Origin of the sequence: Mycobacterium sp. pUA109, assembly GCF_041287095.1 — a bacterium.
Taxonomy (GTDB): Bacteria; Actinomycetota; Actinomycetes; order Mycobacteriales; family Mycobacteriaceae; genus Mycobacterium.
The window spans coordinates 1-55550 of sequence record NZ_JBGGKS010000007.1 but is presented as its reverse complement, the minus strand read 5'-3'; the positions used below and the strand labels follow the sequence as shown (position 1 = coordinate 55550).

Here is a 55550-nt window from a genome sequence, read left to right as displayed (position 1 = left end):
GTCGGCGACCGGACCTTGGACGCCCGCGCGTTGCAGTACAGCCTGGGCACCCCGCCGGACGGGATCAGCGGGCCGCTGGTGGCCGCCCCGGCCAAGGACGACAGCCCCGGCTGCAGCGCCACCGATTACGACGGGCTGCCGGTCAAAGGCGCGGTGGTGCTCGTCGACCGCGGCAAATGCCCGTTCAAGGACAAAGAAGCCATCGCCGTCGAGCGCGGTGCGGTGGCGATGATCGTCGCCGACAACGTCGACGAGGAGAAGATGGGCGGCACCCTGGGCGAGGACACCGACGTCAAGATCCCGGTGGTGAGCGTGACCAAATCCGAGGGCGCGACGCTACGCGGCCTGTCCGGGACCGCCACCCTCAAGCTGCAGGCCGAGACCAAAGATGTCAAGGCCCGCAACGTGATCGCGCAAACCAAGACCGGATCCACCCACGACGTGGTGATGCTGGGCGCACACCTGGATTCCGTGCCCGAGGGTCCGGGGATCAACGACAACGGCTCCGGTGTGGCGGCGGTGCTGGAAACCGCGCTGCAGCTGGGCAATTCACCCGACGTGCACAACGCGGTGCGGTTCGGGTTCTGGGGCGCGGAGGAACTCGGGCTGATCGGGTCGATGAAGTACGTCGAGTCACTGGACGCCGACGCGCTCAAAGACCTTGCGCTGTACCTGAACTTCGACATGCTGGCCTCCCCGAACCCGGGTTACTTCACCTACGACGGGGACCAGTCGCTGGCCCCGGACGAGCGTGGGCATCCGGTGGTGCCGGAAGGCTCGGCCGGGATCGAACGCACCCTGGTCGCCTACCTGAAGTCGGCCGGCAAGACCGCGCAGGACACCTCGTTTGACGGTCGGTCCGACTACGACGGGTTCACCCTGGCCGGTGTGCCGTCGGGCGGATTGTTCTCCGGTGCCGAGGTCAAGAAATCGCCGGACCAAGCCAAGCTGTGGGGCGGGGAGGCCGATCAGCCGTTCGACCCGAACTACCACCAAAAGACCGACACGCTGGAGCACATCAACAAAGACGAGCTCGGCATCAACGGCGGCGGCGTGGCCTACGCGGCCGGGCTGTACGCCCAGGATCTCAGCGGCCACAACGGTGTTCCGGTCCGCGACGACCGCACCCGCCACGTCCTTGGTCAGTGATCATGGGTGGGCAGTCACGAAAGGACCCAGAAACGGGGTGAGTGGCGTGCGTCTGCTCGACGGGGATGAGCACCTGCTGATCCGGCTGCTGCGCCCCCTGCGGCCGCTGCTGTCGCTGCGCACCATCGTGATTGTCGCCGCGCTGTCGGTGGTGGCCCTGGTCATCACGTTGGGCGCGTGGGTGTGGTTCGGGGTGATCAACGACCAGTACAGCCAGCTGGATCGCCGGCTGGACTCGTTGAGCAGCCTGGGCGACATCAACATGCTGCTCAGAAGCACCCAGGACCCCGCCGATCGGCCGCCGGCCGAGGACAACGTGGTGCGCACCGCGCGCATCGGCGGCACCACCGTCTCGGTGCCCGGCGATATCGTGTTGCCGCAGTTCGACAACGGCTACAACACCACCGCGATCAACGGCGTGCAATACCGGGTCCGGACCTTCACCGCCGGCCGGGCCTCCATCGCGGTTGGTGCGCCGGTCACCGAAACCCAACACCGGATCAACGAACTGCACCTGCGGGTGCTGGGGATCTGCGGCGGCGTCATCGTCGGCACCGTGGTGGTCGGCTGGGTGATGTGGCTGATCATGATCAACCCGTTCCGGATGCTGGCCCAGCAGGCCCGCGCCATCAGCGCCCAGTCCAAACCCGACGAGGTCAAGGTGCGTGGGGTCCGCGAAGCCGTGGAGATCGCCGAGGCCGTCGAGGGCATGCTGGCCCGCATCGGCATCGCCCAACAGCGCACCAAGGCCGCCCTGGAGTCCGCCCGCGATTTCGCCGCCGTCGCCTCCCATGAGCTGCGCACCCCGCTCACCGCGATGCGCACCAACCTGGAGGTGCTGTCCACCCTGGACCTGCCCGACGAGCAGCGTCAGGAACTGATCGGCGACGTCATACGCACCCAAAGCCGGATCGAGGCCACGCTGATGGCGCTGGAACGGTTGGCTCAAGGCGAGCTGACCACCGCCGATGACCACGTGCCGCTGGACATCACCGAATTGCTGGACCGCGCCGCCCACGACGCGATGCGCAGCTTCCCCGACCTTCAGGTGTCGCTGATCCCCACCTCGGCCGTGCTGATGCTGGGGCTGCCCACCGGGTTGCGGCTGGTGATCGACAACGCCATCGCCAACGCCGTCAAGCACGGCGGGGCCACTGAAATCGAGCTCAACGCCGTCAGTTCCGCCGACGGGGTGGAGATCACCGTCGACGACAACGGCACCGGCATCCCGGAAAACGAACGCGAAGCGGTGTTCGAACGGTTCTCCCGCGGGTCCACCGCCTCGCATTCCGGCTCCGGGCTGGGTCTGGCGCTGGTGGCGCAGCAAGCCGAATTGCACGGCGGCACAGCGGCACTGGAGGATAGCCCGCTGGGCGGCACCCGGCTGGTGCTGCGGCTACCCGGCGCGCGCTGACGCCGTCGTAGCCCCCGCGAGCAGACGCAAAAGCCCCCGTTTCGGCGCGAAATCGGGGGCTTTTGCGTCTGCTCGGCGGGGCAGGGCGGTTAGCGATCTGGTGTCGCGAGCAGTTTGAACAGCATGTTGTTGACGTCCGTGAGGGCTTGGACATCGATCGTCTCAAGCTGCTCGGATAACCGGGCTTTTCGCATGCTCGTTATCAGACCTGGCGCCGCCCATCCGTCGCCGACGTCTACTCCGAAACCGGTCGCTGGCTCGGAATCAAATACCGGAACGACGATGGCGGTTGGTTCGCTTGGGATTTCGTTGTACATCGTCGAGGAAATAACCAGCACTCTGACGCCGGTGTCGGTACGCCAAACCTCCCCCCGGCGTAATCGACTCAATGCTTCGCCAACTCCTCGAGGTTGCGATCGGCCCACGCCTCGCTAAACGCCGCAATCTCAGGGTGCGCACGCATCCACTGGTCATGTTCGGCGCACCGCCTTCGCATGTCCTCGACATCCAGCTGGTTTTCAATCCACGAGGCAATCGGCAGTCTGTCCAGGCCGGCATACCGTTTGAGGGCCTGATACGCGTTGTCGAAAAGCCGCAACGTCATCAACCGCACCACCGCTTGATGCTAACAACGCGGTCCGTCTGAGCGCCTGAAAAACGCTCCGCGTCTGTGGATCGCCACCCCGCGCGTAACCCTGCTCGCCCCCGGCCCTTGACGCCGTCGCATCGGAGGTACAGAATCCTTCACGATGTAGGAAATGGGGAAGGGGAGACACTTGAGCCGTTTGAGCGCCCTGCGTGCCTGGCTGTCGTTACCGCAGGCCGAGCCCGCCGAGGACTACGGATTCTTCGGCCCGGATTCGGTGACCTGGAAGGTGTGGAGCTATCCGACGTCGCTGTCCATCGGGTTTCAGCGGGCCGTGGTCATCGAGGAACTCGACCCCGCGCTGGTCGCCTCGGTGGATCACACGCACGCCATCTACGACCGGCCGCGCACCCGTTACGACCGCACGCTGCGGTATTTCGCCATGGTCGCGTTCGGGGATAGCCGCTCCACCGCGGAGGCCGCCGACGTGCTGGTCAAGATCCACTCCAAGGCCATCGGCGTGGACCCGGTCACCGGCGCCAGCTACGACGCCAACGACCCGGCGTCGCAGCTGTGGATTCACCTGACCGCCTGGCACTCGATCCTGTACGCCTACGAGAAATTCGGTCCCGGCCGGCTCTCGGCCGAGGAGGAGGCGCAGTACTGGGCGGACTGCGCTCGGGCGGCCGAACTGCAGACCTGTGACCCCGCCGACGTGCCCCGCAGCCGGGAGGCCATCCGGGAGTACTTCGAGCAGATGCGGCCACAGCTGGTCGGCTCCGGGATCGCCCACAAGGCGATGCACCATCTGCTGCGCGCCGAGGTGATGCTGCCGCCGATGCCGCTGCTGCTGCGCCCGGCCACCCGGGTCATCGCGGCGTTCCTGCGCCGCGGCACCCTGGCCACCATGCCGCGCTGGATGCGCGAGCTGGGCGGTGTGGGGACCTCGCGGCTGCTCGACGCGCTGGTGGTGTCGCCGCTGAGCGCGGCGTTCACCGTGATCGGCGCAAGCAAGCGCCTGCAGCTGAGCCTGCTGCGGCTGATCTCGCCGATGACCCTGCCGATCGGCACCCGGGTGGTGTTGGCGATCCCGCCGAGGAATCCGGTCACCATGACGCCGCGGGAAGCTCAGGCCCGCTACGGGTACGCCATCCCTGCGCAAGCCCACCTCGAGATGCGGGAGAAGCAGAAGAACCGGGTGTTCGGCGAGGGGTGTGCACCCAGTGACGACGGGCTCATCGAGTCCCAGCCGATCCTGGGCAGCCTGCGATGACGCTGTGGGACACCCGGCTCAGCGTGCGTCAACTCGTCCATCTCGGCGTGGTCGCCGCGGTCGCCGTCGGGCTGCCGTATTTCACTGCCGGGCTGGTCTGGGCCGGCACCCACCACCGGCACCTGGACGCGGTCGGTGGTCTGGACAAACTGTTCTCGGTGGTCGGGGAGGTAGTAGCCTGGCCGGTGCTGATCATCGCCAACGTCTACCTGCGCTGAGGTAGCGAAGGACGGAGTCACCCTGCCGCCGACCGCGACACACCGTGCCCGCGCCGAACACCTCGGTCCGCAGCGGCGTCGCCCGCAGGTGCTCGACACCGCGTTGGACATTGCCGGCACCCACGGGGTGGCGGAGGTCACCATGGCGGCCATCGCCGAGCGGATGGGCGTCACCCGGCCGGTCGTGTACGCCTGCTACAACGGGCGCGGGGAAGTGCTGGCCGCCCTGCTGGAGCGTGAAGCCGACGTGGCGCTGAGCAGCTTGTTCGGCATCCTGCCGCCGGAGAAGACCAGCACCGTTGAGCAGATGTTCGTCGACGGCTTCCGCGGCCTGCTCACCATCTGCCGGGAGCGACCCGCGGCCTGGCGCATCATGTACGCCGCGGACCCCGACCCGGTGATCGTCGCCGCCATCGCCCGGGGCCGGGCCCAGGTCGGCAGCCGGACGGCGGAGCTGATGCGGCCGCTGCTGGAACGCCGGCAAGTCGACGACATCGATCGGGTGCTGTCCGCGCTCACCGAGGTGTTCCTGTCGATCGGTGAAGCGGCCATCCGCATGGTGCTCGACCCCGACCAGCAGTGGGCCCCCGAGGAGCTGGCCGAGATCGTCGGCCGGGCCGCCTCCCGCGCCTTCCGGGTCGGCTAACGCCGTCGCGCGTTCACTCTGCGGGTATGGCGCAGAAGTGCGAGTGAAGTGCGCCCTCAACGCAGAGTCAGTGAGAAGGCCGGGAACCAAACCGCGTCGCACGCCGACCACTGTTAGGTAAGCGAAGTCGACGAAGAGGTATTTGGTGACCGCCCCGATCTGGATGGCCTCGCCGCCGGAAGTGCACTCGACGTTGCTCAGCGCCGGTCCGGGCCCCGGTCCGCTGCTGGCGGCCGCGGGTGCGTGGTCGGCGTTGAGTGCGGACTACGAGGCGACGGCCGCTGAACTGACCGCGGCGTTGGGCGGTGTCCAGGCCGGGGCCTGGCAGGGCCCCAGCGCCGAGCAGTATGTGGCCGCGCACGGCCCGTATCTGAGCTGGCTGCTCGACAGCGCGACCAAAAGCGCCGTCGCGGCCGCCCAGCACGAGACCGCCGCCGGCGCCTACACCGCCGCCCTGGCCGCCATGCCCACGCTGGGTGAACTCGCCGCCAACCACACCATCCACGGGGCGTTGGTGGCCACGAACTTCTTTGGGATCAACACCATTCCGATCGCCGTGAATGAGGCCGACTACGTGCGGATGTGGATTCAGGCCGCCACCACAATGGGTACCTACCACGTGGTCTCCAGCTCCGCGTTGGCCGCGGTTCCGGCCACCACGCCCGCCCCGCAGATCGTGAACCAGAACAGCCAGGCCTCCACCGCCCAACAGCAGGCCACCACCACGGCGGCGACCACGTCGAGTTCGTCGTGGCAGGACCAGTTGGCGCAGTGGATCACCGACTACAACATGGGCTTCGCCGATCCGGTCGCCCAACTGTTCTTCCCCAACGGGTTCCCGCTGCAGCCGATGCCCATTGTCAATGCGCTGACGCCGCTGTTTTCGCAAATCCCGGGTATCTCACCGGCGCTGGCCTCCGCGCTGGCCTGGAACGTTTTCCACAACCTGATGCTGGTGTTGGCGCTGGCCGAAGTCTCCCCGCTGCTGCTGGCCGCCGCCGCGCCGATGGCGCTGGCCGCCACCGGTGTCGTGGGGCTCGCCGGGTTGGCCGGCGTGGCCGGGGTGGCCGGGGTGGCCGCCGTCCCGGTGCCGCCGGCGGACCTGCCCGCGGCCGCGGCCACACCGGTGCCCACCGGCTCGGCGTTGGCGCCGTCGGCGCCCGCCGGCATCGAAACCACGGTCAGCAACGGCTCCACCGCCCCCAGCTCGGCGGCCCCGAGCACCGCGACGGCGACCGGTGGCGGCCCGACCGGCGGCGGCCCGGGGGTCGGGTTCGGCCCGACCGCGACCAACCCGCTGGGCGCCCAGGCGGCGATGTCCGATGGGCTTTATGCCGCCAGCGCCTCGGGCCTGTTGTCGCGGACCGGCGCCAGCCGGCGCCGGTCCCGTTCGGCGGCCGAGCCCGGCAGCGAGGACGCCGCCGCGCCGGCCGACAAGGCGGCCGCCGCTGAGCAGGCCCGCGCCCGTCGGCGCCGCAAGGCGGGACAGCGCGGCTACGGCGACGAGTTTATGGACATGAACATCGAGGTCGACCCGGACTGGGACGTGCCCGCCGCGGTGGGCGCCTCCGGCCAGGGGGCCGGCCCGCTGGGATTCGCCGGTGCTGCAGCCAAATCCGGCGTCGCCCAGGCGGCGGGCTTGGCGACCCTGGCCGGCGGGCGGTTCAGCGGTTCGCCGACCACCCCGATGGTGCCGCGCAGCTGGTCGGACTGAACTAACCGATCTCGGCCAGCCGGGGCACCACCTCGTCGCCGAGACGGCGCACGAAACCGGCCGGGTCCGGGTTGCCGGGCAGCGGGCCGGCATTGATCATCGCGAACCCGAGCCCGGCCAGCGTTTCGACGGTCCGCAGGTAGCCGTCGAGGTCGGCGAACGGGTCGGTGAACAAGCCGACGGTCTTGCGGATCTCGGCGGGATCGCGGTTCAGCGTCGCGCAGTGCCGGTTCAGCACGTCGACCTTGTGCGCCAGCTCATCCGGGTCGGACACCGTGGTGTTCCACACGTCGGCGTACTGGGCGACCATCCGCAGCGTCTTCTTCTCCCCGCTGCCGCCGATCAGGATGGGCGGGCGCCGGATCGGTTGCGGCGCACAGATCGTCTCGGCCAACCGGTAATGCTTGCCGTGGTAGGGGCCGTCGTGGTCGCTCCACATCTGTTGGCAGATCTGCAGCGTCTCCTCCATCATCTCGAACCGGTCGGACAGCCGCGGATAGGGGATGCCCAACGCGGTGTGCTCGTGCTCATACCAGGCGGCCCCGATGCCGAACATGGCGCGGCCTCCGGACAGCACGTCCAGCGTGGTCACGGTTTTGGCCAGGACCCCCGGATAGCGGTAGGTGACCCCGGTGACCAGCATGGTCAGCGTGATCGTCGTGGTCTGCCCGGCCAGGAAACCCAGCGCGGTGTAGCCCTCCAGGAACGGATCCTGGGCGCGGCCCACCCCCTCCATCTGGAAGAAGTGATCGGCCAGGGTGAACATCGTCGCCCCGCCGTCCTCGGCGGCCTTCGCGGTGGCCGCCAGGGCCGGGCCCAGCCGGCGCGGATCGCCGGGCAGAAAGTCGATGAAGTGTATGCCTAATTCCATTGCGGTGACGGTCCTTTCGCAGTTCGGTTAGTCGCAGAGCCGGTCCAGCAGGGACAGCGCTTCGAGGATGACGTGGCGTTCCGGCTCGGTGAACCGCTCGTGCATCGCGCGGGTCAGCCACTCCCGGCGGGCCTCGCGGTCGGATTCGGCGCGCCGCTGACCCTGCGGGGTCAGCGTGATCACTTGACGGCGACCGTCTTCGGGGTCCGGGCGGCGCTGGATGAATCCGTGTCGGTCGAGGCCGGCGAGCGTGGCCGCCATCGACTGGGGTCGGACCCGCTCGGCGGCGGCCAGCGCACTGGTCGACGACGGCCCGCCCTTGACCAGGCGGAGCAGCACCGCGGTCTGGGACGGGGTGAGTTCCTCGCTGGTGTCGAGTTCGCGAAGCCGGCGCCGCAGCCGGCCGAACACCACCCGCACATCACGGGCGGCGGTGACCGCGGATGCGGCGACATCGGCCATATAGACAGCTTAGACTGAACAGTTCAGGCTGTCTATATGGGCCGCGGCCGTCAGGTCATGCAGACGTTGGCGAGCAACAACACGGGCCACGACACGATCGACCCGAGGAAGGACACCACCAGGTCGATGCCGTCCAGGTCTTTGAGGTGCTCGGTGTGCGTCCCCGACCACACCACGCCGATCAGCAGATACGGCGTGCCGATGATCAACGCGATCCCGATGAGTTCGGCGACGGTGAATTTGTAGTCGAGCACGCGGCGCAGCATCTCCAGCACCTGTGCCCTCCCTCTGCCGGCGTTACCGATCCACCTGACCTGCTTCTCCGGGTTTATCGCATTGTCATCGCACGCACACCGAGCACCCACTATGTTAATCATGATTCTGACCCCCTGGGATAGGTTTGGGAGGAGTGCACGTGGGTAGGGTGAGACGGTGACAAAATCGGTCGGGGTGCCAGCGGCTGCACCCGGCGGGATCCGGCGGCGGCCCAAGGACCGCAAAGACCAGATCGCCCGGGCGTCCGCCGAGGCGTTCAGTGCCTTGGGGTATCACGCGGTCAGCATGGAGACCATCGCGGATAAGGTCGGCATCTCGGCGCCCGCGCTCTACCGGCACTACGCCAGCAAATACCACCTGTTCGCCGGTGCGGTGCTGACCCTGAGCCAGCAACTGGTGGACTGCACCGAATTCGTCGACGCCGAACCCGACACCGAGGCGTCCGCCGTGCTGGACCGGGTGGTGCAGGCGCTGATCGACGTCACCCTGACCAACCGGGAATCCGGCGGCCTGTACCGCTGGCAGGCGCGCTACCTGGACGGCGACGATCAGCCCACCTTGATGGAACAGTTGCGGGTGGTGAACCAGCGGATCCAGCGGCCGCTGTCCGTGCTGCGGCCGTCGCTGAACTCATCGCAGCGGTGGATGCTGTCCTCGGGGCTGCTCAGCATCATCGGCAGCATCGTTGACCATCGGGTGCGGTCCTCGCCCGACGACATCCGCGCCGTGCTGACCCCGGCGGCGACGGCGTTGCTGGCCGCCGAGCTGCCCTCGCCGAGCGAGGTGGTGCCGCGCCCGGCGGCCTGGCGGATCTTCACCGCGGAGGCCGGCGTCTACGAGGCGGTGCTGCACGCGGCGATGGTGTTGTTCAGCGACCAGGGCTACCCGGAAACCAGCATGGCGCAGATCGCCGCGGCCGCCGAGATTCCGGTTTCGGGGATCTACCGCTACTTCTCCGGCAAGTCCGAGATTCTGGTGATCGGGTTGCGGCGGTCCGCCGACCGGATCTCCGGGGAACTGTCCGGCGTGCTGGCCACCCAGCGCGACCCGCGGCAGGCGCTCACCGAGGTGGTCGACGCCTATGTCGCGACGTCGTTCGCCAACCCCGAGCTGGCGTCGATCTACTACACCGAACGGGTCAACCTGCCGGCGGTCGACCAGGCGCTGCTGCGCAACGTGCAGCGCTCCACCATCGACTCCTGGGTCCAGTTGCTGACCGCGGTGCGCTCCGACGTCACCCCCACCCAGGCGCGGTTTTTGGTGCACGCGGCGATGGCCCTGGTGGTCGACCTGGGCCGGCTGGTGCACTACGACCGGTTGGCCGCCGACGCCGGAGACCCCGCCGGCGCCGCCGCGAGCGCCTATCCGCAGGCCTGTGTGCGCCGGTTGATGGATGTGACGCTGTTCGGAGCGGGTTAGGCGATGGCGTAGTCGTCCAACGGGAAATTGGCCCCGTCCCGCACCGCGTTGCGCACCGAGGTAGGCCGCAGCAGCGACGCTTCGCCGCTGTGGTTGAAGTAGTAGGACCGTGACGTCGCGCAGTCGCCGGCGTAGAACACCGAGCGGTCCAGCCGGTCGGTCATGCGATCCAGGAAGCGGGCGTTGGCTTGCTCGGTGACCTCGAATGTCGTGGCGCCGCGGCGCTGCACCTCGCCGAACAGCCGGTCCATGTGCCGCATCTGGTATTCCATGGTGTTGAAGAACGACAACCCACAGAACGCGTACGGGCTGGCCAGGCTCAAATAATTCGGGAAATACGGAATCGACACGCCCTGATAGGCCTGGAACCGGTTCTCCCGCCACCACTTTCCCAGGTTGCGGCCGTTGCGCCCGACGATCTCGATGGCCGGGAAGTTCGCCTCCCACAGGTCGAAACCGGTGGCCAGCACCAAGGTGTCGATGACGGTTTTGCGACCGTCGGCGGTGACGATGCCGTCGGGCTCGATGCGTTCTATGCCGCCGGCTTCCAGGTGCACATGCGGTTTGGTGAAGCTGCGGTAGTAGTCGTTGGACCAGCTGGGCCGTTTACAGCCGATGTCGTAGCTGGGGGTCAGCTTGGCCCGCAACTCCTTGTCGCGCACCGAGATAAACCGGTGGATCTTGCACAGATCCATCGCCGCCACCGACAGCCGGCGGAAGTAGGGGTAGTTCAGCACGCCGGTGAACGTCATGAACTCCAGCAGGTAGTCGGTGACGAACCGCACCGCCCGCTGGGCCAGCGGCACCCGGGCGAACAGCCGTTGCACGGCGGGGGAGAACCCGAAGTCCAGCTTGGGCGCCACCCAGATCGCGGTGCGCTGATACACCGTCAAGTCGCCGACGGTTTTGGCCAGCTCCGGAATCAGCTGCACCGCGGTGGCGCCGGTGCCGATCAGCCCGACCCGGCGGCCGGCGAAGTCGTAGCCGTCGTCCCAGTCGGTGGTGTGGATGACCTTGCCGTCGAAGCTGGCGATGCCGGGGATGTCCGGGGTGTGCGGCTGGGACAGGAATCCGGTGGCGGTGATCAGGAACCGGGTGGTCAGGGTTTCCCCGCCGGCCAGCGCCACCCGCCACCGCTGGGCTTCCTCGTCCCAGCGGGCGCCCTGCACCACCGTGTTGAACCGCATGTGGCGGCGCACGTCGTATTTGTCGGCGACGTGCTCGGCGTAGCGTTTGAGCTCCGGGCCGGTGGCGAACAACCGCGACCAGTACGGGTTGGGCTCAAACCAGTAGGAGTAGGTGGTCGACGGGATGTCGACGGCCAGCCCGGGGTAGCGGTTGACGTGCCAGGTGCCGCCGAGGTCGTTCTCGCGTTCCAGCAGCACGATGTTGTGGTAGCCGAGCTTTTTCAGCTGGATCGCCGCGCCCATGCCGCCGAAGCCCGCCCCCACAATGACCACGTCGAGATGCCCCGCGCTCATAAACCCGACCGTACCTTACTTCGGAGTAGCCATGAACCTCGTCGACGCTGACCGCGCCCGTGCACACTAGTAGGTAATCCCCGACAACGGAGGCACCCCCATGACCGGACCGGTTCCGGAAGCCAACGACGCTGACCTGGCCGCCCAGTCGGCGCCGGTCACCGACCCCGACGACGCGCGCGACGAGAGTTTCTCGGTCGACGCCGAAGCCGACGCCGCCGATCTGTTCGAGCAGCATCGCAGCGCGCCGCTGCCCGATGACGACTATGACCGGTAACCTCGACGACTCGGCGGCACCGGTCGACCCCGCGACGGTGTTCACCGCGCTGGCCGAGATCGTCTACCAGGGTTCGGACCTGAGCGAGGTCTATGCCGCGATCTGCGTGGCGGCCACCTTGATGGTGCCGGGCTGCCAGCACGCCAGCCTGCTGCTGCGCCGCGGTGAGGGCTATGCGACGGCGGCCGCCAGCGATGCGGTGGCCCGCAAGATCGACAAACTGGAGTTGGCCGTCGGTGACGGGCCGTGCCTGGATGCCATCGAAGAGGATTCCGCCCAGGTCGACACCGATCTGACCGTGCACAGCCAGTGGCCCGCGCTGGCGGCCCGCGTCGTCGCCGAAACACCGGTGCGCGGCGCGATGGGGTTTCGGCTGCTGGTCGATGGCCGCAAGGTCGGCGCGCTTAACCTGTTCGCCGACGCTCCCAATGTGTTCGACAAGGCATCGGCCGAACGCGCCATTATCTTGGCGGCGTTCGCCACGGTGGCCATCAACGCCGCGGCCCGCGGGGATGAGGCGGCCAGCCTGCAGCGCGGCCTGGCCAGCAACCGCGAGATCGGCAAGGCCATCGGCATGATGATGGTGCTCAACGACATCAGCGAAGCCGAGGCCTTCGACCTGCTGCGCCGCACCTCGCAGGACACCAACATCAAGGTCGCCGACATCGCCGCCGAGATCGTGCGGCGCCGCGGCCGGGTCTAGCCGCGGTCAGCCGGCTTCGGGCAGCAGCCGCAGCGCCGCGTCCACCGCCAGCGCGGGCACATTCAGTCGTTTGGAGCCCAGGTCGTGGCGGGCGCCGGTGATTTCGACGACCTCGGTCGGGGCGGGGATCAGCGCGGCGGCGGCGCGCACCTCGTCCAGCGTGCCGAACGGGTCGGAGCCGCCGTGGGTGAACACCGTCGGCGCCGCGATCTCGGGCAGGTGCTCGGTGCGCATCCGCTCCGGTTTTCCCGGCGGGTGCACCGGATAGGAGAACAACGTCAACACATCGACCGCCGCCTCACCCGCCGCCACCACCATCGAGGTCTGCCGGCCGCCGTAGGAGTGGCCGCCGGCGATCAGCGGGCCGTCGACGAGTTCGCGGGCCCGCGCGATGGCCTCGACGATCCCGGCCCGATCGGTGGCCCCCGACCCGGACGGCGGGCCCTTGGGGCGACGCCGCCGATACGGCAGGTTGTAGCGCACCGCGAGCCAGCCGCGCCGCGCCCACTCGTCGCAGATCTGTTGCAGCAGCGCCGATTCCCGGCTGCCGCCGGCGCCGTGGGTCAGCACCGCCACACCCGCCGGGACGCCGTCGGGCCGGTGCGCGATCCCGGCGATGCTGTCCAGATCCATTCGATTAGCCCCCGCTCAGCCGGAACAGCGGGGACACCGGGCCGTGTCCGCGGCCCAGCGGGTAGGCGGCGCGCAGGCATTCGGTGACCCAGCCCTTGGCGAAGGCCACCGCGTCCGGCACGGTGAACCCGTGCGCCAGCGCGCTGGCCACCGCCGCGGCCAGCGTGTCACCACCACCGTGGTCGTTGCCGGTGTCGATCCGCGGCGCGTCGAATGAGTAGAAGTCGCTGCCGTCGTACAGCAGATCGGTGCTGTGCGCCGAGGAGCGCAGGTGACCGCCCTTGACCAGCGCCCAGCGCGGGCCCAGCGCGTGCAGGGCCTTGGCCGCCGCGCGCTGCGAGTCGGCATCGACCACGTCGATGCCGACCAGCAGCCGCACCTCGTCGAGGTTGGGGGTGACCAGGGTGGCCAACGGAAACAGCTGGGCGCGCAGCGTATCCCGCGCCTCCGGGGCCAGCAGCGCATCCCCGTGCATGGATGCGCACACCGGGTCGACCACCAGCGGCGCCCCGGTGTTCAGCTCCCGCCACGCCCCGGCCACCGCGGCGATGATGTCCGAGGACGCCAGCATCCCGGTCTTGGCGGCCTGCACCCCGATGTCGGTGACCACCGCGCGCATCTGGGCGGCCACCACGTCGCCGGGCACCTCGTGAAAACCCCGGACTCCCACCGTGTTTTGCACGGTGACCGCGGTGACCGCGACGCAGCCGTGCACCCCCAGCAGCGCCATGGTGCGCAGATCGGCCTGGATGCCGGCGCCGCCGCCGGAATCCGACCCGGCGATCGTCAGCACCCGCGCCGGGGTGGCCCCCGGCGCGGGCAGCGGCAGCAACGTCACTGGGAAATCGGCAGATACACCCGGTTGCCGTGCTCGGCGAACTCGGCCGACTTCTCCGCCATCCCCATCGACAGCGCCGCCTCGATGTCGTCCTCGGACTCCAACCCGTGTTCGGCCGCGTAGTCCCGCACGTCCTGGCTGATCCGCATCGAGCAGAACTTCGGCCCGCACATCGAGCAGAAGTGCGCGGACTTGGCCGGCTCGGCCGGCAGCGTTTCGTCGTGGAATTCGCGGGCGGTGTCCGGGTCGAGCGACAGCGCGAACTGGTCGTACCACCGGAATTCGAATCGCGCCTTGCTCAGGGCGTCGTCGCGGTCCTGCGCCCGCGGGTGCCCCTTGGCCAAATCGGCGGCGTGCGCGGCGATCTTGTAGGCGATCACCCCGTCCTTGACGTCCTTGCGGTCCGGCAACCCCAGGTGTTCCTTGGGCGTGACGTAGCACAGCATCGCGGTGCCGGCCTGGGCGATGATCGCCGCGCCGATCGCCGAGGTGATGTGGTCATAGGCGGGGGCGATGTCGGTGGCCAGCGGGCCCAGCGTGTAGAACGGCGCCTCGTCGCACCATTCCTCTTCCAGCCGCACGTTTTCCACGATCTTGTGCATCGGCACGTGGCCGGGGCCTTCGATCATCACCTGGGCGCCACGGGATTTCGCGATCTTGGTGAGCTCGCCCAGGGTGCGCAGCTCGGCGAACTGCGCCTCGTCGTTGGCGTCGGCGATCGATCCCGGCCGCAGCCCGTCGCCGAGCGAGAAGGTGACGTCATAGCTGGCCAGGATGTCGGCGAGCTCCTCGAAGTGGGTGTACAGGAACGATTCCTGGTGCCGCGACAGGCACCACGAGGCCATGATCGACCCGCCGCGGGACACGATGCCGGTGACCCGCTTGGCGGTCAGCGGCACATACCGCAGCAGCACCCCGGCGTGCACGGTCATGTAGTCCACGCCCTGCTCGCACTGCTCGATCACGGTGTCGCGGTAGATCTCCCAGGTCAACTTGGTGGGGTCGCCGTTGACCTTCTCCAGCGCCTGGTAGATCGGCACGGTGCCGACCGGCACCGGGGAGTTGCGCAGGATCCATTCCCGGGTCTCGTGGATGTCCTTGCCGGTGGACAGGTCCATGATGGTGTCGGCCCCCCACCGGGTGGCCCACACCATCTTGTCGACCTCTTCGGCGATCGAGGAGGTGACCGCACTGTTGCCGATATTGGCGTTGACCTTCACCGCGAACGCCTTGCCGATGATCATCGGCTCGATCTCGGGGTGGTTGTGGTTGGCCGGGATCACCGCGCGGCCGCGGGCCACCTCGTCGCGGACCAGTTCGGCGGGCAGGCCTTCGCGGGCGGCGATGTAGGCCATCTCGGCGGTGATCTCACCGGCCTGGGCCCGCTGCAGCTGGGTGCCGCGGTCGCGCACCACCCCCGGCCGCGGCGGCAGCCCGGCGTGCACGTCGATCACCGCGTCGGGGTCGGTGTAGGGCCCGGAGGTGTCGTAGAGGTCGAAGTGTTCCCCGTTGGTGAGGTTGACCCGCCGGAACGGCACCTTGAGAGGCGAAGTACCGCGGACCTCCAACTCGTGGTAGTGCTTGGTGCTGTACGGGATGGGTCCGGTGGTCACGGACGGGGATACAGCCAAATCGGTCATAACTCTCTCCCTACGCCGGCATTACCCGGTCAGGTTCGTACGGTCGACGGCGCCCTTAGCCGTCCTCTCAGCGCGCTTCGCGCACGCTCCCGTGGTTGTCGGGCGGACCGTTCCCACGCTAGCGCAGCGGACCGCTGCGCTGCAGGCCCGTGGGGGCAAGAATTAGACCGAAATCATTTGCATAGCTAATATATGCGTTTTGTGGTGACCCGATGACGATTGAGATCCCGACAACACCGCCCGGCGCCGACCCGTCGACGGTCGACTCCGGTGCCGTCGCGACCGCGCGTCGCCGGCTGGCCTACGACCACGACCACCCGTTTTACAAGTGGGTTGCGCTGTCCAACACCACGCTGGGTGTGCTGATGGCGACCATCAACTCGTCGATCGTGTTGATTTCACTGCCGGCGATCTTCCGCGGCATCGGGCTCAACCCGCTGGACCCGTCCAACGTCAGCTACCTGCTGTGGATGTTGATGGGCTACCTGCTGGTCTCCGCGGTGCTGGTGGTGCTCTTCGGGCGGCTGGGCGACATGTTCGGCCGGGTGCGCATCTACAACCTGGGATTCGCCCTGTTCACCGTCGGCGCGGTGGCGCTATCGGTGGATCCGTTCCACCTCGGCCCCGGCGCGGTCTGGCTGATCGCGTGGCGGGTGGTCCAAGGCGTCGGCGGCGCCATGCTGATGGCGTCGTCGGGGGCGATCCTCACCGACGCGTTCCCGGCGAACCAGCGTGGCATGGCGCTGGGCATCAACCAGGTCGCCGCGGTGGCCGGCTCGTTTCTCGGGCTGTTGCTGGGCGGGGCGCTCTCGGAGTGGGACTGGCGGGCCATCTTCTGGGTCGGGGTGCCGATCGGCGTGCTGGGCAGCATCTGGTCGATGCGGTCACTGCACGAGCTGGGCGAGCGAAGCCCGGGGCGGCTGGACTGGGCCGGCACCGCCACCCTGGGGGTGGGATTGACCGTGCTGCTCACCGCCATCACCTACAGCATTCAGCCGCACGGGGATTCGCCGACCGGATGGACCAACCCGTGGGTGCTGGGCGCGCTTGCGCTGGGGGTGGCCGCGATCGCGGTGTTCAGCGTGATCGAGTTGCGGGTGCGCTACCCGATGCTCGACGTGCGGCTGTTCAAGAACAGGGCCTTCGCTTTCGGCAACGTGGCCGCGCTGATGTCGGCGGTGGGCAGCGGCGGTTTGCAGTTCATGCTGATCATCTGGCTGCAGGGCATCTGGCTGCCGCTGCACGGTTACAGCTACGAATCGACCCCGCTGTGGTCGGGGATTTACCTGCTGCCGATGACCTGCGGTTTCCTGCTGGCCGGTCCGCTGTCCGGGGCGCTGTCCGACCGGTGGGGGGCCCGCCCGTTCACCGTCGGCGGGATGCTGGCGGCGGCCACCACGTTCGTGGCGCTGATCCTGATCCCGGTGAACTTCCCCTACTGGTTGTTCGCGGTGCTGGTGTTCCTCAACGGCCTCGGCGGGGGCGTGTTCACCGCGCCCAACGCCGCGGTGATCATGTCCAGCGTTCCGGCCGACCACCGCGGCTCGGCATCGGGGGTGCGGGCCACCGTGTTCAGCGCCGGCATGTCGCTGTCGATCGGGGTGTTCTTCTCGCTGATGATCGTCGGGTTGGCCAATTCGCTTCCGGGCGCGATGAACTCGGGGCTGCGCGAGCACGGGGTGCCGGCCGGTATCGCCGACCAGGTGGCCCACACCCCGCCGGTGGGCAGCCTGTTCGCCGCGTTCCTGGGCTACAACCCGATCGCTGAACTGTTGGCGCCGTCGGGGGCCCTGCAGCGGCCGGGCGTGCAGGCCGACGTGCTGACCGGGCACACCTTCTTCCCGTTGCTGATCTCCGGGCCGTTCCACACCGGGCTGGTGGTGGTGTTCCTGGCCGCCACCCTGATGATGGTGCTCGGCGCGCTGACCTCCCTGGTCTCGCCCGGTCGGTACGCGACCGAGGTGCGGCCCGCCGGCTGACCCGCCGCCCTCACAGCGGGTTCACAGTGGGTTCACGGCGATTCGGATTGACCCGGGTGGCACCCTGATGCAGTATGGAACGGCAAGCACCTCGTTAGGTGAGGCGGCTACACGGACATAGGCCACTGACCCCGAACGTCGAAAGACGCCCCGGGTCAGGACAGCTCCTCCCGGCTTAAGGGTTGAGCCCAAGTGGCTTCCGGGATTCCCGGATCACGCCGTGTAGTGCCGAAGCTCTGACGAGAGGGGTGCGGCTCTTCCGGCGATCGCCGGGTCCGCCTCCTGCCGTGTGAACCATGGCGCGTAGCCACGCGTCGCGACCGAGAGGAGGTGAGGGACGAGTGAGTTCCAGTGATAGTCCGTGCCGATATCCGGCGTCCGTGTCGTCCCGAACCGATCGGTCGCGCGCCGCAATCAGCTGAGCAATCGCTCCTGGACAGGTAACCGCAAGGCGTTCATCGCCTGAGCAGGGCCTACCCGCTGGCGTGTGCGGATCCCTTCCGTGACAACCGGTGCCGCTTCCTGAAGTACTTCCCGGATTTTGTCCACTAGGAGGCAACCATGGTTGCGATTGCTTACACCGACATCACAGCGCCCGTGCAGCCGGTCCGCCCGGCCAAGAAGGCGCTGCACAAGCTGGACCGCCAGGCGGTCAGCACCATGTCTGACCCCGTGGTGGATATGACGACCCGGCTGCTCAGCGTTCCGCTGCACCAGCTCTACGCCCTGCTGTGGCGGGTCGGGGTGCTCTCGGTCGACGACTGAGGCCCGCCGCCCGCACCCAGCCCAGCTCACCGAAATCGACGCCAGCGCGAGAACGTCCGAGAGGACCTCGCGCTGGCGTCGATCTGGGCGGGGGTAGGAGGGTACGGCACCAGCCGGTCAGGCCTCCTCGAGGGCCTCGCCGAACTGCTCCAGCAGCTGGTTGTGGTGGTTTTGGGCCAGGATGTGCCCGGCGGCCACCGCGATGGCGACCGGCCAGTCGATGATCTCGAAGGCGGCCAACGCCAGCAATCCGCCGTAGTAGGCCAGCTGGTCGGGCCGCGGCACCGTCACCTTGCCCAGCAGCGGCAGGTTCACCGCGAACGTTTCACCGGCGCGGATATGCGCGACGGCTTCGCGCTGGGAGGTACCGCGGCCTGACTTCTTCTCGACCATCATTCGCCTTCCGGTAGCGGGGATGTCATGGCCAGGTTCGGACGCAGCTCGACCACCGGCGCCGGGGCCGACCCGTTGGTCGCCGGTCCCGCGCCGTTGGTGCTGGCGTCGCCGGCGGCGGGCTCGGGTGCGGTGTCGGCGTCGTCGCGCCGCTCCTCCGCGGCGGGGCCGGTCACCAGCCGGGGCAGCACCGCCGCCGCGGCGGTGGCCGCGGCGGCGGTGCCCAACGCCTGCGTCCAGCCCACCGGGCCCAGCGGCGTGCAGCCCAGCAGCTGCGACACCCCGGGAATGCTGATCAGGGTGGCCATCGCGCCCAGCGAACCGACCGCGGTGAGCACCACCAGCCGGTCGTGGGAATCCAGCAGGGTCTGGCCCAGCTGCGCGGAGACCAGCGCCACCAACGCGACGGTGGCCGCGCGCCGGGGCCGCCCGGTGACCGAGGCCAGCGCCCACGCCGTCACCGCCGCCCCCGCCGTGGTGGCGCCGCGCACCGCGACGGTGCGCCACAACGCGGCCGGGTCCGGGCCGCGGGCGCCGGTGGGGGCCGGCCCGCTCGGTGCGCTGACCGCCAGGGCGGTGGCCGGCAGCGCGTCGGTCAGCATGTTCACCAGCAGCAGCTGGCGGGTGTTCAGCGGGGAGCGCCCGGTGATCGCGCTGCCCACGATCGCGAACCCCACCTCGCCGGCGTTGCCGCCGAGCAGCACCGACACCGCGGCCTGCACCCGCTGCCACAGCTGGCGGCCCTCCTCGAGGGCATCCATCAGCGCCTCGATGCGGCCGTCGAGCAGCACCACGTCGGCGGCGGTGCGGGCCGGGTCACTGCCGTGCGCGACCACGCCGATCCCGACGGTGGCCGCGCGGATCGCGGCCGCGTCGTTGGCGCCGTCGCCGACCATCGCGCACACCCGGCCGGTGCGTTCCAGCGTCTGCACGATCTGCACCTTGTTCTCCGGGGACATCCGGGCGAACACCACCCGCTCGGTGACCGCCCGCTCCTGGTCTTTGCGCGACAACGCCTCCCACTCGGTGCCGCTGATCACCTGCTCGGCGGTGACCGGCACGCCTAGCTCGCGGGCCACCGCGGTGGCGGTGATCGGGTGGTCGCCGGTGATCAGCCGCACCGGGATCTGGGCCTGCTGCAGCTCGGCCAGCAACTCGGCGGCGGTGTCGCGCGGGGTGTCGGACAAGCCGAGCAGCCCGACCAGCGACAGCCCCGCGTCGCACAGTTCGGCGATGGCGTCGGGCTCCGGATCGTCGCCCAACGCCCGCATTTGTGCGGCGGTGAGCCGCCGCCGCGCCACCGCGATCACCCGCAACCCGTCGGCGGCCAGCCCGGCCACCGCGCGCTTGATGGCCGGGTTCACCCGGCCGCAGCTGGCCAGCACCACCTCCGGGGCACCCTTGACGGTCAGCTCGGCCCCGGTCACCGACGCCGAGAACGGCCGGCCGGACCGGAACGGCAGATGCGCCGGGGATTCCGGGATGGGATCCGAGCCGTTCACCGACAGCGCCGCTTCGGCGATCGCGGTGTCGGTGGCGTGCACGTGGCGTCCGCCGGCGGTGGCCGGGGTGGCGTGCGCCGCGCACCGCAGCACCTCTTCCCGGGAGTGGTGCGGCGCGGGATGGACCTGCGCGACCCGCAGCCGGTTCTGGCTCAGCGTTCCGGTCTTGTCGAAACACACCACGTCGACGCGGCCCAGCGCCTCCACCGCGCGCGGGACCCGCACCAGCGCACCGGAATTCGTCAACCGACGCGCCGAGGCCTGCTGGGCGAGGGTGGCCACCAGCGGCAGCCCTTCGGGGATCGCCGCGACGCTGACCGCGATGCCGCTGGCCACCGCCTGACGCAGCCCGGTGCGGCGCAGCAAGCCCAGGCCGCTGACCAGGGCGCCGCCGGCCAGGCTGACCCGCCAGGCCTGCTTGGTGAGCAGGCTCAGCTGGTGCTGCAGCCCGACGGCCTGCTGGTCGCCGGTCACCAATTCGGCGGCGCGGCGGGCGTGGGTGTCGCCGCCGGCGGCGGTCACCACCGCGACGGCGGTGCCGGCCACCACGGTGGTCCCGGCGAACAGCATGCAGTGCCGGTCGGCCAAATCGGCGCCCGGCGTGGCGTCGGTTTGTTTGGTCACCGACAGCGACTCACCGGTCAGCGACGATTCGTCGACCTCCAGGTCGATGGCCTCGATCAACCGGCCGTCGGCCGGCACCACCTCGTGGGAGCGCACCTCGATGATGTCGCCGGGTTGCAGATCTTCGGCGACGGCCTCGGCGTACACCCCGGCCGACACCACTTTGCGGGCCGCCGGAATCTGCTGGGTCAGCAACACGTTGAGCCGGCGCTCGGCGTTGAGCCGCTGCGCGGCGGCCAGAACGGCGTTGGCGCCCAACACCGAACCCACCAGCACCGCGTCCACCGGTGACCCCAACACCGCGCTGGCCGCCGCGCCCAGCGCCAGCACCGGGGTCATCGGATCGGCCAATTCGGCGCGCACCGCCTTGACGAACTGCCAGGTCGCCGTGCGCGGCGGCGCGGTGAGCGCGGCGCCGCGGCGGGCCACCCCGACCGCGGCCAGCGCGGCGGCGGCCACCGGCGGATGCTGGGCCGCTACCGGCGGCTCGGGCTGGGGCGTGGGCAACAGCTGGCGGACCTGGTCCACCGACATGGCGTGCCATTCGTGCACGGCGGCCGGGCGCGGCGCGGCGGCGTTGACCACCTGGCGGCCCAGCCAATATCCGGACAGCGCGCCGGCCGCCGCGCCGGTGGTCACCGGTCCGGGACCGCGGCCGCGCACCCCGGGCAGCATCAGCAGCGCCCCCAACGCCGATGCGCCGGCGGAGATCTCGACGCCGCGTCGGCTGGCCGCGCGGGCGGCGGGCAGGGCGTGCAGGACCCGCCACGCCGCGGCCAGATCCGGCAGGATCAAGCCCGCGCACCACGGCGGCGGGCCGTCGGCCGCGGTGATGCCCAGCGCCACATCGGCGGTCGAAAGCGCCTGCACCGCCGCCGAGGACAGCACCGCCACGGTGTGCCCCTGCTGCTGGTAGCTGCGCACCGCGGCGACCAGTGCCGCATCGATCGACCCGTTGGGCAGCGGGCGGATGTCGTCGAAGGTCGGCCGCAGCTCGCCGAGGGCGTCGACGTCGACGGACACCACCTCCACGCCGGCCCGGTGCGCCTCGGCCACCACCGCCGACGCCCACGGGTGGTGGGCGGGCTGGAACAGCGCCTCGGCGGCCAGGTCGGCGACGCGGTGCCAGCCCGGTTGCAGCCCGTTGGCCAGCAGCTGCGCCTGGGCGTGGTCCCACACGGTGGCCAGCTCCCGCTCCCCGGCGCCGCGGACCCGCACCACCCGTAACTTGGTGTCCCACAACACCCGCGGATCGATGACGACCACTTCGACACGGTCCAGCAGGCGCAAACTCTTCGGTCGCAGCGGCAGCACCGCGTGCTGGTCGGCCAGCCCCCGGCCCAGAGTCGCCGCGAACGATTCCCGGGTGGCGCGGGCAGCCTTGGGGACGCTCACCAAGGCCGCGGTGCCGGCCATGTCGACGTTGCGGGTGGCGGCGCCGACCACGGCCGCGGCGATCGCCTGCAGCCAGGCGCTGCGCTCGGCGTGCCGCTCCACCGGACCGGCGGCCGGCGGCGCCGGGCGGGCCGGCGCGTCGACCGCCGGGTGCTCGGCGTGGCGGGCCAGTGCCGGTTCGTGCCGACGCCAGGCCCGGGCCTCGGCCCGGGCCTCGGCGGTCTTGAGCGTCTCCATCAGCACGTCCACCGCCAGCGACGCCGGCGCCAGGTTGACGGTGTGCGCGGCGGCCATGGCCAGGGTCAACACGGTGTCGGTCGCCGCGGTGCCGAGGCGCTCCTCGAGCAGGCGACGCAGCCGCGGCTGGTAGTCGACGGCCACCACGGCCGCCTCGACGCTCACCGGCAACCCGGGCAACCGCAGGGCCCGGCCGACCAGTGCGACCCCCAACCCGGCGGCGTTGGCGCCCAGCGTCATCGCGCGGGCCGCCAACTCCAGGCCGTCGCCGGGCAGGCTGGGAGCGCGGGTGGGGCGCCGCTCGGCCTCCTCGTCGGCGACGGCGCGGGGCCGCTTTTCGGCGTCGGCGACCACCCGGACCAGATCACGCAGCGACGTCCGGACATCGTCGAGGCCGACCACGACCCGGGACAGCGGATAGTTCAGCTGGGCGGTGGTGACTCCGGGGTGGGCCCGGACCGCGTCGAGCACCGCCGGCCCCAGCTCCCGGCCGCCGGGGCCATTGAGGCCGCGCACCTCGATCCAGGCCCGGTGGTGGCCGCGCCAACAGCGCCGCGACAGCGGCGAGCCGGGACTATCCCCGGACAGTGCCTTGCTGGCTTCGCGGACCGGCAGGGTGGCCAAGTCGACGCCGGCAGACGCCAACGCCCCGACGGCTCCGGCGGCAGTCGCCGCGGTCTGCATGGTGGCGCCGGCCAAGGCAGATGTGGTCTGGATGCACGTCGCGACTGCGCGGAGGGGAAATGAGGTGCGCAAAGTTTGGCCGGTACCCACTTCCGCCAATCTACTTGCTGGCGCGCGGTCGCCGCGTCGCCGGCGACTTGGCCCGGCCGCTCTGCCGCGGCCGCTGGGAGTTGGTGGATTTCGTCGCCTTGGCGGGCGCGGCAGCGCGCTTGGCTGGGGCTTTGGCGGTGGTTTTGGCCGGGGCGGTCTGGGCCGGGGCCGCGTCGTCGGGCCGCCGGTTCAGCTGCCGCAGCAGCAACGCCGCGCCGCCGACGGTCAACAGCACCGGCCATTCGACCAGCCCGACCACGCCGAGCGCACCCAGCGTCAGCGCGGCCGCCGGCGTTGAGTGGCTGCCGCTGCCGATGCCGCGCTGCACCCCGGCGGCCGCCCCGGTCACCGCACCGACCACGCCGTTGACCGCGGCGCCGCCGATGGCGCCGGCGGCCTCGGTGGTCATCGTCGCCGCGCGTCCCGCCGCCCGGCCCAGCTTGCTTACCGCCCCGTTGACGGCGTTCATCATCGCTCCCTGCGCCGTGGTTGACGCCCTGCACATCGGGCCGGCGCGACGCTGCACACCCGTACGCAGGTGACGCTCAAACGAGCAAAGTTCATAGACAGACCATCTTAAGCGTTTTCGCGCACCTTGGCGATGAACGCCGGGCAGACTCACACCGCACTCACATATTCGGGGGCACCCGCGTCGTTTAGCTCCTGGTTCGGCAATACCCGCTTGCGGTTCATCCGCCGTTTACGATCTGTAGATGCTGATGAGCGAGGTGGGGCGCGGAAAGCGTCCTCCGCCGTCGACCCGGATGGGTGCGACGGCCGTCGTCGCCGCGGTCTCGGCGCTGCTGATCGGGCTGCAAATCGCCGCGGTCCACCGCGGCTTTCAGGGGCCGCTGCACAGCCTGATCAGCGACTACGTCGCCACCCCGAAGTCCGCGACGTTGCCGTGGGCCGGGTTGGGGCTGGCCCTGGTGGGGCTGACCAACCGGCACCGCCTGGTGGCGCTGGGCCTGGCGGCCGGCGTGGACGCCGTGTTCGCCGCCGAGCGGGTGCTGCGGGGCGGTGCACTGACCATCGGCAACGGGCCGTTGATCGTGCTCACCGGGCTGGCGGTGCTGGCCGGGCTGCGCTGGTCGGGTACCGAACGCCGTGCCGCGCTGGGCGCGGCCGGGTGGGGGATGTTGCTGATCGTGGCCAGCAAGGCCGCCGACACCTGGCTGCGGATCACCGCGATCAGCCGGCCCCGGGTGCTCGACGAGTACGCAATGCTGGCCGACCACGCCTTCGCCCAGCCGTCGTGGCTGGTCGGCCGGGTGATCGACGCGGCCGGTCCGATCCCGTACGCGGTGCTGCACTGGGTGTACATCGAGTTGCCGGTGGCGGCGATGGTGGTCGCGGTCTACCAGTTGCGCAACGTCACCGTCGACGGCTGGCCGCGGCATCACCTGATGCGGACCTTCATGGTGCTGGGCTTGATCGGTCCGCTGATCTATCTGGTGTTTCCGGTGGTCGGCCCGATCTATGCGTTCGGCGCCGACGGCCACGGCTGGCAAATCGCCAACTACTGGCCGCACATCCTGCCGCCGGCCGGCTTTGCGCCGCACGCGCTGCCGTTCGACGACGTCACCCCCCGCAACTGCATGCCCTCCATGCACGTCGGGTGGGCGCTGCTGGTCTTCATCCATTCCCGCCGCGGGCCCCGCCAGCTGCGGTGGGGTGGTGCGGTGTGGCTGGCGGCCACCGTGGCCGCGACGCTGGGGTTCGGCTACCACTACGGCGTCGACCTGGTGGCCGGCGCCGTGCTGTGCCTGACCGTGGAGGCCGCGGTGCGGGATCCGCAGCGCGGCTGGGGCGCGCGGCGCATCGGGCTGGTCGCCGGGGGAGCGACGTTCTTGGCGATCCTGCTGCTGTGCTACCGCTATCTGGCCGCTGCCATGGCCCAGCTGCCGCTGCTGTTCGGCCCGGTGATCCTGGGCGCCCTGGCGGTGTTCGTCGCGGCGTTCTTTGCCTGGCCGGCCGGCGTGAAACTGGCGTCACTGTCGACGCCGCAGCTGAAGCCGGCTGCCGGCGCGGCGCCGCGGATCAGTGGCGGCGCAGCTCCACCAGTACCGGCGCATGATCGCTGGGCGCCTTCCCCTTCCGCTCGTCGCGGACAATCTCGGCATGGGTGACCCGCTCGGCCAGCGCCGGTGACCCCAGAATGAAGTCGATGCGCATGCCTTGCCGCTTCGGGAAGCGCAGCTGGGTGTAGTCCCAGTAGGTGTACACACCCGGGCCGGGCGTGAACGGCCGGACCACGTCGACGAATTGGGCCTCCACGATGGCGTTGAACGCCTTGCGTTCCGGCTCGGAGACGTGGGTGGCGCCGGCGAAGAACTCCATGCTCCACACGTCGTCGTCCTGGGGGGCGATGTTCCAGTCGCCGACCAGCGCGATCGGTGCCGACGGGTCGTCGCGCAGCCAGTCCTCGGCGCTAACCCGCAGCGCGGCAAGCCAATCCAGCTTGTAGGTGTAATGCGGGTCGGTCAGGGCGCGCCCGTTGGGCACATACAGGCTCCACACCCGTACCCCGGCGCAGGTGGCGGCCAGGGCGCGGGCTTCGGCGGTGGCCGCCAGCTCGGGCTTGCTGCTCCAGGTGGGTTGGCCGTCAAACCCGATCTGGACGTCGTCGAGGCCGACCCGGGACGCGATGGCCACCCCGTTCCACTGGTTGACGCCGACATGGGCGACCTCATAACCGAGTTCGTGAAACGGCAGGGTGGGGAACTGGTCGTCGGTGCATTTGGTTTCCTGCATCGCCAGCACGTCGACCTCCGCGCGGGCCAGCCAGTCGACGACGCGGCCCACCCGGGTGCGGATCGAGTTCACATTCCAGGTGGCCAGCCGCAAGGTGTCGTCGGGCATGCCCACACCTTACGAGGCCAGCAGCCGCGCATCGAGGTAGCGGCTGCGGTGCTGGCCGGTGAACCCGAGCGACTCGAAGAATTGGACGGCGTCCTGGTCGTCGCTGCGCACCTGCACGTAGGCCCGGGTGGCGCCGCGGTCGCGGCCCCAGGACAGCAGTGCGGCGCACAGCGCCCGGGCATGCCCGCGCCGGCGCTGCTCGGCGGCCACCCGCAGCTCCGACACCCCCACCCACGGCTGCCCGTCGGGGGCAAGGGTCACCGCGGCCCGCCCGATGGCCACACCCGCCCGGGCGCCGAACACCACCTCGCCGTCGGCGACCGCGGTCAACACCTCGACCGGCACGTCGCGCCGGTAGCCGGCCAGCCAGTCGGCGTCCGGTTCCGGCGACAGCGTGACCTCGGTGCCGACCGTACCGACGTCCGAGTCGGCTACCAGGGTGCGGGTTTCGCAGGCGGCGGGCAGCTCCTCGGGCAGCCGCAGCAGCCGCTCGGGCACCGCCAGCCAGGGTGCCAGGTCGCGCTGCGCATACCAGTCGACGATCGCCGGGATGGTGCTGGTGTGCGCGAACAAGTCCAGGGGGACAGCCGAATTCGCCCGCAGGGTGCATCCGTGGCCGGCGCGCAGCAGCCAACCGTCCAGCCACCGGTGTTCGACCCCGGGCCAGGCCAACCCGGCCGCCTGCTCCACCGCCCGGATCTGCGAGTTCTTCACCGGACGGTCGGTGAGCCGGCGCACGTACAGCACGTCGTCGCGCCGGAACTCGTGCAGGTCGCCGTCGCGGGTCTGCACCCGCACCCGCGGGCCGACCTCGACCAGATACCCGACCACGTCGCCCATCGGCGGGTCGGACCCCGCGGGCCGCAGGTAACGCAGGCTAACCCGCGTGCCGACGTCGGGCAGGTCGGTCATATCAGTGGCCGAACGGGTCGGGCACCTCGCCCGGCATCCACGACAGGCCGGGGACCCCCCAGCCGTGCGATTTGACCGCGCGCTTGGCGCTGCGGGCGTGCCGGCCGATCAGCCGGTCCAGGTACAAGAACCCGTCGAGGTGCCCGGTCTCGTGCTGCAACATCCGGGCGAACAGTCCGCTGCCCTCCAGGGTGATCGCGCTGCCGTCGGCGTCGAGCCCGGTGACTTTCGCCCACGTCGCGCGCCCGGTCGGGAACGACTCGCCGGGCACCGACAGGCAGCCCTCGTCGTCGTGGTCGGGGTCGGGCATGGTCTCGGGGATCTCGGAGGTTTCCAGCACCGGGTTGATCACCACGCCGCGCCGCCGCGCCGCGGTGCCGCGGTCGTCGGGACAGTCGTAGACGAACAGCCGCAGCCCCACCCCGATCTGGTTGGCTGCCAGCCCGACGCCGTTGGCGGCATCCATGGTTTCGTACAACGTGGTGATCAGCTCGCCGACATCCGCCGGCAGCGAACCGTCGGCGCCGACCGGCACCGGTGTCGTCGGGGTGTGCAGGACGGGATCTCCCACAATGCGGATGGGAACGACTGCCATGACCGGCAAGCTTAGGCGGCCAGCAATTCATCGAGTCCGCCGACTCGCGGGGCGGGGTTCCGGCCCAACACCTGCAGCCGTGGTTGAATGTTCGCCGTAACCCGCCGACGTTGCGGCACCACATTTGAAGGTCATTCAAGAATTCGGGGAAGGGTCCAGGGGAGCGATATGGACGGCGCTATGGCGCGGGCTAATCGATCGGGGGACGACTCTGAAATCATTGATGGGCTAACCCGTCGTGAACACGACATCCTGGCCTTCGAGCGGCAGTGGTGGAAATACGCGGGCGCCAAGGAAGAAGCGATCAAAGAGTTGTTCTCCATGTCGGCGACGCGCTACTACCAGGTGCTCAACGCGCTGGTGGACCGTCCCGAAGCGTTGGCCGCCGACCCGATGCTGGTCAAACGGCTGCGGCGGCTGCGGGCCAGTCGACAAAAAGCGAAAGCCGCGCGTCGCCTGGGCTTCGAGGTGCCCTGATCACGCGCTGGGTTTTCGGGTTCTGATCAACTCCCCGATACAGTGGGCTCGATGAACGAGCGCGTCCCCGACTCCTCCGGGCTGCCATTGCGCGCCATGGTGATGGTGCTGCTATTTCTGGGCGTCATCTTCTTGCTGGTCGGGTTCCAGGCGATGAGCTCCAGTGACAGCGGCGACGACGACACGTCGGCGACCACCGTGACAACCGTCACCACCTCGGCGACCCCGTCGTCGAAAAAGGCCGCGCCCAAGGCCGACATCCGGGTGTACAACATCTCCGGCCAGGAAGGCCTGGCCGGGCAGACCGCCGACCGGCTCAAGGACGCCGGCTGGACGGTCACCGAGACCGGGAACATGACGTTGACCGACGTGTCGGTCACCACGGTGTACTACGACGCCAAGAATCCCGGCGAGAAAGAGTCCGCGGAGGCGGTGGGCAAGCTGCTGCACGCGCCGGTGGAGCCCCGCATCGGCGACCCGGACGTCGCCGATCAACCGCCGGGCGTCATCGTGGTGGTGGCCAGCTAAGGCGGGTTGAGGCCAACCGCCGATGCCGCCAGGCTAGGCTATCCGGCATGGTCACGCCCGGTCATCGCAAAACTCTCGCCGCCGTCCTGTTCGCCGCTCCGGTCGCGCTGCTCAGCGCCTGCAGCCCCAACCAGCCGCCGTCGGACACACCGGGAACCACGCCGTCGGTCTGGACCGGGTCGCCGGCGCCCTCGGAGTCGTCGGCGGAGCCCGGCGGGCCGGTCGCCCCGGAGACCCTGACCACCCACCTGAAGACGCCCGACGGCACCGACGTCGCCACCGCCAAGTTCGAATTCGAGGCCGGCTACGTCAAAGTCACCGTCACGACCACCGGTTTGGGCCAGCTGAGCCCCGGCTTCCACGGCATGCACATCCACAAGGTGGGCAAGTGTGAGGCCAACTCGGTGGCGCCGACCGGTGGCGCGCCCGGCGACTTCAACTCGGCCGGCGGGCACTACCAGGCACCCGGGCACACCGGCGAGCCGGCCAGCGGCGACCTGACCTCGCTGCAGGTCCGCAAGGACGGTGCCGCGCTGCTGGTGACCACCACCGACGCGTTCACCAAGGAGGACCTGACCGGAGGGGACGGCACCGCGCTGGTCATCCACGGCGGCGCGGACAACTTCGCCAACATTCCGCCGGAGCGCTACACCCAGGTCAACGGCTCACCCGGGCCCGACGAGATGACGATGTCCACCGGTGACGCCGGTAAGCGGGTGGCGTGCGGTGTCATTGGGTCCGGCTAGCACGCCGACCAGCAGGGCACCCGCCCATATCGATTTCGCCGGCTCGGCCCGGCCGACGGTCGGGGTGGAATGGGAGTTCGCGCTCGTCGACGCGGCAACCCGCGACCTGAGCAACGAGGCGGCCGCGGTCATCGCCGAGATCGGCGAGAACCCGCACGTGCACAAGGAATTGCTGCGCAACACCGTCGAGGTCGTCAGCGGGGTGTGCGAGTGCACCGGGCAGGCGGTGGAGGACCTGCGCGGCACGCTGAGCACCGCCCGCCAGATCGTGCAGGGCCGCGGCATGGAGTTGTTCTGCGCGGGCACCCACCCGTTTGCGCAGTGGTCCGCACAGCAACTCACCGACGCGCCCCGCTACGCCGAGCTGATCAAGCGCACCCAGTGGTGGGGTCGGCAGATGCTGATCTGGGGGGTGCACGTGCACGTCGGAATCCGCTCGGCGCACAAGGCGATGCCGATCATGTCGTCGCTGCTGAACTACTACCCGCATCTGCTGGCGCTGTCCGCGTCCTCGCCGTGGTGGGGTGGTGAGGACACCGGCTACGCCAGCAATCGCGCGATGATGTTTCAGCAGCTGCCCACCGCCGGGTTGCCGTTCCAGTTTCAGACCTGGCGCCAGTTCGAACGCTTCGTGCACGACCAGAAGAAGACCGGGATCATCGATCACATGAACGAGATCCGTTGGGACATCAGGCCTTCGCCGCATCTGGGCACCCTGGAGGTGCGGGTCTGCGACGGGGTGTCCAATCTGCGGGAGCTCGGCGCGCTGGTGGCGTTGACCCATTGCCTGGTGGTGGATTTGGACCGCCGGCTCGACGCCGGTGAGACGCTGCCGACCATGCCGCCCTGGCATGTCCAGGAAAACAAGTGGCGGGCGGCCCGGTACGGGCTGGACGCGGTGATCATCTTGGACGCCGACAGCAACGAGCGGCTGGTCACCGACGATCTCGACGACCTGCTGACCCGCCTGGAGCCGGTGGCCAAAACCCTGCACTGCGTCGACGAGTTGGCCGCGGTCGCGGACATCTACCGGGTCGGCGCGTCGTATCAGCGGCAGCGGCGGGTCGCCGAGGAACACGACGGTGACCTGCGCGCGGTGGTCGATGCGCTGGTCGGAGAATTGGACCTGTAGCCGTGCAACTTTTTGGCTTGCCGATGTTCCCCCTCGAGTCGGCGCTGCTGCCCAACGAGGAACTGCCGCTGCGGATCTTCGAGCCGCGCTACCGCGACCTGGTGAGCGACTGCCTGCGTGGCGACCGCCGCTTTGGGGTGGTGCTGATCGCCCGCGGCCGCGAAGTCGGCGGCGGCGATGAACGCTGCGATGTCGGGGTGCTCGCCACCATCACCGAGCACCGCAAGCTCGGGCTCGGCCGCTACGTGCTGCGCAGCCGGATGGGGGAGCGGCTGCGGGTGGCCGAGTGGTTGCCGGATGACCCGTATCCGCGGGCTGCCGCGGCTATTTGGCCCGACGAGCCGGGCCCCCCGGTCGGCGCGGCGGCGCTGAGCGAGGTGGAGGACCGCGGCTATGCGCTGCTGGAGCGGATCGCGACCGCCCGCGGCCTCCGGTTGCCGGCCCGCGAGCTGATGTTCAGCGGCACCGGCGAGGCCGGAAAGCGGTTGTACTCGTTGGCGACTCGGATCCCGATCGGTCCCGCCGACCGCTATGCGGTGCTGGCGGCGCCGTCGGTGGCCGACCGGCTGGCGGTGCTGCACGAGGCGATCGACACCCTGGCCGCGATGGTGGAATTCCAGCTATCCGAATGACTTTCGCCACGGATTAAGGCGTCCAGGTCACCATCTCGCTGTGCCGGTTCTTCGGATCCCAGATCACCCGGGCCGGCGGCGCGGCACCGTTGTCGGCCAAGAAGATCTGGCAGCCGGAAATCTGCTCGCCGACGGAGGCCTCCTTGAAGTCGACGGGGGACGCCGGTTCGCAGTTGAACTTGTTGTTGTCGAACGGGTGGTTGAGGTCGCCGGTAAAGCGCAACGGGGCGAACACGGTCAGGCGGGTGAGGTAGTCGTCGCCGTTGCTGACGTACAACGAGTCGATGCTCTCCGGCTGCGGGCCGTCCACCTTGGTGAGCGTGTAGTGCACGTAATACCCGGTTTTGTCGGTGTACTTCGAGGCGTCCTCGAGTTGTTGGAAGTCGGCGGGATCCGCCGTGTCGAGGCTGTCGACCGTCAGCTCCGCTGCGCCCTGCTCGTCGGTGACGTGGGCGCTCTGCCCGAACTTCAGGTGCACACTCGAATCCTGCGTAGTCGTCGAGCATGCCGTCGCCAAGACCGCGCACACGGCCGCCGCCGCCAATCGTGAGTACACGCCGCGGATCGTAGCGCACCGGCGGGCGGGCCTGGCGTTACGTTGATTCTGCGGCTATCAGGGAAAAGTACGAGTAGACAGCCTGGTACCCGCAGAGTCATCAACGAGGGGGCTACTCCCAGCGCTGGCCGTGTACGGCAGCGAAAACCGCGGCCGCGACCGCCAATAACACCGAGCTGACCAGCCACGGCAGGATCCGGCCCGCGGTGAACAGCGCGGCGTACATTCCGGGCGCCACGGTGCTCGCCGCCGCCCACGCCGTCTGCAGCAGCGAGCCGTGCCGGCCGGAGGACTCCGCCGGGGCGAAGGTCAGCATGATGTTGGCGCCGAGCGCGTTGCTGGCCGCGTCGGACACACTGAACAGGATCAGGCCCAGCGTGAGCACGGCGAATAGCAGTGCCGGGCCGGCGTTTTGGATGCCGGCCAGGCTGTCCACCACCAGGAAGCTGACCGCGCAGCATGCCGTCGACCAGGACAGGATGCGCAGGTGCGGCACCCGTTGGCCGATGCGGGCCACGGCGCGGGCGGCCACCGCGACCATCACGCAGATGAACAGGTAGGCCACCGTCGTCGTCCAGGTGGGCAACCCCACCGACAACATGAACAGCGGTAGGGCGGTGTCCATCCCGATGGTGGTCAGCCCAATGATGAACACCCCGGCGATGAAGGCCATGAAGCCGCCTTGGCGCAGCACGTCGCGGTAGCGCGGCGGCACCGCGTCCGGCGGTTCGCCGTCGACGGGCCCGTCGTCGTCGACCCAGCGCAACCGCCAAAACAGGGCGGCGGTGATCAACTCGCCGGCCGCGATGAAGGCGACCAGCGCCGTCCAGAACCAGCCGGAGCCGCGGTCGAAGAGCAGACCCAGCGTCGCGGCCAGCGCGCCGACACCGAAGCCGAGCACCCGCACCGAGGTGAGCAACGCGAACATCCGGGTGCGGTCGTCGCCCTCGGCGGTCAACCGGCGCACCGCCTCCGGATCGCTGGTGAAGAACAGGTTTCCGGCCAGCGCGGCGGTGAACGAGAACGCGGCCACCGCGCCCAGCGTGGTGGTCAGGAGGAAGCCGACAAACGCCGCCGCGCCGATCACACCGGACAGCGTCATCGCGCGGAACGGGCCCAGCCGGTCCACCACCCGCCCGGCCACCACCGCACCCAGCAGCAGCGCGCCGGTGTTCCCGACGGTGGCGGCGACCCCGGCGCCGGTCAGCGGGAGCCCGCGGCCCAGCGTGAAGAACAAGAAGATCAGCGGCACCCACAGGCCGTGGTTCACCATCGCGACGGTGGTGGCGATGATGAATGATCGTCGCGCTGCCGACAACTGTTCGGCCTGAGCGTCGCTGAGCATGGTCGCTGCTGTCCGGCGGGTAGGAAGTGATGAGTGGCCGGACGGTTCCCCCTGGACAGATGAAGGTACCCGGCGACCGTCGGCCACGCATCCGAATTTTGCGGGCCGGCGCCGCTGCCTGACCGCGCTTTAGCGGCGCAGCCGGCCCTCGATGAACACGCTGCGCGGGGTGAGGTCGGTGAGTTCGGCGGGGGCGGGCCGGCCATAGCCCGCCATCAGGTCCAGGGCTTCGGTCGCCGTGACCCGCCAGCCGCGCTGGGTCAGCCACGCCGCCAGGTCGGTGCGCTCCTCGACGTACCACAGGTCCTGCACATCCGGCGCGTTGGTGTCGCCGGCTTCGCGCAGCTTGCGGAATTCGTCGCGGCGGCGGGCCAGGTTCTCCGGGTCGAAGAAACCCGGGCTAAACGCCTCGACCGCCACCCGGCTGCCCGGCGCGCTGAGTTCCGCGATGCGCTCGAACAGCAGATCCTGGGCCGCGGCGCTCAGGTAGGGCAGCAGCCCTTCGGCCGACCACGCGGTGGGTGTCGACGCATCAAAGCCCGCCTGGCGCAACGCCGTCGGCCAGTCCTGGCGCAGGTCGACGGCGACCGCGCGGTAGTTGACCGCCGACCGGATCCCATGGGCGGCCAAGGTGTCGGCCTTGAACTCCAGCACCTTGGGCTGGTCGACCTCGTAGACGACGGTGCCGTCCACCCAGGGCAGCCGCCAGGCGCGGGCGTCCAGGCCGGCGGCCAGGATCACCGCCTGGTCGATGCCGTTGGCGCCGGCGGCGATGAAGTATTCGTCGAACCACTTGGTGCGGGCCGCCGCGTAGCCGCCCATCGCCCGTCGCCGCTGGACCATCGGCCCGGACGTGGGCGGCCGCCAGCCGCGCACGGTGGCGGCGTCGACGAACAGTTGCGCGTAGCGGTCGGTGAACAGCGGGTGCGTGCTGTTGGTTTCGTCGGCCCGGGCCATGGCCACGCCCAGCGCGGTGGCGCCCACGCTTTCGGTGATGTCCCAGGTGTCGTTCTCGGTCCGGTTCACGGCGGTGTCCTCGCTCGGCGATATTTGGTAGACAGTCTACACAAATCTGGCGGGGCGGTCGCCGCCGCGACGTCGGCGCGACCCGCTAGGGCCGTCGGATTTGGGTGTCAGACATTTCGTTTCGTGCCTCACGCGCGGCGAATGCCCGCAGGGTGAGCAATTGTTTGCGCATCATCACTAGGTCGCCCACGGCGAGCAGGCGCGCGAGGATGCGCGGGCCGCCGAACCGGACCCGGGCCTGCAACCGGGCGCCGGTGTCGAGCGGGCGCACCGCGTACGTCACCGCCACGCCCGCGGAGCGCAGCGTGATGTGCTCGCCGTCGGCGAACGAATGCAGCGTGAACAACGTCATGAACCGCTGCCCGATCGCCAGGTGCGTCAGGGCCGGGGTGCGCCGCCGGGGGCTGCGGCGGCCCAAGTTGTCCAGCAGGTCGTAGCTGTACGGGGCGACCCGCAGCTGGCACAGCCAGCCGAACACGATCGCCGGGGGCGCCGCGATGCTGATCGCGCGGTCGGCGCGGATTCCGTTCGGCAGCAACGCGTCACACGGCAGCGCGGTGCCGCGCTCCTGTCGGGTGGCGCCCCAGTTGCTCACCGGAACGCCGCGGCCGGTGGGCGCACCGCGGCGGCGATGCGGCACAGTATCAGGCGCACCGCGACGCGGTGGGCCCCGGTGCCGATCACCAGGGCGCGGTAGACCTTGCCGTGCGGTCCGGGAAACGCCGCCCAGGTCTGGGAGCGCACCCGGGTGCGCTGTGGCCCCAGCTCGTCCAGCTCGAAGACCCAGCGATACACCGCGAAGGGATGCCGGCCCTTCAACACCAGCCGCTGCGGCGGTGTGGCCTCGGCCAGCGCGAAACCGACCGGAACCGTGGCCGGGTCGTCGGGGTCGCGGCAGATGACCTGCAGCAGCGCCGTCCAGGTTTCCGCGGGCGCCGCGTCGATGGTTATGGCATGCTCATCGATATAGGGTAACCGTTCCATATAGAAGGACTGTACTAGATCGTGGCGCCTCCGCGGAAGCATGAAACCGAGGTGATCCTCGACGCGACCCGGGCGCTGGTGCTCGCCGACGGGCCGCGCGCGGCCAGCGTGGCGGCGATCGCCAAGGCCAGCGGCGCCCCGGCGGGCACGCTGTATCACCGGTTCGGCAACCGCGACGGCATCCTGACCGCGGCCTGGCTGCGCGCGTTGGACCGGTTCCAGTCGCGGGCGATGGCCGCGGCCGGTGACACCGCGACCGAAACCGCGGTCGCGATGGCGGTGGCGGCGGTGCGGTTCGCGCGGGAGTTGCCCGAGGACGCCCGGCTGCTGTTGACGATCCGGCCGGGGGACCTGCTGGACGGGGAACCCGACGCGGCGTTCCGCGACACGCTGGCCGCCATGAACGCGCCGCTGCTGCACCGCGTCGACGACCTGGCCGAGCGGCTCTACGGCAGCCGCGATCCGCGGCCCGTGCACGCGGTCGCCCGGGCGGTCGCGGATCTGCCGTATGCCGTGGTGCGCCGCCACGCCTACGATTCGGAGCTGCCGTCCTGGCTCGAAGACGACGTCGCCGCCGCCGCCCGCGCCTTGTTGGCCAGCTACCGGCCCGAGTAGCGCGAGCAGACGCAAAAGCGCCGATTTCCTGCCCTAATCGGGGACCTTTGCGTCTGCTCGCGGCCGCCACGTTAGGGGCCCGCACCCGGCCGGCGCCCGGCCGGGTGCGAGGGTGCGCAAACCCGGGAATTTGCTCGGCGTGTCGGCCGGGGACACACACGCTGACCGGAAATCCCCCGGCCAAGCAGCGAAAGTGCGCACACGCAGGAGAAGTTCGAGAGGACTCCTGCGTGCACGCACTTTCGGCGTTGGGAATGCGAACCAAGCCCGTTTTCACGCCTGCGCGGCGACCCGAGCAGGGTCCAATGACTCGCGGGCAGGGGGTTACCGCGCGGCGGCGAAGACGCGCAGCGACTCGACCTGGATGGGATCCAGTGAGGGGCGCACGGATTGACGGGCGGCGGCGATGTCGGCGGCGGTGACGTCGGCGGCGTCCAGCGAGCGCCGCATCGCGGTCAACGCCGCCTCCCGCAGCAACGCCACACAATCGGCGGCGCTGTAGCCGTCCAAATCCGCCGCCAGCGCGTCCAGGTCGACGTCGTCGTGCAGCGGCACCGAGGTGCCGGCGATCCGCAGGATGTCGTGGCGCGCGGCGGCGTCGGGCGGTTCGACGAACACCAGCCGCTCCAACCGGCCCGGGCGCAGCAGCGCCGGGTCGATGAGCTCGGGTCGGTTGGTGGCGCCGACCACCACCACGTCGCGCAGCGGCTCGACGCCGTCGAGCTCGGTCAGCAGCGCGGCCACCACCCGGTCGGTCACCCCGGAGTCGAAGCTTTGGCCGCGGCGCGGCGCCAGCGCGTCGACCTCATCGAGGAACACCAGCGACGGCGCCGAGTCGCGGGCGCGGCGAAACAGGTCGCGGACCGCGCGTTCGCTGCTGCCCACCCATTTGTCCATCAGCTCAGCGCCTTTGACGGCGTGCACGCTGACCCGCCCGGACCCGGCCAGCGCGCGCACCACGAACGTCTTGCCGCAGCCGGGCGGCCCGTACAGCAGCACCCCGTGCGGCGGGTCCACCCCCAGCCGGGCGAAGGTGTCCGGATGCTGCAGCGGCCACAGCACCGCCTCGGTCAACGCCTGCTTGGTGGCGGCCATATCGCCGACGTCGTCCAGGGTCACCGAGCCGACGGCCACCTCCTCGGCCGCCGACCGGGACAGCGGCCGGATCACCGACAGCGCCCCAACCAGGTCGTCTTGGGTCAGCGCCGGCGGTTCCCCGTTGCCGCTGGCCCGCGCCGCCGCCCGCAGCGCCGCCTCCCGGATCAGCGCCGCCAGGTCGGCGACCACGAAACCCGGTGTCCGGCCCGCGATCTCGTCGAGATCCAGGTCGCCGGTGGGCACCGCGTGCAGCAGCGTGGCCAACAGCGCGGCCCGGGTGGCGGCGTCGGGCAGGCTCAGCCCCAGCTGGCGGTCGCACAGGTCGGGCGCGCGCAGCCGGGGATCGAGCTGGTCGGGCAGCGCCGAGGTGGCGATGAAGGCGACCCCGGCGGTGCCCACCGCCGCGCGCAGCTGCGCCAGGATCAAGGTGGCCACCGGCTCGGGCGGCTCGGGCAGCAGCGCATCGACGTCGGCGATCAGCAGCACCCCGCCGCCGTCGCGCACCTGCGTGACCGCCGCGGTCACCGCGGCCAGCCGGTCCTCGGCGCTCAGCGCGCCGACGTGCGGGCCGTCCACCTCGACCAGCCGCCGCCCGGCGCACACCGCGCGCACCAGCGTGGTTTTGCCGACCCCGGCCGGACCCGACACCAGCACACCCAGGTTGGTGTCGGCGCCCAGGGTGCGCAGCAGGCCCGGCTCGTCCAGCGCCAGCTTGAGCCATTCGGTGAGCTTGCCGGCCTGCGCCTCGCAGCCCTTGAGGTCGTTGAGGCTGATCGCCGGCTCGGCGCGCGGCGGCGACGACGCGGGCTGGGCAAGCTCGACGGGCCGGCCGGTGTCGTCGGCCGCCGGCGCTACCCCGGCGCCCCAGCTCACCAGCGAATTGGGTTGCACGCTGACCGGTCCGGCCGGATCCACCCCGGTCACGGTCAGCAGCTCGGAGGTCCAGCTGATCCCCACCGCCGAAGCCAACGCTTGACTGGCCGCCGACGTGGAGGTGCCCGGCCCCAAATCGCGGGGCAGCAGCGACACCGCGTCGCCGACCGTCATCACCTTGCCCAGCAGGGCCTGGCGCAGGGTGGCCGGCGACACCGACCGGGCGGTCAGCGCCGAACCGCTCAACGTCACCGACCTCGCCCCGTACACGGTGACCGCGGCGACGATCACCGCGGTGCCGTCGCGCAGCCCGGCGTTGGACAGCGTCACGTCGTCGAGCAGCACCACCCCGGCCGGGATGTCCGCGTCGGCCACCCCGGCCACCGCCGCGGTGGTCCGCGACCCGGTCAGCGACACCGCATCCCACTCCCGGATCCCCAGGGCGGCAATGGCTTCCGGGTGCAGCCGGACCACGCCGCGGCGGGTGTCGACCGCGGAGGTGTTCAGCCGCGCGGTCAGCGTCAGGTGGGGGGTCACTGGCCCTGATCCGGCTTACGCAACCCCAGCCGGGCCATCGAGCGGCCGCCGCTGGGTTTACGCAGCCCCAGCCGGGCCATCGAGCGCCGGTTGGGCTGCGCCCGGCGGATGGCGCGTCGGGTGGCGCGGCGCTGTTTGGGCGCCTCGTCCCAGGTTTCGGGGTGCGCGGCGACCCAGCGCTGGCTGCGGACCGAAAACGGGATGGTGCACAGGTAGGCCACGATGAGCACCAAAATCAGGATGTAGGGGAACAAAAACGCCGCCGCGGCGACCATCGCCAACACCGCCAGCAGCACGGCCGCCAGGTTCGGCGGCACCGACACGGCGTGCATCTTGCGCATCGGGATCCGGCTGACCACCAGCCCCGAGCAGGCCACCAGCCAGGCGCACACGAACCATTCCGAGCTCCACCAGCCGTCGCCGAACTGCATCTTGGCCGCCAGCGGGCCGATCACCGAGATCGCCCCGGCCGGGGCGGGCATCCCGACGAAGAATTCCCGGGTGTAGGCGGGCAGGCTGGCGTCGTCGAGCAGGGCGTTAAATCGGGCCAGCCGCAACACGATACAGACCGCGTACAGCAGCACCACGATCCAGCCGGCCGGCGAGGTCGACAGCAGCGACACGTACACCACCACCGCCGGCGCCACCCCGAAGTTCACCGCATCGGCCAGCGAGTCGATCTCCTCGCCCATCCGCGACGAGGCGTCCAGGAAGCGGGCCACCCGGCCGTCCAGGCCGTCCAGGATCGCCGCCGCCCCGATCAGCGCCATCGCCACGTGCGGTTGGCCGTCCAGCGCGAACTTGATCGACGTCAGGCCCGCGCAGATGGCCAGCACGGTCATCGACCCGGGCAGAATCCGCAGACCCACCGCCCGGCGGGACGGGCCGGCGGTCATGGCAGCTCGGCCAGCACGGTCTCACCGGCGAGGGCGCGCTGACCGACGCTGACCATCGTCCGCGCCCCGGCGGGCAAGTAGGTGTCGAGCCGGGAGCCGAACCGGATCAGCCCGTAGGTGTCGCCGATCGCCAGCTTGTCGCCGACCCGCGCGTCGCACACGATGCGGCGCGCCAGCAGCCCCGCGATCTGCACGGCGATCACCTGCGCGCCGTCCGGGGTGCGGATCACCAGGCTGTTGCGTTCGTTGTCGGCGCTAGCCGCGGCCAGATCCGCGGACCCGAACCGGCCCGGCCGGTGCTGCACGGCGATCACTTCACCGCCCACCGGGGCCCGCTGCACGTGGGCGTCCAGCAGCGACAAAAAGATGCTGATCCGGGGCAGCGGCACGTCGGCCAGTCCCAGCTCGGGCGGCGGGACCGCGGTGTCGATGACGCACACCACCCCGTCGGCCGGGGCCACCACGACCCCGGGTCGGGTGGGCGGCACCCGCGGCGGGTGCCGGAAAAAGCCCGCGCACGCCCCGGCGGCCAGCAGCCCGGCGCGGCGCAAAACGCGGTGGTTGCGGCCGACGGCGGCCACCGCCAACCCGGCGGAGATGAACGGCAGCCCGGCGGAGTGCACCGGCGGGACCGACGACCGCACCAACCCCAGCAGCCGGTGCAGGGTGGAGGTCACGTCGTCATCGGGGCGGGGGCGTCTGGCCACCCGCTCATCTTACGGACGCCTACCGGAGATCCCAGACGTGTAGTGGGGAACCGGCCGCCATCTCCACCACGTCCTCGGGGATGTCCAACAGGCAGTTCGACGACGCCAGCCAGCGCAGATGGTGCGACGCCGGCGGCCCGTAACTGGTCACCGTGCCGGCGGCGGTGTCCAGCAGGCCGCGCCGGAACTGGCGCTTGCCCCGCGGCGAGGTCAGCGGCTCGGCCAGCACCGCGGTGTGGTGGGTCCGTTCCGGGGTGGGCAGGCCCATGGCCCTGCGCAACGGCGGACGGATGAACACCTCGAAGGACACCAGCGCGCTGACCGGGTTGCCGGGCAGCGTGACAATGGCCGTGTCGGCGACCCGCCCGGCGCCTTGGGGGCGCCCGGGCTGCATCGCCACCTGGACGAACTCCACCCCCTGGTCGCCGGCGCGGCCGAAGACGTCCTTGACCACCTCGTAGGCCCCGGCGCTGACCCCGCCGCTGGTGATGATCAGGTCGGCGTCGGCGGCGTGGCGGTCCAGCACCGCGGCGAACTCGTCGACGTTGTCGCTGACCTTCGCCGCGGCCACCACGGTGGCGCCCGCCTCGCGGACCGCGGCGGCCAGCATGACCGCGTTCGACTCGTAGATCTGGCCGGGCTGCAGCGGGGTGCCGGGCGCCACCAACTCGGTACCGGTGGAGATCACCAGCACCCGCTGCCGGGGGATCACGGTCAGCTCGGACTGGCCCAGCGCCGCGGCCAGGCCGACCACCGCCGGGGTGGCCAGCTGGCCGGCGCGCAGCACGGTGGCCCCGGCGGCGACGTCCTCGCCGGCGGGACGGACGTGCCGGCCCGGCTCGCTGGCGGCGCGGATCGCGACGGTGGCGGTGCCGCCGTCGGTGGCCTCCACCGGGACGATCGCGTCGGCGCCCACCGGGACCGGGGCACCGGTCATGATCCGGTGCGCGGTGCCCGGGGCCAGCGTGGGAATGTCGGTGCGGCCGGCCGGAATATCCTCGGCCACTGGGAGTTTGACCGGGTCCTCGGCGGTGGCCGACGCGACGTCGGCGGCGCGCACCGCGTAGCCGTCCATCGCGGAGTTGTCGAACACCGGCAGCGACACGGCCGCGGTCACATCGGCGGCCAGCACCAGGCCCTCGGCCTGGTCCAGCGGCACCGTGGCCGGCGGCCGCGCGGTGATCAGGTGGGCAACGACGCGTTGATGTTCCTCGACCGGACGCATGCCGCCATTATCGGCTTACACCGGAAACGTGACGCCGGTCAGCTCCTCGGACACCTGCCACAGGCGGCGTTGCAGCTCCGCGTCGCGGGACTGCTTGCTGGAGCCCACCAGCTTGGGGTGGCCGCGCTGCTCACCCAAGCCGTCGGGACCGTAGTACTGGCCGCCGGTCACCGCCGGATCGGTGGCGGCCCGCAGCGTGGGCAGCGCACCCATCCGGGCGTTCTGGAAAACGATTGGCGCGAACAGCCTTTCGGCCGGACGCAGGAACGCCGGCAGGTTGCGGGTCAATTCGGTGTTGGAGGTGCCGGGGTGGGCGGCCACCGCGACGGTCGGCCTGCTGTTGGCCGTCAGCCGGCGCTGCAACTCGTAGGTGAACAACAGGTTGGCCAGCTTGGACTGCCCGTAGGCGGCCACCCGGTTGTAGCCGTGCTCCCACTGCAGATCGTCGAAATGGATGGCGGCCAGGATGCGGTGCGCCATGCTGCTGACCGTCACCACCCGGGAGCCCGCCACCCCCAGCAGCCGATCGAGCAGCAGCCCGGTCAGCGCGAAGTGGCCCAGATGGTTGGTGCCGAACTGCAGCTCGAAGCCGTCGGCGGTGGTCTGCTTGGGGGTGTACATCACCCCGGCGTTGTTAATCAGCAAGTCGATGCGCGGGTGGGCCTCGCCCAGCGCCGTGGCCGCCGCGCGCACCGAATCCAGCGAGCTCAAGTCGAGCTGCTGCACGGTGACGTCCGCGTTCGGGCTGGCGTCCCGGATCCGGGCCGCGGCGGCGTTGCCCTTGTCCAGGTTGCGCACCGCCAGCACCACGTGTGCGCCGCGGTCGGCCAGCACCGCCGCCGCGTGGTACCCGATTCCGGTGTTGGCGCCGGTGACGACCGCAACCCGCCCGGTCTGCTCCGGCACGTCGGCCGCGGTCCAGTTGCCGTGGGAGTCCATGCCGAAAGACGATACTCACGGCGTCTGCGCGGCGTGATGACATGTGACGGCGGCTACGCCATCCTCGATGGCATGGCAGACGACGGCGACGGCATGACCCTGGCCGATCCCGCGCATCCGCCCAGCCGCAAGGCGCCGCTGGTGTGGGCGTTGGGTGGGGCGGTGCCCTGGCTGCTGCTGCTGGTCGGGCAACTGCTGTGGGCGGTGCTAGACGGCCGGCTGGTGTGGCTGCACGCGCTGGTGCTGGCGGCCACCGGGCTGGGCCTGGCGGTGTCGGTGGTGGTGGCGCCGCTGTGGCGGTATCGGGTGCACCGCTGGGAGATCAGCCCGCTGGCGGTGTACACCCGCACCGGGTGGCTGGTCCAGGAGCGCCGCATCGCCCCGATCTCCCGGGTGCAGACCGTCGACACCTACCGCGGACCGCTGGATCGGATGTTCGGGCTGGCCAACGTCACCGTGACGACGGCGTCGTCGGCGGGGGCGGTGCGCATCGTCGCGCTGGACAGCGACGTCGCCGACCGGGTCGTCGCGCAGCTCACCGATATCGCCGCGATCGGCGCCGAGGACGCCACGTGAGCCGGCATGACTAGGCCGCCGACCGCCCCGGCGCACCCCGGCCTGGCCTGGCAGCGGCTGAGTCCCCGGATGCTGCTGGTGCATCCGGTGCACGAAATGCTGCGTCAGCTGCCGCTGCTGGTCGGCGCGGTGGTGCTGGGTTCGACCACCGGCAACCCGCTGTGGACGTTGGCGGCGCTGGCGGTCACCGCCGCGCTGGGGGTGGCGCGCTGGTTCACCACCAGCTACCGCATCGACGACGACCTGGACTCGGGCCAGGTGCAGCTGCGCTCCGGGGTGCTGCAGCGCAAGGTGCTGTCGGTGCCGCGCAACCGGATCCGGTCGGTGACCACCGACGCGCGGCCGCTGCACCGGCTGCTGGGGCTGACCGTGTTGCGGGTCAGCACCGGTCAAGAAGCCAAGGGCGACAACGTTTTCGAGCTGGACGCGGTGGAAGCCGACCAGGTGCCGCGGTTGCGGGCCACGCTGTTGGCCGGGTCGGCGGAGCCCGCCGGCGCCGTGTCCGGCCCCGCTGCCGTCCCGGCGGTGGTGCTGGCCCGGTGGCGGCCGTCGTGGCTGCGGTACAGCCCGCTGAGCCTGTCGGGTCTGGTGACAATCGGTGCCGCGGTCGGTCTGGTGTACCAAAGCGGTGTCGGCGCCGCACTGCAGCAATCCCGGCTGGGGCAGGCCGGGTTGGGCACCGCGGAACGGGCCGGGGTGGCGGCCACCGTGACGGTGCTCGCGGTCGTGGTGCTGGTGGCCTCGGTGGTGTTGGCGGTGCTGCGTTCGCTGCTGACCTACGGCAACCTGGTGCTGTCCCGGCGCGCCGACGTGCTGCAACTGCGGCACGGCCTGCTGCGGGTGCGCGAACACACCTACGACATGGCCCGGCTGCGCGGCGGGACGCTGCGCGAGCCGCTGCTGGTGCGGGCGCTGGGCGGCGCCCGGCTGGACGCGGTGATGACCGGGGTCGGCGGGGTCGGAGAATCCTCGGTGCTGCTGCCGCCCTGCCCGGCCGACACCGCCGCCGCGGTGCTGACCGGGCTCGTCGGCGATACGGCGGTGGTCCGCGGCAAGCTGGTCGGCCACGGACCGGCGGCCGCGCGGCGGCGCTGGACCCGGGCGCTGGTGCTGCCACTGGCCGCCGGGGTGCTGCTGGCGGTGCTCGCCGCGCCGGGGTGGGTCTGGCTTGTGTGGGGTCTGATCACGGTGGGCGCCGCGCTGCTGGCCGCCGACCGGGTGCGGGCCTTGGGGCATCGGGTCGACGCCGACTGGCTGGTGGCGCGCACCGGCAGCCTGCAGCGTCGCCGCGACTGCATCGCCACCGCCGGGATCATCGCCTGGACGGTGCGGCAGAGCTGGTTTCAGCGCCGCGCCGGGGTGGCGACGTTAGTGGCCGCCACCGCCGCGGGGGTCAAGGCCTACCAGGTGGTGGACATCCCGGCCGCGCAGGCCTGGGCGGTGGCGGCGCAGGCCTCGCCGTGGGTGGCCGACAGCCGCTGGGCGGTCCGGTAGCTGGTTTGTGGCGAGCCGCGGCTTCCGCCCGGCTTCCGCGGCTTCCACGCCGCTGAGATTGCATCCAGGGTCGTGGATTTCGCGAAATCGCAACCCTCAGCGCAGTCGCAACGACGAGTCGGGCCGCGCGATGCCCTCAGCCGGGCGGCTGCGGGCCCACCGGCACCTGGGGGACCGACGGTGGCTGCGGGCCCGCCGGAACCTGGGGGACCGACGGCGGCTGTGGGCCCCCCGGCACCTGGGGGAGCGACGGCAGCTGCCAGTCCACCTTGGGGTAGACGTTCACGTCGTATTCCAGCTGATACCCGGGTTCGGGTTGCCGCCCGCACAGATGCACGACGTAGGAGCCGCCGTCGGCGGTGTCCTTGGTGAACTGCGATTCGCGATCGCAGGGATGCCGCGACCACGACGGCTCGGACTCGCCCGGTTCGGCGCGGGCGAACCCTCCCTCGACCAGCAGCCGATCCGCTTCATCGTAGGCGGCGGCGTCGATGCCGGTCACGGTCAAGTTCCAGACCTTGCCGCCGCTCGATCCGGGAATGTCGACGTACTTGCCGGCGACGGTGCCCTTGACCACCGGGACGTCGGCGGGAAAGCCCTCCGGCAACGCACCCGACCCCGCCCGCGGTCCTTCGGGCGTGGTGGTGGTCGTTGACGGCTCCGGGGCTTTGTTGCTGCTGGCGGCGCCATTGTGGTGGGCGCCACAGCCCGCCAGCGCGAGCACATTGACCAACGCCGCGATCCACAGCACCACAGGTCGACACCGAGAACTCATGAACCGCAGTTAAGCACAACGCCGCCCGACGTTTACAGCTGCCGGATGGCCTCGATGCGGGCCTGCAGCTGCTCACTGGTGGCCGCCGCCACCGGCGGGCCGCCGCAGATCCGGCGCAGTTCATTGTGAATCCAGCCGTGCGGCTTGCCGGTCCGGTGGTGTGCGGCCGACACCAGGGCGTTGAGTTCGCGGCGCAGCTCCCGCAATTGGCCGTGCCGGGTCACCGGTTCGGGCACGGTGCCGTCGGCGGCCGCCGCGGTGCGGGCGGACAGCTGCTCTTCTTGCCTGCGCCGCAGCAAATCCCGCATCTGGTTGGCGTCCAGCAGGCCCGGGATGCCCAGATAGTCGGCTTCTTCGTCGCTGCCGGCGGGGGTGGCGGTGCCGAACGACGACCCGTCGAAGATCACCTGATCCAGCTCGGCGTCCGCACCCAGCGATTCGAAGCCGTTGTCGAGTTCGCCGGGCTCGGACTTGCGCCGCTCGACGTACTCCTCCTCGCCGTCGGACTCCCGGTGCGGCTTGCCGAGCACGTGATTGCGCTGCGCCTCCATCTCACTGGCCAACAGCAGCAGGTTGGGCACCGACGGCAGAAAGATGCTGGCCGTCTCGCCGGGCCGGCGGGACCGGACGAACCGGCCGATGGCCTGGGCGAAAAACAGCGGCGTCGAGGCGCTGGTGGCGTACACCCCCACCGCCAGCCGCGGCACGTCGACCCCCTCGGACACCATCCGCACCGCGACCAGCCATCGGCTGGTGCCGGCGGAGAACGCGCTGATGCGATCCGAGGAGCCGGGGTCGTCGGACAGCACCACCGTCGGCTCCTCGCCGGTGATGGTGGTGAGCAACTTCCCGTAGGCGCGGGCAGCGGTCTGGTCCGAGGCGATGACCATGCCGCCGGCGTCGGGCACATGTTGGCGCTTCTGCCGCAACCGGGTGTCGGCGGCGAGGATCACCGCCGGCATCCATTCGCCGGCCGGGTTCAACGCGGTGCGCCAGGCACGGGCGGTCTGTTCGGCGGTCAACGGCTCGCCGAGCCGGGCGGCGTGTTCCTCCCCGGCGCTGTCCCGCCAGCGCGCCTCCCCGGAATAAGCCAAGAACACCACCGGGCGGACCACCCCGTCGGCCAGCGCCTCGGTGTACCCGTAGGTGTGGTCGGCCTTCGAACGCAGCAGCCCGTTCTCGTCCGGTTCGTAATTGACGAACGGGATCGGGCTGTCGTCACTGCGGAACGGGGTGCCGGTCAGCGCGAGTCGACGGGTCGCGTCGCCGTACGCCTCCCGGATTGCCTCGCCCCAGCTTTTCGCGTCGCCGCCGTGGTGGATCTCGTCGAAGATCACCAGCGTGCGCCGGCCCTCGGTGCGCACCCGGTGCCGGGTCGGGTGGCTGGCCACCTGTGCGTAGGTGACGACGACGCCGTGGTACTCCGCCGAGGTTTGCGCGCTGGAGTTGGAAAACCGCGGATCCAGGGCGATGCCCATGCCGGCGGCGGCCAGCGCCCACTGCACTTTGAGGTGCTCGGTGGGCACCACCACGGTGATGGCGTCCACGGTGCGGTCATTCAGCAGTTCGGCCGCGATGCGCAGCGCAAACGTCGTCTTACCAGCGCCGGGGGTGGCGACCAGCAGAAAATCGCGCGGTTTGCTGGTCAGATAGCGCACCAGCGCTTTCCGTTGCCAGCCCCGCAACGCTCGGGTGCTGGGCGCTTCATCTGCCCGCACCCGAGACTCCTCCCTGATCGAGATGCAGTCTAGGGCAAGGACATCCGACTTCGCATTTCCGCAGGAAGCGGGGTGCAAACTACTGGACGAAGAAGTTGTCGTGGGCGATGAACCAGTCCCGACGTTCCTCGTCGGTCAGGTCTGCCAGCGCGGCAAAACCCTCAAAGTACGCCTCGCGCGGGGCGCCAGGAGCAAACAGCATCAGCACCGACGCAGGGTGGTCGGCTTCGTTGCGGCCGTAGCATCGTTGCTGTGCAGCAGCTCGTCGCGCAGGAGAACATCCGGGTGCAAAGGCTGCTGGACGCTCAGGATAAGGCGGCGCGGCTGTTCGACGAGGTCGACCGCCGACATATGCTGCGCGCCGGTATCGGCGAACGGGAGCTGTCCGACGCGATCCACGACCTGGCCACCCGGATGTTCGGGGTGTCGGGGCATTGGCACAAGCGTGTGGTGCGGGCGGGGGAGAACACCCTGCAACCGTTCCCAGAGAACCCGCCCGATCGGGTGATCGCCGCCGACGACATCGTGTTCTGCGACTTCGGGCCGATCTTCGAGGCGTGGGAAGCCGACTTCGGTCGCACCTTCGTGCTGGGCGACGACCCAGCCAAGCTGGCGGTCCGTGATGCGTTACCGCGGGTCTGGGGCGCCGGACGCGATTACTTCACCGACCACCCCGAGGTCACCGGCGCGCAACTGTACGACCATATGGTCGGGATGGCCCGGGCCGAAGGTTACGAGTGGGGCAGCCCCATCGCCGGGCATCTGGTCGGGCAGTTTCCGCACAAGAAGATCGCCGGGGACGGCGCGCAGTGGTACATCACGCCGGGATCGGACAAGCCGATGCGCCGCCGGGACCGTTCCGGGCTGACCTGTCACTGGATCCTCGAGGTGCACCTGGTCGACCCGGTGCGCGGCTTCGGCGGGTTCTACGAGGAGTTGCTCGACCTGCCCTGAACCGGGGACTTTGCCACAGCGCCTGCGGCGGCCGTTTCGTATTCTCGCCAAGTGAATGCGAACGGTGATGAGACGCAGGACGACAGCGGCCCGGCCGCAGGACGGTGGCTCTTCCAGGGCGCGCTGGGCCTGCTGAGCGGGCTGATCCTGGCGGCGGTGGGCTGCCTGGGCTACGCGTGGCTGCGCCGCACCCCGGATCAACCGTTTGTCACCGACCGCGGCGACGTCACCGCGATGCTGGTGCGCACCACGATCGTGGTGGCGATCAGCACCGTCCTTGCCGGCGGCTACCTGGTGGTGCGTCGGCTCGGCGCGCTGGAGCGGCGCGCCCGCTATATCGCGGCGGCGCTGCTGGCGCTGGCCGTGGCCGGGTTGCTGGCGCTGCGGCACGGCTCCACCAGGGATCTGTTCGAGCGGGCCGCCGGCGCGCAGCTGGGATTGCGGTCGGTGCCGGTCACCACGGTCGCCCAAGAGGCCTGGATGTGCGCATGCCTGGCGGTGATCGTGCTGGCCGTGGTCAGCGCGGCCGCTTCAGTGGACGGCGCGGCGCTGCGTTCGGGCTGGGCGGTGACCGCGGCGGTGGCGGCCGTCGTCGTCGTGGTCGCCGGGGTCGTCGGGGGCCGGGCGCATTCGCCGCTGGACAGCCAGACCGCCAGCCGCATCGACGCACCGCCGACACCGGAACTCACCGGCGCGGTGGCCTACCGGGTCGACACCGGCGGCGGCGCCACGCTGGTGCCGGCGGGGGCCGGGTTCGCGACGGTGCGCGCCCGCGATTACTCCAGCGATGTCATCGACGGCTACGACGGCGCCACCGGGCAACGTCGCTGGTCGTTCGGCCCGCCCAACATCTCGGTCAGCGGGCTGTACTCGACCGGCACCGGGCCGGACAGCGTCGTCGTCGTGCAGGCCAGCTACTACGGGAAGTTCCCGTGGCCGAATCTGCTCATCGGCCTGGACGCGACCACCGGCACCCCGCTGTGGGTCAAGACCGGTCTGCTGGCGCCCGAGGCCGAGCGCGCCGTCGCCGGGATCTCGCCGGCGGTGCTGCTGGTCGCCCAACCGGTGGAGGCGGCCCGCAGCAATTGGGTTGCGCTGGCGCCGCGCACCGGCGACATGTTGTGGACCAAGACGTTTCGCACCCACTGCCGCGCGGGTGCCTTCGTCGTGGACGCCGCGGTGCTCATCAGCGGCTGCGACGACCCACCCGGAGTGGTGGCCGCCGTGGTGGACCCGCAGACCGGTCAGCAGCGCGGCGCCATCACCAAACCCGCACCCGGATCCGACGCGGGCTTTGTGCGCCTGGACGACGCGCGGGCCGGGTTGGCGCTGGTCAGCGGCGGCGACACCCCGCTGGTGATCGAGACCGGTTCGCAGAAGGTGGTGAGCCGGATCCCCGCCGGGTCGATGGCGGCGTTCCTCGACGCGCATGCCGTGGTGCTGGTGGACTACCTGCAGCAAGCGGACTACTTGCCGGTCTCGATCCTGGACCTCGATTCCGGCGCCACCATCCCGACCGGGGTGGTGGTGCCACGCGGCGGGTCGTCGCCGGCGGAGCTGTTCACCCGGATGGGGGCGCAGTGGGCGACGTTCCTGCCCGACGAACAGGGCGCCTCCTCCGGGCAAGCGGCGGGCGCGCCGGCGCTGCGGGCCATCGACGCGGCCGGCAAGACCCGCACCTTTCCGTTCCCATGCCAGAAGCACACCAGCGGCGTCCCCGAGCTGGCCACCGTTCCGGGTGCGCTGGTGGTCAACTGTGGACAGTCGTTTGTGGGGATCAAGTAGGCCTTAGCCCTTCTTGCACTCGGCATAGGCGAGTGCTAAGAAGGACCTTGGCACTCGCGACCGGCGAGTGCTAGGTCGGGACGGTGAGACCAGGCCCGCACAGCCTTGGTCGTCCGTCGCGGGCACTGCACCCGGCCCAGAACGTGTCACCCCCTAACCGGAGGAATCACTTCGCAATGGCCAAGACAATTGCGTACGACGAAGAGGCCCGTCGCGGCCTCGAGCGGGGCCTGAACAGCCTCGCCGACGCGGTAAAGGTGACGTTGGGGCCCAAGGGTCGCAACGTCGTCCTGGAGAAGAAGTGGGGCGCCCCCACGATCACCAACGATGGTGTGTCCATCGCCAAGGAGATCGAGCTGGAGGACCCGTACGAGAAGATCGGCGCCGAGCTGGTCAAAGAGGTCGCCAAGAAGACCGACGACGTCGCCGGTGACGGCACCACCACGGCCACCGTGCTGGCGCAGGCGCTGGTCCGGGAGGGTCTGCGCAACGTGGCGGCGGGCGCCAACCCGTTGGCCCTGAAGCGCGGTATCGAGCAGGCCGTCGACAAGGTCGCCGAGACCCTGCTCAAGGGTGCCAAGGAGGTCGAGACCAAGGAGCAGATCGCTGCCACCGCGGCCATCTCCGCCGGTGACCAGTCGATCGGTGACCTGATCGCCGAGGCGATGGACAAGGTCGGCAACGAGGGTGTCATCACCGTCGAGGAGTCCAACACCTTCGGTCTGCAGCTGGAGCTCACCGAGGGTATGCGCTTCGACAAGGGCTACATCTCGGGCTACTTCGTCACCGACGCCGAGCGCCAGGAAGCCGTCCTGGAGGACCCCTACATCCTGCTGGTCAGCTCCAAGGTGTCCACCGTCAAGGACCTGCTGCCGCTGCTGGAGAAGGTCATCCAGGCCAGCAAGCCGCTGCTGATCATCGCCGAGGACGTCGAGGGCGAGGCTTTGAGCACCCTGGTCGTCAACAAGATTCGCGGCACCTTCAAGTCGGTGGCGGTCAAGGCCCCCGGCTTCGGTGACCGCCGCAAGGCGATGCTGCAGGACATGGCGATCCTGACCGGTGGCCAGGTCATCAGCGAAGAGGTCGGCCTGTCGCTGGAGAACGCCGACGTCGCGCTGCTGGGTAAGGCCCGCAAGGTCGTCGTCACCAAGGACGAGACCACCATCGTCGAGGGCGCCGGTGACTCCGACGCCATCGCCGGTCGGGTGGCCCAGATCCGTGCCGAGATCGAGAACAGCGACTCCGATTACGACCGGGAGAAGCTGCAGGAGCGGCTGGCCAAGCTGGCCGGCGGTGTCGCGGTGATCAAGGCCGGGGCTGCCACCGAGGTGGAGCTCAAGGAGCGCAAGCACCGCATCGAGGACGCGGTGCGCAACGCCAAGGCCGCCGTCGAGGAGGGCATCGTCGCCGGTGGTGGCGTGACGCTGCTGCAGGCTGCCCCGTCGTTGGACGAGCTGAAGCTGTCCGGTGACGAGGCCACCGGTGCCAACATCGTCAAGGTGGCGCTGGAAGCCCCGCTCAAGCAGATCGCGTTCAACTCCGGGCTGGAGCCCGGTGTGGTGGCCGAGAAGGTGCGCAACCTGCCGGCTGGCCAGGGCCTGAACGCCGCGACCGGTGAGTACGAGGACCTGCTGAAGGCCGGCGTCGCCGACCCGGTCAAGGTCACCCGTTCGGCGCTGCAGAACGCGGCGTCCATCGCGGCGTTGTTCCTGACCACCGAGGCGGTCGTCGCCGACAAGCCGGAGAAGGCGGCCGCTCCGGCGGGCGACCCGACCGGCGGCATGGGCGGCATGGACTTCTAAGTCCTTTCCACGGCAAGGCCCGGTCTGCTTCGGCAGGCCGGGCCTTTGTCGTTTACGTTGATTCTGCGCGTACCAGGCAAAAGTACGAGTGGACTGCTTGGTGAGCGCAGAGTGAACGCCGGAGGAACCATGGAGATCGTGCTGCTGGGCACCGGCAGCGCCGACGGCTGGCCCAGCCCGTTCTGCCGGTGCGCGTCGTGCCGCGCGGCGGCGACCGCCGGCGAGATCCGCGGCCAGACCGCCGCCCTGATCGACGACACCGTGCTGCTGGATTGCGGCCCGGAGGCCCCGCGGGCGGCGGTGCGCGCCGGCCGGTCGCTGGCCGAGGTGCGCCATATCCTGTTCACCCACGGTCACTTCGACCATGTCGGGCCCGCGGCCCTGCTGATGCGGCACTGGACCGGGCCCGCCCGGCCGCTGCAGGTGCTCGGCCCGCCGGCCGCCCTGCAGCAGTGCCGCGACTGGGTCGGCCCCGACGATCCGGTCACCTTCCGCGCGGTCGTACCCGGCGACGAGGTGGCGCTGACCGGCGACCACCGGGTGCGGACGCTGGCGGCGGCCCACGGCCCCGATGCCGTGCTCTACGACCTCGCCGCCGCCGACGGCCGCATCCTGTGGGCCACCGACACCGGGCCGCTGCCGGAGCCCACCCACGCCGCCATCGCCGGCGCCCGGTTCGACGCGGTGTTCCTGGAGGAGACCTTCGGCGACTACACCGACCACGGCACCGACCACCACGACCTGCCGACCTTCGCGGCCACGCTGGCCCGGTTGCGGCAATCCGGCGCGGTGGTCGACGGCACCGACGTCGTCGCGGTCCACCTGAGCCACCACAACCCACCGGTCGCCGAGCTGGCGCGGACGCTGCGGCGGTGGGGGGCCCGCCCCGGACGCGACGGGGAGGCGGTGCGCGCCGGCGCGACCCGAGCTACCCGCGCCCCCGCCGGGCGCACCCTGGTGCTTGGCGGGGTGCGCTCGGGCAAGTCGGCGTATGCCGAGACGGTGTTAGCCGCCGAGACCGCGGTGACCTACCTGGCCACCGGCGGCATTCGGGACGGCGACACCGAATGGGCCGACCGGGTGCGGCTGCACCGGGCGCGGCGGCCACCGTCGTGGCGCACCGTGGAAACCACCGACGTGGCAACGCACTTGCAAGCCCCCGACACCCCGGTGCTGCTGGATTGCCTGGGCACCTGGCTGACCGCCCGCATCGACCTGCACCGGGCGTGGGACGGTGCCGGGTTGGCCGCGGTGCACGCCGACATTGAAGAGCTGGTCGCGGCGTGGCGGGAGTGTGCGGTGCCGGCGGTGGCGGTCAGCAACGAGGTCGGCAGCGGGGTGGTGCCGGCCAACGCGTCGGGCCGGCTGTTTCGTGACCTGCTCGGCGTGGTCAACGCGCGCATCGCCGCGCAGAGCGACACCGTGGTGCTGATGGTGGCGGGCCTGCCGGTGCCGCTGCGCGGCTAACGTGGCTGCAAGCGTCACGCCAACCCCGAAAGGACCGACCGTTATGAAAATCTCTGCAAGGTGGCCCCTCGCGATCAGCCTGGCTGCCGTCGGTGTGCTGGGGGGTGTGGTGGTGTCGCGGCCGGCCGGCGCCGCGCCCGATCCGTGCACCGCGGCCGGGCTGGCGTCCACGGCCAGCGGTGTGCTCAGCGACGCCGGCGGTTACCTGGGCAACCACCCGGAGGCCAACACGGTGCTGACCAATGCGGTCGGGCAGGCGCCCGATGAGGCCCGGAACTCGGTGCGCGGCTACTTCGCCGGCCACCTCAACGAGCTGTCCGATTTGCAGAATATCGCCAAGCCGCTGAGCAACCTGCGCAATCAGTGCGGGGTGTCGGTGTCACCGGGGCAGCTGGCCACCCTGTTCGACACGCTCAGCGCTTAGGCCTGGGTGGCCAGGTCCACGCAGTCGTAGGCCGGGCTGCAGGTGCTCGGCGGCGAGTCCACCGTCACCGGCCGGTGCAGCACCGCGCGGGTGGGGGCCACCGTCAGCGGGTCGGTGCCGGTGGCGTGCCCATCCACGATCAGTGAGTAGCCGCCCGGCACCTGCGGGGGCCACAACAGGGTGACGTCGGGGTGGGCTTCCACGTTCGCCCGGGTGTGTCGCCCGACCGCCCCGACGTGCAGCACACCGTCGTTGAGCTGCGGGGTGACCGCCGCGGTGTGCGCGGTGTAGCGGTCATCGACGCTGATCACGTAGGCGAACCCGTATTCGCGCAGGGTGTCCGCCAGCCGGGCCAGATCCACCTTCTTGCTCATGGCCCGAGCTTACTGCGCCAATATGGGGGGCATGGAATTTCGCTACCTCGGTAACTCCGGCTTACAAATCTCCGAGATCACCTACGGCAACTGGCTCACCCACGGCTCCCAGGTGGAAAACGACGTCGCCACCGCGTGTGTGCACGCCGCGCTGGATGCCGGCATCACCACGTTCGACACCGCCGACGTCTACGCCAACGGCGCCGCCGAACAGGTGCTCGGGGCCGCGCTGGCCGGTCAGCGCCGCGAGTCGCTGGAGATCTTCACCAAGGTGTACTTTCCGACCGGCCCCGACCCCAAGGGCAAAAACGACACCGGGCTGTCCCGTAAACACATCATGGAAGCCATCAACGGGTCGCTGCGGCGGCTGGGCACCGACTACGTCGACCTGTACCAGGCGCATCGCTATGACGCCTTCACCCCGCTGGAGGAGACCATGCAGGCCTTCGCCGATGTGGTGCGGGCCGGCAAGGCGCTCTACATCGGGGTCAGCGAGTGGAGCGCCGAGCAGATCCGCGCCGCCCACGGGCTGGCGAGCCAACTCGGTGTGTCGCTGATCTCCAGCCAGCCGCAGTACTCGATGCTGTGGCGGATCATCGAGCCCGACGTCATCCCCACCTGTGAGGCTCTCGGGCTCAGCCAGATCGTCTGGTCCCCGATGGCCCAGGGCGTGCTGTCCGGCAAATACCTGCCCGGGAAGCCGCCGCCGGCCGGGTCGCGCGCCACCGACGACAAGGGCGGCGCGAACTTCATCAAGCGGTTCATGACCGACGACGTGTTGACGCGGGTGCAGCAATTGCGGCCCGTCGCCGAGGAATTGGGGCTGACGACGGCGCAGCTGGCGATCGCGTGGGTGCTGCAGAACGACAATGTGGCCGCGGCGTTGGTGGGCGCGTCGCGCCCCGAGCAGGTGGCCGAGAACGTCAAGGCCGCCGGGGTGCGCATCCCGGCGGAGCTGCTGGCCCGCATCGATGAGGTGCTCGGCGACGTGGTCACCAGCGACCCGGGGCTGGTGGCCCGCTCCACCCCGCCGCAGCGGATGATCTAAACCCGACAGAGGATCTGGCTGTGCAGCAGCGCGAGCCAGCCGTCGGGCTGATCGGCCCAGTCCCGCCACGCCTGTGAAATCGCCTGCAGCTTGGCCTGGTCGGCGGCGCCGCTGGTGAGCAACTGGTCGGCGATGGCGGACTGCAGAATCCGGTCGGCCCACATCCCGCCCCAGTGCTCGCGGTCGGCGGGGGTCGCGAAACACGACGCGCAGGCCGTCGGGGTGACGTCGGTGAATCCGGCTGCGTGCGCCCAGGCCACCAGATGCCGGCCCGCGTCGGGTTCGCCGCCGTTGGCCCGGGCGGCGTCGCGGTAGAGCCGCAGCCAGTCGTCCAACTCCGCCGAGGCCGGATACCAGGTGAACGCCGCGTAGTCGCTGTCACGGGCGGCCACCACACCACCGGGTTTGCACACCCGGCGCATCTCGGACAGCGCTTGCACCGGATCGGCGACATGCTGCAGCACCTGATGGGCGTGCACCACGTCAAAGCTGTTGTCGTCGAACTGCAATGCGTGCACGTCGGCGACGACGAAGTCGATGTTGTGTTGGCCTTTCTGCTGGGCGTATTCGCGGGCCAGATCCAGCGCCTCGGTGACCGGCTCGATGGCGGTCACCCGACCGGGGTCCACCAGCGCGGCCAGGTCGGCGGTGATGGTGCCCGGTCCGCAGCCGACGTCGAGCAGCTGCAGTCCGGGCCGCAGCGACGGCAGCAGGTAGGCGGCGGAGTTTTGCGCCGTGCGCGCCCGGTGTGAGCGCAGCACCGATTCGTGGTGGCCGTGGGTGTATTTCGGTGGCGACATGACTAGGACGCTACCAGCATTTCCCGTTATCCAAGATAGTTATCTCATATTATGAGATACACCAGGCGTTCGCGTGGTCGGGCGGTCGACGTCGGTACCTGGCCCTACATGGTGACGATCGAGTCCCGCGGCGACGATGAGATGCCCGTCCGGTCACAGGCGATGCGAATCTTCAATCAGCTGAAGCGCACTCGCTGGCGATTGCGCCTCACCTCCGACGCCGACGATACGTTGATGTTGTTGTCGCCAGAACCGTCGGCGTCTCTGGCTTGAGATTGCGGCCAGGGTCGTGGATTTCGACTTGGGCTCAAGCGGTCGCTGCAACACCTGATTGGTTTAGGGGTGTTGTTCGATGGCGTTTCGGAAGCAGGGCAGCAAA

Annotated in this window: 54 protein-coding genes, 2 pseudogenes and 2 riboswitches (1 of these 58 running past the window's edge); of the genes and pseudogenes, 26 read left to right on the top strand and 30 right to left on the bottom strand. The window is 70.4% G+C overall.

From position 1 onward, the window contains the following. Both ACAG26_RS10155 and ACAG26_RS10150 read left to right on the top strand, forming a co-directional pair. Nucleotides 1-1149, top strand: partial view of a M28 family metallopeptidase gene (locus ACAG26_RS10155; RefSeq protein ID WP_370481775.1) — the 3' portion only. It extends 351 nt beyond the left edge of the window; 1149 of the gene's 1500 nt are visible here — the last part of the coding sequence; the start codon falls outside the window, past its left edge; it ends in the stop codon at nt 1147-1149. 76 nt (nt 1150-1225) lie between these two features. Then, nucleotides 1226-2563, top strand: a complete 1338-nt coding sequence (locus ACAG26_RS10150; RefSeq protein WP_370482095.1) for a sensor histidine kinase — start codon at nt 1226-1228, stop codon at nt 2561-2563. A gap of 89 nt (nt 2564-2652) precedes the next feature. Here ACAG26_RS10150 and ACAG26_RS10145 read toward each other — a convergent pair whose 3' ends face one another. Together ACAG26_RS10145 and ACAG26_RS10140 are read right to left on the bottom strand one after the other, a co-directional pair. Beyond that, nucleotides 2653-2901 carry a MazF family transcriptional regulator gene (locus tag ACAG26_RS10145; protein ID WP_370482091.1) on the bottom strand — a complete coding sequence of 83 codons (249 nt, stop codon included), beginning with the start codon at nt 2899-2901 and terminating at the stop codon, nt 2653-2655. A 47-nt stretch (nt 2902-2948) separates the two neighbouring features. Then, nucleotides 2949-3179 (bottom strand): hypothetical protein, encoded by a 231-nt coding sequence (locus ACAG26_RS10140; protein WP_370481772.1) that lies wholly within the window; start codon nt 3177-3179, stop codon nt 2949-2951. A 169-nt stretch (nt 3180-3348) separates the two neighbouring features. Between ACAG26_RS10140 and ACAG26_RS10135 the strand changes: the two genes are divergently transcribed. The 4 genes from ACAG26_RS10135 (at nt 3349) to ACAG26_RS10120 (ending at nt 7000) form a co-directional block, all read left to right on the top strand. Then, nucleotides 3349-4422, top strand: a complete 1074-nt coding sequence (locus tag ACAG26_RS10135; protein ID WP_370482087.1) for an oxygenase MpaB family protein — start codon at nt 3349-3351, stop codon at nt 4420-4422. After that, entirely contained in the window at nt 4419-4640 is a 222-nt protein-coding gene (locus ACAG26_RS10130; RefSeq protein ID WP_370481770.1) for a hypothetical protein, read from the top strand. Before ACAG26_RS10135 ends, ACAG26_RS10130 begins: the two co-directional genes overlap by 4 nt. Before the next feature lie 88 nt (nt 4641-4728). Then, nucleotides 4729-5286, top strand: a complete 558-nt coding sequence (locus tag ACAG26_RS10125; protein ID WP_370481769.1) for a TetR/AcrR family transcriptional regulator — start codon at nt 4729-4731, stop codon at nt 5284-5286. A 145-nt stretch (nt 5287-5431) separates the two neighbouring features. Further along, a complete protein-coding gene (locus tag ACAG26_RS10120) occupies nt 5432-7000 on the top strand; it encodes a PPE family protein (protein ID WP_370481768.1) in 1569 nt (522 codons plus the stop codon). Nucleotide 7001: 1 nt separating this feature from the next. Here ACAG26_RS10120 and ACAG26_RS10115 read toward each other — a convergent pair whose 3' ends face one another. Genes ACAG26_RS10115 through ACAG26_RS10105 form a run of 3 tightly spaced genes read right to left on the bottom strand, consistent with a single transcriptional unit; the run spans nt 7002 to nt 8599 of the window. Beyond that, a complete protein-coding gene (locus ACAG26_RS10115) occupies nt 7002-7871 on the bottom strand; it encodes an LLM class F420-dependent oxidoreductase (RefSeq protein ID WP_370481766.1) in 870 nt (289 codons plus the stop codon). 27 nt (nt 7872-7898) lie between these two features. Then, nucleotides 7899-8333, bottom strand: a complete 435-nt coding sequence (locus ACAG26_RS10110) for a MarR family winged helix-turn-helix transcriptional regulator (protein WP_370481764.1) — start codon at nt 8331-8333, stop codon at nt 7899-7901. 50 nt (nt 8334-8383) lie between these two features. Continuing rightward, nucleotides 8384-8599 carry a hypothetical protein gene (locus ACAG26_RS10105; RefSeq protein ID WP_370482085.1) on the bottom strand — a complete coding sequence of 72 codons (216 nt, stop codon included), beginning with the start codon at nt 8597-8599 and terminating at the stop codon, nt 8384-8386. Nucleotides 8600-8807: 208 nt separating this feature from the next. On the opposite strand from ACAG26_RS10105, the gene ACAG26_RS10100 reads away from it, so the two are divergent. Next, nucleotides 8808-10028 (top strand): TetR/AcrR family transcriptional regulator, encoded by a 1221-nt coding sequence (locus tag ACAG26_RS10100; RefSeq protein WP_370482083.1) that lies wholly within the window; start codon nt 8808-8810, stop codon nt 10026-10028. On the opposite strand, the gene ACAG26_RS10095 is transcribed toward ACAG26_RS10100, so the two are convergent. After that, nucleotides 10025-11509: a flavin-containing monooxygenase gene (locus ACAG26_RS10095; RefSeq protein WP_370481762.1), complete on the bottom strand. Its 1485-nt coding sequence runs from the start codon at nt 11507-11509 to the stop codon at nt 10025-10027. The two genes, ACAG26_RS10100 and ACAG26_RS10095, sit on opposite strands and share 4 nt — an antisense overlap. A gap of 100 nt (nt 11510-11609) precedes the next feature. On the opposite strand from ACAG26_RS10095, the gene ACAG26_RS10090 reads away from it, so the two are divergent. Next, a complete protein-coding gene (locus tag ACAG26_RS10090; RefSeq protein WP_165618376.1) occupies nt 11610-11786 on the top strand; it encodes a hypothetical protein in 177 nt (58 codons plus the stop codon). Then, nucleotides 11776-12489, top strand: a complete 714-nt coding sequence (locus tag ACAG26_RS10085) for a GAF and ANTAR domain-containing protein (protein ID WP_370481760.1) — start codon at nt 11776-11778, stop codon at nt 12487-12489. The genes ACAG26_RS10090 and ACAG26_RS10085 overlap by 11 nt, the downstream gene beginning before the upstream one ends. A 6-nt stretch (nt 12490-12495) precedes the next feature. Here ACAG26_RS10085 and ACAG26_RS10080 read toward each other — a convergent pair whose 3' ends face one another. The 3 genes from ACAG26_RS10080 to thiC all read right to left on the bottom strand — a co-directional run bounded on the left by ACAG26_RS10080 (nt 12496) and on the right by thiC (nt 15600). Continuing rightward, nucleotides 12496-13122: an alpha/beta family hydrolase gene (locus ACAG26_RS10080; protein ID WP_370481758.1), complete on the bottom strand. Its 627-nt coding sequence runs from the start codon at nt 13120-13122 to the stop codon at nt 12496-12498. A 4-nt stretch (nt 13123-13126) separates the two neighbouring features. Continuing rightward, a complete protein-coding gene (gene thiD, locus ACAG26_RS10075; RefSeq protein ID WP_370481756.1) occupies nt 13127-13960 on the bottom strand; it encodes a bifunctional hydroxymethylpyrimidine kinase/phosphomethylpyrimidine kinase in 834 nt (277 codons plus the stop codon). Next, the gene (gene thiC / locus ACAG26_RS10070) at nt 13957-15600 is read right to left on the bottom strand and encodes a phosphomethylpyrimidine synthase ThiC (protein WP_370481754.1); all 1644 of its coding nucleotides are present in this window, start codon (nt 15598-15600) and stop codon (nt 13957-13959) included. Before thiC ends, thiD begins: the two co-directional genes overlap by 4 nt. Beyond that, nucleotides 15591-15703: riboswitch (TPP riboswitch) on the bottom strand. (Overlaps the previous gene by 10 nt.) Nucleotides 15704-15812: 109 nt before the next feature. On the opposite strand from thiC, the gene ACAG26_RS10065 reads away from it, so the two are divergent. After that, entirely contained in the window at nt 15813-17579 is a 1767-nt protein-coding gene (locus ACAG26_RS10065) for an MFS transporter (RefSeq protein WP_370481752.1), read from the top strand. Nucleotides 17580-17662: 83 nt separating this feature from the next. Further along, nucleotides 17663-17834, top strand: a riboswitch (M-box (ykoK) riboswitch). A 306-nt stretch (nt 17835-18140) separates the two neighbouring features. Continuing rightward, a complete protein-coding gene (locus tag ACAG26_RS10060; protein WP_370481749.1) occupies nt 18141-18344 on the top strand; it encodes an Rv1535 family protein in 204 nt (67 codons plus the stop codon). A 117-nt stretch (nt 18345-18461) separates the two neighbouring features. On the opposite strand, the gene ACAG26_RS10055 is transcribed toward ACAG26_RS10060, so the two are convergent. From ACAG26_RS10055 to ACAG26_RS10045, 3 genes and pseudogenes are all read right to left on the bottom strand, one after another. After that, a complete protein-coding gene (locus ACAG26_RS10055; protein WP_370481748.1) occupies nt 18462-18740 on the bottom strand; it encodes a hypothetical protein in 279 nt (92 codons plus the stop codon). Continuing rightward, a pseudogene (locus tag ACAG26_RS10050) lies at nt 18670-23179 on the bottom strand (HAD-IC family P-type ATPase). Before ACAG26_RS10050 ends, ACAG26_RS10055 begins: the two are co-directional and overlap by 71 nt. 100 nt (nt 23180-23279) lie before the next feature. Then, nucleotides 23280-23738: a hypothetical protein gene (locus ACAG26_RS10045; protein WP_370481746.1), complete on the bottom strand. Its 459-nt coding sequence runs from the start codon at nt 23736-23738 to the stop codon at nt 23280-23282. A 244-nt stretch (nt 23739-23982) separates the two neighbouring features. Between ACAG26_RS10045 and ACAG26_RS10040 the strand changes: the two genes are divergently transcribed. After that, entirely contained in the window at nt 23983-25398 is a 1416-nt protein-coding gene (locus tag ACAG26_RS10040; RefSeq protein ID WP_370481744.1) for a DUF5933 domain-containing protein, read from the top strand. Here the strand turns inward: ACAG26_RS10040 and ACAG26_RS10035 are convergent. The 3 genes from ACAG26_RS10035 to ACAG26_RS10025 are packed head-to-tail and all read right to left on the bottom strand — an operon-like array spanning nt 25310 to nt 27638. Further along, a complete protein-coding gene (locus tag ACAG26_RS10035; protein WP_370482081.1) occupies nt 25310-26116 on the bottom strand; it encodes an exodeoxyribonuclease III in 807 nt (268 codons plus the stop codon). The two genes, ACAG26_RS10040 and ACAG26_RS10035, sit on opposite strands and share 89 nt — an antisense overlap. 24 nt (nt 26117-26140) lie before the next feature. Then, a complete protein-coding gene (locus tag ACAG26_RS10030; RefSeq protein WP_370481742.1) occupies nt 26141-27043 on the bottom strand; it encodes a GNAT family N-acetyltransferase in 903 nt (300 codons plus the stop codon). Between the two features lies 1 nt (nt 27044). After that, entirely contained in the window at nt 27045-27638 is a 594-nt protein-coding gene (locus ACAG26_RS10025) for a peptide deformylase (protein ID WP_370481740.1), read from the bottom strand. 168 nt (nt 27639-27806) lie between these two features. On the opposite strand from ACAG26_RS10025, the gene ACAG26_RS10020 reads away from it, so the two are divergent. From ACAG26_RS10020 to ACAG26_RS10000, 5 genes are read left to right on the top strand one after another with little or no spacing between them, the layout of a single operon-like run. Then, complete coding sequence (locus ACAG26_RS10020) at nt 27807-28115, top strand: DUF3263 domain-containing protein (RefSeq protein WP_071025632.1); 309 nt, start codon at nt 27807-27809, stop codon at nt 28113-28115. Nucleotides 28116-28166: 51 nt separating this feature from the next. After that, nucleotides 28167-28643, top strand: a complete 477-nt coding sequence (locus ACAG26_RS10015; RefSeq protein WP_370481738.1) for a LytR C-terminal domain-containing protein — start codon at nt 28167-28169, stop codon at nt 28641-28643. Between the two features lie 47 nt (nt 28644-28690). Next, nucleotides 28691-29389, top strand: a complete 699-nt coding sequence (locus tag ACAG26_RS10010) for a superoxide dismutase family protein (protein WP_370481737.1) — start codon at nt 28691-28693, stop codon at nt 29387-29389. Continuing rightward, nucleotides 29370-30521, top strand: coding sequence for a glutamate--cysteine ligase (locus tag ACAG26_RS10005; RefSeq protein WP_370481736.1), 1152 nt, complete (start codon nt 29370-29372; stop codon nt 30519-30521). Before ACAG26_RS10010 ends, ACAG26_RS10005 begins: the two co-directional genes overlap by 20 nt. Nucleotides 30522-30544: 23 nt before the next feature. Further along, complete coding sequence (locus ACAG26_RS10000) at nt 30545-31153, top strand: LON peptidase substrate-binding domain-containing protein (RefSeq protein ID WP_370482078.1); 609 nt, start codon at nt 30545-30547, stop codon at nt 31151-31153. Between the two features lie 13 nt (nt 31154-31166). Here the strand turns inward: ACAG26_RS10000 and ACAG26_RS09995 are convergent, their stop codons facing one another. From ACAG26_RS09995 to ACAG26_RS09975, 5 genes are all read right to left on the bottom strand, one after another. Then, a complete protein-coding gene (locus ACAG26_RS09995; RefSeq protein WP_370481734.1) occupies nt 31167-31709 on the bottom strand; it encodes a hypothetical protein in 543 nt (180 codons plus the stop codon). Nucleotides 31710-31821: 112 nt separating this feature from the next. Further along, entirely contained in the window at nt 31822-33054 is a 1233-nt protein-coding gene (locus ACAG26_RS09990) for an MFS transporter (protein ID WP_370481732.1), read from the bottom strand. 129 nt (nt 33055-33183) lie between these two features. Continuing rightward, nucleotides 33184-34080: a class I SAM-dependent methyltransferase gene (locus ACAG26_RS09985; protein ID WP_370481730.1), complete on the bottom strand. Its 897-nt coding sequence runs from the start codon at nt 34078-34080 to the stop codon at nt 33184-33186. Between the two features lie 85 nt (nt 34081-34165). Next, nucleotides 34166-34675 (bottom strand): hypothetical protein, encoded by a 510-nt coding sequence (locus ACAG26_RS09980; protein WP_370481727.1) that lies wholly within the window; start codon nt 34673-34675, stop codon nt 34166-34168. After that, nucleotides 34672-35064: a hypothetical protein gene (locus ACAG26_RS09975; RefSeq protein ID WP_370481725.1), complete on the bottom strand. Its 393-nt coding sequence runs from the start codon at nt 35062-35064 to the stop codon at nt 34672-34674. The genes ACAG26_RS09980 and ACAG26_RS09975 overlap by 4 nt, the downstream gene beginning before the upstream one ends. Nucleotides 35065-35085: 21 nt before the next feature. On the opposite strand from ACAG26_RS09975, the gene ACAG26_RS09970 reads away from it, so the two are divergent. Then, nucleotides 35086-35679, top strand: a complete 594-nt coding sequence (locus ACAG26_RS09970; protein WP_370481721.1) for a TetR/AcrR family transcriptional regulator — start codon at nt 35086-35088, stop codon at nt 35677-35679. 324 nt (nt 35680-36003) lie between these two features. On the opposite strand, the gene ACAG26_RS09965 is transcribed toward ACAG26_RS09970, so the two are convergent. From ACAG26_RS09965 to ACAG26_RS09945, 5 genes are read right to left on the bottom strand one after another with little or no spacing between them, the layout of a single operon-like run. Next, nucleotides 36004-38187, bottom strand: coding sequence for an AAA family ATPase (locus ACAG26_RS09965; RefSeq protein ID WP_370481719.1), 2184 nt, complete (start codon nt 38185-38187; stop codon nt 36004-36006). Further along, nucleotides 38184-39083: a CDP-diacylglycerol--serine O-phosphatidyltransferase gene (pssA, locus tag ACAG26_RS09960; RefSeq protein ID WP_370481718.1), complete on the bottom strand. Its 900-nt coding sequence runs from the start codon at nt 39081-39083 to the stop codon at nt 38184-38186. Before pssA ends, ACAG26_RS09965 begins: the two co-directional genes overlap by 4 nt. After that, nucleotides 39080-39790: a phosphatidylserine decarboxylase gene (locus tag ACAG26_RS09955; RefSeq protein WP_370481716.1), complete on the bottom strand. Its 711-nt coding sequence runs from the start codon at nt 39788-39790 to the stop codon at nt 39080-39082. The genes pssA and ACAG26_RS09955 overlap by 4 nt, the downstream gene beginning before the upstream one ends. A gap of 19 nt (nt 39791-39809) precedes the next feature. Further along, nucleotides 39810-41015, bottom strand: a complete 1206-nt coding sequence (glp, locus tag ACAG26_RS09950) for a gephyrin-like molybdotransferase Glp (protein ID WP_370481714.1) — start codon at nt 41013-41015, stop codon at nt 39810-39812. A 15-nt stretch (nt 41016-41030) separates the two neighbouring features. Continuing rightward, the gene (locus ACAG26_RS09945) at nt 41031-41954 is read right to left on the bottom strand and encodes an SDR family NAD(P)-dependent oxidoreductase (RefSeq protein WP_370481712.1); all 924 of its coding nucleotides are present in this window, start codon (nt 41952-41954) and stop codon (nt 41031-41033) included. Between the two features lie 93 nt (nt 41955-42047). Between ACAG26_RS09945 and ACAG26_RS09940 the strand changes: the two genes are divergently transcribed. Both ACAG26_RS09940 and ACAG26_RS09935 read left to right on the top strand, forming a co-directional pair. Next, nucleotides 42048-42530, top strand: coding sequence for a PH domain-containing protein (locus ACAG26_RS09940; RefSeq protein WP_370482076.1), 483 nt, complete (start codon nt 42048-42050; stop codon nt 42528-42530). A gap of 6 nt (nt 42531-42536) precedes the next feature. Beyond that, on the top strand, nt 42537-44024 hold the full coding sequence (locus ACAG26_RS09935) for a PH domain-containing protein (RefSeq protein ID WP_370481710.1): 1488 nt from the start codon (nt 42537-42539) through the stop codon (nt 44022-44024). A gap of 136 nt (nt 44025-44160) precedes the next feature. Here ACAG26_RS09935 and ACAG26_RS09930 read toward each other — a convergent pair whose 3' ends face one another. The 3 genes and pseudogenes from ACAG26_RS09930 to ACAG26_RS09920 form a co-directional block, all read right to left on the bottom strand. Beyond that, nucleotides 44161-44778 carry a hypothetical protein gene (locus ACAG26_RS09930; protein WP_370481709.1) on the bottom strand — a complete coding sequence of 206 codons (618 nt, stop codon included), beginning with the start codon at nt 44776-44778 and terminating at the stop codon, nt 44161-44163. Between the two features lie 53 nt (nt 44779-44831). Continuing rightward, nucleotides 44832-46517, bottom strand: coding sequence for a DEAD/DEAH box helicase (locus tag ACAG26_RS09925; protein ID WP_370481707.1), 1686 nt, complete (start codon nt 46515-46517; stop codon nt 44832-44834). Nucleotides 46518-46596: 79 nt separating this feature from the next. Beyond that, a pseudogene (locus ACAG26_RS09920) lies at nt 46597-46752 on the bottom strand (cupin); the annotation flags it as partial. Nucleotides 46753-46769: 17 nt separating this feature from the next. Between ACAG26_RS09920 and ACAG26_RS09915 the strand changes: the two are divergent. The 5 genes from ACAG26_RS09915 to ACAG26_RS09895 all read left to right on the top strand — a co-directional run bounded on the left by ACAG26_RS09915 (nt 46770) and on the right by ACAG26_RS09895 (nt 52949). Beyond that, on the top strand, nt 46770-47471 hold the full coding sequence (locus ACAG26_RS09915; protein ID WP_370481706.1) for a M24 family metallopeptidase: 702 nt from the start codon (nt 46770-46772) through the stop codon (nt 47469-47471). Between the two features lie 51 nt (nt 47472-47522). After that, nucleotides 47523-49256, top strand: coding sequence for a hypothetical protein (locus ACAG26_RS09910; RefSeq protein ID WP_370481705.1), 1734 nt, complete (start codon nt 47523-47525; stop codon nt 49254-49256). Nucleotides 49257-49432: 176 nt separating this feature from the next. Continuing rightward, the gene (gene groL, locus ACAG26_RS09905; RefSeq protein WP_370481704.1) at nt 49433-51058 is read left to right on the top strand and encodes a chaperonin GroEL; all 1626 of its coding nucleotides are present in this window, start codon (nt 49433-49435) and stop codon (nt 51056-51058) included. Between the two features lie 129 nt (nt 51059-51187). Then, entirely contained in the window at nt 51188-52525 is a 1338-nt protein-coding gene (locus ACAG26_RS09900) for a bifunctional adenosylcobinamide kinase/adenosylcobinamide-phosphate guanylyltransferase (protein ID WP_370481702.1), read from the top strand. Nucleotides 52526-52568: 43 nt separating this feature from the next. Continuing rightward, complete coding sequence (locus tag ACAG26_RS09895; protein ID WP_370481700.1) at nt 52569-52949, top strand: heme-binding protein; 381 nt, start codon at nt 52569-52571, stop codon at nt 52947-52949. Here ACAG26_RS09895 and ACAG26_RS09890 read toward each other — a convergent pair. After that, nucleotides 52946-53323, bottom strand: a complete 378-nt coding sequence (locus tag ACAG26_RS09890; protein ID WP_370481698.1) for a pyridoxamine 5'-phosphate oxidase family protein — start codon at nt 53321-53323, stop codon at nt 52946-52948. The two genes, ACAG26_RS09895 and ACAG26_RS09890, sit on opposite strands and share 4 nt — an antisense overlap. Nucleotides 53324-53354: 31 nt before the next feature. Here ACAG26_RS09890 and ACAG26_RS09885 point away from each other — a divergent pair, with 31 nt between their 5' ends. After that, nucleotides 53355-54371, top strand: coding sequence for an aldo/keto reductase family protein (locus tag ACAG26_RS09885; RefSeq protein WP_370481696.1), 1017 nt, complete (start codon nt 53355-53357; stop codon nt 54369-54371). Here the strand turns inward: ACAG26_RS09885 and ACAG26_RS09880 are convergent. Further along, nucleotides 54368-55171: a class I SAM-dependent methyltransferase gene (locus ACAG26_RS09880; protein WP_370481693.1), complete on the bottom strand. Its 804-nt coding sequence runs from the start codon at nt 55169-55171 to the stop codon at nt 54368-54370. The genes ACAG26_RS09885 and ACAG26_RS09880 overlap by 4 nt on opposite strands. Nucleotides 55172-55550 lie beyond the last annotated feature (379 nt).

What these genes read in the sequence shown, in the direction of transcription:
- ACAG26_RS10130 (WP_370481770.1), top strand. Translation starts at nt 4,419, where the DNA reads ATGACGCTGTGGGACACCCGGCTCAGCGTGCGTCAACTCGTCCATCTC.
- ACAG26_RS10115 (WP_370481766.1), bottom strand. Translation starts at nt 7,871, where the DNA reads ATGGAATTAGGCATACACTTCATCGACTTTCTGCCCGGCGATCCGCGC.
- ACAG26_RS10110 (WP_370481764.1), bottom strand. Translation starts at nt 8,333, where the DNA reads ATGGCCGATGTCGCCGCATCCGCGGTCACCGCCGCCCGTGATGTGCGG.
- ACAG26_RS10105 (WP_370482085.1), bottom strand. Translation starts at nt 8,599, where the DNA reads ATGCTGCGCCGCGTGCTCGACTACAAATTCACCGTCGCCGAACTCATC.
- ACAG26_RS10095 (WP_370481762.1), bottom strand. Translation starts at nt 11,509, where the DNA reads ATGAGCGCGGGGCATCTCGACGTGGTCATTGTGGGGGCGGGCTTCGGC.
- ACAG26_RS10090 (WP_165618376.1), top strand. Translation starts at nt 11,610, where the DNA reads ATGACCGGACCGGTTCCGGAAGCCAACGACGCTGACCTGGCCGCCCAG.
- ACAG26_RS10085 (WP_370481760.1), top strand. Translation starts at nt 11,776, where the DNA reads ATGACCGGTAACCTCGACGACTCGGCGGCACCGGTCGACCCCGCGACG.
- ACAG26_RS10080 (WP_370481758.1), bottom strand. Translation starts at nt 13,122, where the DNA reads ATGGATCTGGACAGCATCGCCGGGATCGCGCACCGGCCCGACGGCGTC.
- thiC (WP_370481754.1), bottom strand. Translation starts at nt 15,600, where the DNA reads ATGACCGATTTGGCTGTATCCCCGTCCGTGACCACCGGACCCATCCCG.
- ACAG26_RS10065 (WP_370481752.1), top strand. Translation starts at nt 15,813, where the DNA reads ATGACGATTGAGATCCCGACAACACCGCCCGGCGCCGACCCGTCGACG.
- ACAG26_RS10060 (WP_370481749.1), top strand. Translation starts at nt 18,141, where the DNA reads ATGGTTGCGATTGCTTACACCGACATCACAGCGCCCGTGCAGCCGGTC.
- ACAG26_RS10055 (WP_370481748.1), bottom strand. Translation starts at nt 18,740, where the DNA reads ATGATGGTCGAGAAGAAGTCAGGCCGCGGTACCTCCCAGCGCGAAGCC.
- ACAG26_RS10045 (WP_370481746.1), bottom strand. Translation starts at nt 23,738, where the DNA reads ATGAACGCCGTCAACGGGGCGGTAAGCAAGCTGGGCCGGGCGGCGGGA.
- ACAG26_RS10040 (WP_370481744.1), top strand. Translation starts at nt 23,983, where the DNA reads ATGCTGATGAGCGAGGTGGGGCGCGGAAAGCGTCCTCCGCCGTCGACC.
- ACAG26_RS10030 (WP_370481742.1), bottom strand. Translation starts at nt 27,043, where the DNA reads ATGACCGACCTGCCCGACGTCGGCACGCGGGTTAGCCTGCGTTACCTG.
- ACAG26_RS10025 (WP_370481740.1), bottom strand. Translation starts at nt 27,638, where the DNA reads ATGGCAGTCGTTCCCATCCGCATTGTGGGAGATCCCGTCCTGCACACC.
- ACAG26_RS10020 (WP_071025632.1), top strand. Translation starts at nt 27,807, where the DNA reads ATGGACGGCGCTATGGCGCGGGCTAATCGATCGGGGGACGACTCTGAA.
- ACAG26_RS10015 (WP_370481738.1), top strand. Translation starts at nt 28,167, where the DNA reads ATGAACGAGCGCGTCCCCGACTCCTCCGGGCTGCCATTGCGCGCCATG.
- ACAG26_RS10010 (WP_370481737.1), top strand. Translation starts at nt 28,691, where the DNA reads ATGGTCACGCCCGGTCATCGCAAAACTCTCGCCGCCGTCCTGTTCGCC.
- ACAG26_RS10000 (WP_370482078.1), top strand. Translation starts at nt 30,545, where the DNA reads ATGTTCCCCCTCGAGTCGGCGCTGCTGCCCAACGAGGAACTGCCGCTG.
- ACAG26_RS09990 (WP_370481732.1), bottom strand. Translation starts at nt 33,054, where the DNA reads ATGCTCAGCGACGCTCAGGCCGAACAGTTGTCGGCAGCGCGACGATCA.
- ACAG26_RS09975 (WP_370481725.1), bottom strand. Translation starts at nt 35,064, where the DNA reads ATGGAACGGTTACCCTATATCGATGAGCATGCCATAACCATCGACGCG.
- pssA (WP_370481718.1), bottom strand. Translation starts at nt 39,083, where the DNA reads ATGACCGCCGGCCCGTCCCGCCGGGCGGTGGGTCTGCGGATTCTGCCC.
- glp (WP_370481714.1), bottom strand. Translation starts at nt 41,015, where the DNA reads ATGCGTCCGGTCGAGGAACATCAACGCGTCGTTGCCCACCTGATCACC.
- ACAG26_RS09945 (WP_370481712.1), bottom strand. Translation starts at nt 41,954, where the DNA reads ATGGACTCCCACGGCAACTGGACCGCGGCCGACGTGCCGGAGCAGACC.
- ACAG26_RS09940 (WP_370482076.1), top strand. Translation starts at nt 42,048, where the DNA reads ATGACCCTGGCCGATCCCGCGCATCCGCCCAGCCGCAAGGCGCCGCTG.
- ACAG26_RS09935 (WP_370481710.1), top strand. Translation starts at nt 42,537, where the DNA reads ATGACTAGGCCGCCGACCGCCCCGGCGCACCCCGGCCTGGCCTGGCAG.
- groL (WP_370481704.1), top strand. Translation starts at nt 49,433, where the DNA reads ATGGCCAAGACAATTGCGTACGACGAAGAGGCCCGTCGCGGCCTCGAG.
- ACAG26_RS09900 (WP_370481702.1), top strand. Translation starts at nt 51,188, where the DNA reads ATGGAGATCGTGCTGCTGGGCACCGGCAGCGCCGACGGCTGGCCCAGC.
- ACAG26_RS09895 (WP_370481700.1), top strand. Translation starts at nt 52,569, where the DNA reads ATGAAAATCTCTGCAAGGTGGCCCCTCGCGATCAGCCTGGCTGCCGTC.
- ACAG26_RS09890 (WP_370481698.1), bottom strand. Translation starts at nt 53,323, where the DNA reads ATGAGCAAGAAGGTGGATCTGGCCCGGCTGGCGGACACCCTGCGCGAA.
- ACAG26_RS09885 (WP_370481696.1), top strand. Translation starts at nt 53,355, where the DNA reads ATGGAATTTCGCTACCTCGGTAACTCCGGCTTACAAATCTCCGAGATC.
- ACAG26_RS09880 (WP_370481693.1), bottom strand. Translation starts at nt 55,171, where the DNA reads ATGTCGCCACCGAAATACACCCACGGCCACCACGAATCGGTGCTGCGC.